The sequence below is a fragment of the Sulfuricurvum sp. IAE1 genome (genome assembly GCF_004347735.1).
GTDB lineage: Bacteria > Campylobacterota > Campylobacteria > Campylobacterales > Sulfurimonadaceae > Sulfuricurvum.
Map to the genome: position 1 here is coordinate 1 of NZ_SLTI01000024.1, position 55,346 is coordinate 55,346.

59 protein-coding genes are annotated in these 55,346 nt (G+C 53.8%); 35 read left to right on the forward strand and 24 right to left on the reverse strand.

Annotation, left to right across the window (positions count from 1 at the left end; genetic code table 11):
• Positions 1–116: 116 nt before the first annotated feature.
• Positions 117–1,592: a ribosome biogenesis GTPase Der gene (der, locus tag E0765_RS04235; RefSeq protein WP_132811980.1), complete on the reverse strand. Its 1,476-nt coding sequence runs from the start codon at positions 1,590–1,592 to the stop codon at positions 117–119.
• Between the two features lie 71 nt (positions 1,593–1,663).
• Between der and E0765_RS04240 the strand changes: the two genes are divergently transcribed.
• The 9 genes from E0765_RS04240 to E0765_RS04280 all read left to right on the forward strand — a co-directional run bounded on the left by E0765_RS04240 (position 1,664) and on the right by E0765_RS04280 (position 7,282).
• Entirely contained in the window at positions 1,664–2,122 is a 459-nt protein-coding gene (locus E0765_RS04240) for a phosphoribosyltransferase (protein ID WP_132811981.1), read from the forward strand.
• 52 nt (positions 2,123–2,174) lie between these two features.
• Complete coding sequence (metK, locus tag E0765_RS04245; RefSeq protein WP_132811982.1) at positions 2,175–3,332, forward strand: methionine adenosyltransferase; 1,158 nt, start codon at positions 2,175–2,177, stop codon at positions 3,330–3,332.
• Positions 3,333–3,445: 113 nt separating this feature from the next.
• The gene (locus tag E0765_RS04250; RefSeq protein ID WP_132811983.1) at positions 3,446–3,730 is read left to right on the forward strand and encodes a 4Fe-4S dicluster domain-containing protein; all 285 of its coding nucleotides are present in this window, start codon (positions 3,446–3,448) and stop codon (positions 3,728–3,730) included.
• A 129-nt stretch (positions 3,731–3,859) separates the two neighbouring features.
• On the forward strand, positions 3,860–4,273 hold the full coding sequence (gene ndk, locus E0765_RS04255; RefSeq protein ID WP_132811984.1) for a nucleoside-diphosphate kinase: 414 nt from the start codon (positions 3,860–3,862) through the stop codon (positions 4,271–4,273).
• Positions 4,274–4,276: 3 nt separating this feature from the next.
• Positions 4,277–4,648, forward strand: a complete 372-nt coding sequence (locus tag E0765_RS04260; protein ID WP_132811985.1) for a DUF177 domain-containing protein — start codon at positions 4,277–4,279, stop codon at positions 4,646–4,648.
• A 45-nt stretch (positions 4,649–4,693) separates the two neighbouring features.
• On the forward strand, positions 4,694–4,843 hold the full coding sequence (rpmF, locus tag E0765_RS04265; RefSeq protein WP_132811986.1) for a 50S ribosomal protein L32: 150 nt from the start codon (positions 4,694–4,696) through the stop codon (positions 4,841–4,843).
• Positions 4,844–4,846: 3 nt separating this feature from the next.
• The gene (gene plsX / locus E0765_RS04270) at positions 4,847–5,836 is read left to right on the forward strand and encodes a phosphate acyltransferase PlsX (protein ID WP_132811987.1); all 990 of its coding nucleotides are present in this window, start codon (positions 4,847–4,849) and stop codon (positions 5,834–5,836) included.
• Positions 5,837–5,862: 26 nt separating this feature from the next.
• Entirely contained in the window at positions 5,863–6,861 is a 999-nt protein-coding gene (locus tag E0765_RS04275; RefSeq protein ID WP_132811988.1) for a beta-ketoacyl-ACP synthase III, read from the forward strand.
• A gap of 43 nt (positions 6,862–6,904) precedes the next feature.
• Positions 6,905–7,282, forward strand: coding sequence for an HIT family protein (locus tag E0765_RS04280; protein ID WP_132811989.1), 378 nt, complete (start codon positions 6,905–6,907; stop codon positions 7,280–7,282).
• Here the strand turns inward: E0765_RS04280 and E0765_RS04285 are convergent.
• On the reverse strand, positions 7,279–8,841 hold the full coding sequence (locus tag E0765_RS04285; RefSeq protein WP_132811990.1) for a DEAD/DEAH box helicase: 1,563 nt from the start codon (positions 8,839–8,841) through the stop codon (positions 7,279–7,281). The genes E0765_RS04280 and E0765_RS04285 overlap by 4 nt on opposite strands.
• A 382-nt stretch (positions 8,842–9,223) precedes the next feature.
• Between E0765_RS04285 and E0765_RS04290 the strand changes: the two genes are divergently transcribed.
• The gene (locus tag E0765_RS04290) at positions 9,224–9,427 is read left to right on the forward strand and encodes a hypothetical protein (protein WP_132811991.1); all 204 of its coding nucleotides are present in this window, start codon (positions 9,224–9,226) and stop codon (positions 9,425–9,427) included.
• Between the two features lie 16 nt (positions 9,428–9,443).
• Here E0765_RS04290 and E0765_RS04295 read toward each other — a convergent pair whose 3' ends face one another.
• Genes E0765_RS04295 through hemB form a run of 3 tightly spaced genes read right to left on the reverse strand, consistent with a single transcriptional unit; the run spans position 9,444 to position 12,578 of the window.
• Entirely contained in the window at positions 9,444–10,634 is a 1,191-nt protein-coding gene (locus E0765_RS04295) for a multiheme c-type cytochrome (RefSeq protein ID WP_132811992.1), read from the reverse strand.
• A gap of 11 nt (positions 10,635–10,645) precedes the next feature.
• On the reverse strand, positions 10,646–11,566 hold the full coding sequence (argF, locus tag E0765_RS04300; protein ID WP_132811993.1) for an ornithine carbamoyltransferase: 921 nt from the start codon (positions 11,564–11,566) through the stop codon (positions 10,646–10,648).
• Positions 11,567–11,612: 46 nt separating this feature from the next.
• Complete coding sequence (hemB, locus tag E0765_RS04305; RefSeq protein ID WP_132811994.1) at positions 11,613–12,578, reverse strand: porphobilinogen synthase; 966 nt, start codon at positions 12,576–12,578, stop codon at positions 11,613–11,615.
• A 76-nt stretch (positions 12,579–12,654) separates the two neighbouring features.
• Between hemB and ribA the strand changes: the two genes are divergently transcribed.
• From ribA to E0765_RS04325, 4 genes are read left to right on the forward strand one after another with little or no spacing between them, the layout of a single operon-like run.
• Positions 12,655–13,242 (forward strand): GTP cyclohydrolase II, encoded by a 588-nt coding sequence (ribA, locus tag E0765_RS04310; protein WP_132811995.1) that lies wholly within the window; start codon positions 12,655–12,657, stop codon positions 13,240–13,242.
• Positions 13,239–13,817, forward strand: a complete 579-nt coding sequence (rsmG, locus tag E0765_RS04315; protein ID WP_132811996.1) for a 16S rRNA (guanine(527)-N(7))-methyltransferase RsmG — start codon at positions 13,239–13,241, stop codon at positions 13,815–13,817. The genes ribA and rsmG overlap by 4 nt, the downstream gene beginning before the upstream one ends.
• A gap of 2 nt (positions 13,818–13,819) precedes the next feature.
• Complete coding sequence (locus E0765_RS04320) at positions 13,820–14,026, forward strand: PP0621 family protein (protein ID WP_132811997.1); 207 nt, start codon at positions 13,820–13,822, stop codon at positions 14,024–14,026.
• Positions 14,027–14,028: 2 nt separating this feature from the next.
• Positions 14,029–14,421, forward strand: a complete 393-nt coding sequence (locus E0765_RS04325) for a hypothetical protein (protein WP_132811998.1) — start codon at positions 14,029–14,031, stop codon at positions 14,419–14,421.
• On the opposite strand, the gene E0765_RS04330 is transcribed toward E0765_RS04325, so the two are convergent.
• On the reverse strand, positions 14,414–15,430 hold the full coding sequence (locus E0765_RS04330) for an alanine racemase (RefSeq protein ID WP_132811999.1): 1,017 nt from the start codon (positions 15,428–15,430) through the stop codon (positions 14,414–14,416). The two genes, E0765_RS04325 and E0765_RS04330, sit on opposite strands and share 8 nt — an antisense overlap.
• Positions 15,431–15,479: 49 nt before the next feature.
• Between E0765_RS04330 and E0765_RS04335 the strand changes: the two genes are divergently transcribed.
• Positions 15,480–16,490, forward strand: coding sequence for an agmatine/peptidylarginine deiminase (locus E0765_RS04335; RefSeq protein ID WP_132812000.1), 1,011 nt, complete (start codon positions 15,480–15,482; stop codon positions 16,488–16,490).
• Positions 16,491–16,753: 263 nt separating this feature from the next.
• A complete protein-coding gene (locus E0765_RS04340; protein ID WP_132812001.1) occupies positions 16,754–18,760 on the forward strand; it encodes a TonB-dependent receptor in 2,007 nt (668 codons plus the stop codon).
• Positions 18,761–18,778: 18 nt separating this feature from the next.
• On the opposite strand, the gene E0765_RS04345 is transcribed toward E0765_RS04340, so the two are convergent.
• On the reverse strand, positions 18,779–19,351 hold the full coding sequence (locus tag E0765_RS04345) for an NUDIX domain-containing protein (RefSeq protein WP_132812002.1): 573 nt from the start codon (positions 19,349–19,351) through the stop codon (positions 18,779–18,781).
• Between the two features lie 13 nt (positions 19,352–19,364).
• On the reverse strand, positions 19,365–20,558 hold the full coding sequence (locus tag E0765_RS04350) for a peptidoglycan DD-metalloendopeptidase family protein (RefSeq protein WP_165921661.1): 1,194 nt from the start codon (positions 20,556–20,558) through the stop codon (positions 19,365–19,367).
• A 134-nt stretch (positions 20,559–20,692) separates the two neighbouring features.
• Here E0765_RS04350 and E0765_RS04355 point away from each other — a divergent pair, with 134 nt between their 5' ends.
• The 3 genes from E0765_RS04355 to E0765_RS04365 are packed head-to-tail and all read left to right on the forward strand — an operon-like array spanning position 20,693 to position 23,688.
• Complete coding sequence (locus E0765_RS04355) at positions 20,693–21,487, forward strand: plasminogen-binding N-terminal domain-containing protein (RefSeq protein WP_165921662.1); 795 nt, start codon at positions 20,693–20,695, stop codon at positions 21,485–21,487.
• A 2-nt stretch (positions 21,488–21,489) separates the two neighbouring features.
• Positions 21,490–22,875 (forward strand): FAD-linked oxidase C-terminal domain-containing protein, encoded by a 1,386-nt coding sequence (locus E0765_RS04360; protein ID WP_132812005.1) that lies wholly within the window; start codon positions 21,490–21,492, stop codon positions 22,873–22,875.
• 3 nt (positions 22,876–22,878) lie between these two features.
• A complete protein-coding gene (locus E0765_RS04365) occupies positions 22,879–23,688 on the forward strand; it encodes a YihY family inner membrane protein (RefSeq protein ID WP_132812006.1) in 810 nt (269 codons plus the stop codon).
• Here the strand turns inward: E0765_RS04365 and E0765_RS04370 are convergent.
• The 6 genes from E0765_RS04370 to E0765_RS04395 all read right to left on the reverse strand — a co-directional run bounded on the left by E0765_RS04370 (position 23,635) and on the right by E0765_RS04395 (position 31,277).
• The gene (locus tag E0765_RS04370) at positions 23,635–24,897 is read right to left on the reverse strand and encodes a ComEC/Rec2 family competence protein (protein WP_132812007.1); all 1,263 of its coding nucleotides are present in this window, start codon (positions 24,895–24,897) and stop codon (positions 23,635–23,637) included. The two genes, E0765_RS04365 and E0765_RS04370, sit on opposite strands and share 54 nt — an antisense overlap.
• A 2-nt stretch (positions 24,898–24,899) precedes the next feature.
• Positions 24,900–27,380 carry a replicative DNA helicase gene (gene dnaB, locus E0765_RS04375; RefSeq protein ID WP_132812008.1) on the reverse strand — a complete coding sequence of 827 codons (2,481 nt, stop codon included), beginning with the start codon at positions 27,378–27,380 and terminating at the stop codon, positions 24,900–24,902.
• Between the two features lies 1 nt (position 27,381).
• Positions 27,382–28,443, reverse strand: coding sequence for a flavodoxin-dependent (E)-4-hydroxy-3-methylbut-2-enyl-diphosphate synthase (ispG, locus tag E0765_RS04380; RefSeq protein WP_132812009.1), 1,062 nt, complete (start codon positions 28,441–28,443; stop codon positions 27,382–27,384).
• Between the two features lie 19 nt (positions 28,444–28,462).
• Positions 28,463–30,313 (reverse strand): primosomal protein N', encoded by a 1,851-nt coding sequence (locus E0765_RS04385; protein ID WP_132812010.1) that lies wholly within the window; start codon positions 30,311–30,313, stop codon positions 28,463–28,465.
• A gap of 34 nt (positions 30,314–30,347) precedes the next feature.
• Positions 30,348–30,788: a type II secretion system protein gene (locus E0765_RS04390; RefSeq protein WP_132812011.1), complete on the reverse strand. Its 441-nt coding sequence runs from the start codon at positions 30,786–30,788 to the stop codon at positions 30,348–30,350.
• 147 nt (positions 30,789–30,935) lie between these two features.
• A complete protein-coding gene (locus E0765_RS04395) occupies positions 30,936–31,277 on the reverse strand; it encodes a type II secretion system protein (RefSeq protein WP_132812012.1) in 342 nt (113 codons plus the stop codon).
• A 174-nt stretch (positions 31,278–31,451) separates the two neighbouring features.
• Here E0765_RS04395 and E0765_RS04400 point away from each other — a divergent pair, with 174 nt between their 5' ends.
• Positions 31,452–31,850 (forward strand): hypothetical protein, encoded by a 399-nt coding sequence (locus E0765_RS04400; protein ID WP_132812013.1) that lies wholly within the window; start codon positions 31,452–31,454, stop codon positions 31,848–31,850.
• 124 nt (positions 31,851–31,974) lie between these two features.
• A complete protein-coding gene (pckA, locus tag E0765_RS04405; RefSeq protein ID WP_132812014.1) occupies positions 31,975–33,561 on the forward strand; it encodes a phosphoenolpyruvate carboxykinase (ATP) in 1,587 nt (528 codons plus the stop codon).
• 287 nt (positions 33,562–33,848) lie between these two features.
• Here pckA and glnA read toward each other — a convergent pair whose 3' ends face one another.
• On the reverse strand, positions 33,849–35,279 hold the full coding sequence (gene glnA, locus E0765_RS04410; protein WP_132812015.1) for a type I glutamate--ammonia ligase: 1,431 nt from the start codon (positions 35,277–35,279) through the stop codon (positions 33,849–33,851).
• 71 nt (positions 35,280–35,350) lie between these two features.
• Complete coding sequence (locus E0765_RS04415) at positions 35,351–36,130, reverse strand: histidinol-phosphatase (protein ID WP_132812016.1); 780 nt, start codon at positions 36,128–36,130, stop codon at positions 35,351–35,353.
• 68 nt (positions 36,131–36,198) lie between these two features.
• On the opposite strand from E0765_RS04415, the gene E0765_RS04420 reads away from it, so the two are divergent.
• The 5 genes from E0765_RS04420 (at position 36,199) to E0765_RS04440 (ending at position 40,408) form a co-directional block, all read left to right on the forward strand.
• Positions 36,199–36,897 carry a chemotaxis protein gene (locus E0765_RS04420; RefSeq protein ID WP_132812017.1) on the forward strand — a complete coding sequence of 233 codons (699 nt, stop codon included), beginning with the start codon at positions 36,199–36,201 and terminating at the stop codon, positions 36,895–36,897.
• Between the two features lie 121 nt (positions 36,898–37,018).
• Positions 37,019–38,311: a peptidase U32 family protein gene (locus tag E0765_RS04425; protein WP_132812018.1), complete on the forward strand. Its 1,293-nt coding sequence runs from the start codon at positions 37,019–37,021 to the stop codon at positions 38,309–38,311.
• A gap of 125 nt (positions 38,312–38,436) precedes the next feature.
• Positions 38,437–38,931 (forward strand): 5-(carboxyamino)imidazole ribonucleotide mutase, encoded by a 495-nt coding sequence (gene purE / locus E0765_RS04430; RefSeq protein ID WP_037949334.1) that lies wholly within the window; start codon positions 38,437–38,439, stop codon positions 38,929–38,931.
• A 140-nt stretch (positions 38,932–39,071) separates the two neighbouring features.
• On the forward strand, positions 39,072–39,554 hold the full coding sequence (locus E0765_RS04435; protein WP_132812019.1) for a DUF3972 domain-containing protein: 483 nt from the start codon (positions 39,072–39,074) through the stop codon (positions 39,552–39,554).
• Positions 39,551–40,408 (forward strand): DUF89 domain-containing protein, encoded by an 858-nt coding sequence (locus E0765_RS04440; protein ID WP_132812020.1) that lies wholly within the window; start codon positions 39,551–39,553, stop codon positions 40,406–40,408. The genes E0765_RS04435 and E0765_RS04440 overlap by 4 nt, the downstream gene beginning before the upstream one ends.
• 1 nt (position 40,409) lies before the next feature.
• On the opposite strand, the gene E0765_RS04445 is transcribed toward E0765_RS04440, so the two are convergent.
• Positions 40,410–42,668 (reverse strand): ABC transporter substrate-binding protein, encoded by a 2,259-nt coding sequence (locus E0765_RS04445; RefSeq protein ID WP_132812021.1) that lies wholly within the window; start codon positions 42,666–42,668, stop codon positions 40,410–40,412.
• A 124-nt stretch (positions 42,669–42,792) separates the two neighbouring features.
• Here E0765_RS04445 and glyQ point away from each other — a divergent pair, with 124 nt between their 5' ends.
• The 3 genes from glyQ to E0765_RS04460 all read left to right on the forward strand — a co-directional run bounded on the left by glyQ (position 42,793) and on the right by E0765_RS04460 (position 47,069).
• A complete protein-coding gene (gene glyQ, locus E0765_RS04450) occupies positions 42,793–43,674 on the forward strand; it encodes a glycine--tRNA ligase subunit alpha (RefSeq protein WP_132812022.1) in 882 nt (293 codons plus the stop codon).
• A gap of 69 nt (positions 43,675–43,743) precedes the next feature.
• A complete protein-coding gene (locus E0765_RS04455) occupies positions 43,744–45,984 on the forward strand; it encodes an AAA family ATPase (RefSeq protein WP_132812023.1) in 2,241 nt (746 codons plus the stop codon).
• Between the two features lie 65 nt (positions 45,985–46,049).
• Positions 46,050–47,069, forward strand: a complete 1,020-nt coding sequence (locus E0765_RS04460; protein ID WP_132812024.1) for a cytochrome-c peroxidase — start codon at positions 46,050–46,052, stop codon at positions 47,067–47,069.
• A gap of 32 nt (positions 47,070–47,101) precedes the next feature.
• Here the strand turns inward: E0765_RS04460 and E0765_RS04465 are convergent, their stop codons facing one another.
• Entirely contained in the window at positions 47,102–47,764 is a 663-nt protein-coding gene (locus tag E0765_RS04465; protein WP_132812025.1) for a L,D-transpeptidase, read from the reverse strand.
• A gap of 70 nt (positions 47,765–47,834) precedes the next feature.
• Here E0765_RS04465 and E0765_RS04470 point away from each other — a divergent pair, with 70 nt between their 5' ends.
• The 5 genes from E0765_RS04470 (at position 47,835) to E0765_RS04490 (ending at position 52,488) form a co-directional block, all read left to right on the forward strand.
• Positions 47,835–48,458 carry an acyl-CoA acyltransferase gene (locus tag E0765_RS04470; protein ID WP_132812026.1) on the forward strand — a complete coding sequence of 208 codons (624 nt, stop codon included), beginning with the start codon at positions 47,835–47,837 and terminating at the stop codon, positions 48,456–48,458.
• A gap of 105 nt (positions 48,459–48,563) precedes the next feature.
• A complete protein-coding gene (locus E0765_RS04475; RefSeq protein ID WP_255417852.1) occupies positions 48,564–49,838 on the forward strand; it encodes a Na+/H+ antiporter NhaC family protein in 1,275 nt (424 codons plus the stop codon).
• Positions 49,835–50,500, forward strand: a complete 666-nt coding sequence (locus E0765_RS04480; RefSeq protein WP_132812027.1) for a response regulator transcription factor — start codon at positions 49,835–49,837, stop codon at positions 50,498–50,500. The genes E0765_RS04475 and E0765_RS04480 overlap by 4 nt, the downstream gene beginning before the upstream one ends.
• Positions 50,463–51,662 carry a HAMP domain-containing sensor histidine kinase gene (locus E0765_RS04485; protein WP_132812028.1) on the forward strand — a complete coding sequence of 400 codons (1,200 nt, stop codon included), beginning with the start codon at positions 50,463–50,465 and terminating at the stop codon, positions 51,660–51,662. Before E0765_RS04480 ends, E0765_RS04485 begins: the two co-directional genes overlap by 38 nt.
• 31 nt (positions 51,663–51,693) lie before the next feature.
• Positions 51,694–52,488 (forward strand): hypothetical protein, encoded by a 795-nt coding sequence (locus E0765_RS04490; RefSeq protein ID WP_132812029.1) that lies wholly within the window; start codon positions 51,694–51,696, stop codon positions 52,486–52,488.
• Between the two features lie 25 nt (positions 52,489–52,513).
• On the opposite strand, the gene E0765_RS04495 is transcribed toward E0765_RS04490, so the two are convergent.
• The 6 genes from E0765_RS04495 to E0765_RS04520 form a co-directional block, all read right to left on the reverse strand.
• A complete protein-coding gene (locus E0765_RS04495; RefSeq protein WP_132812030.1) occupies positions 52,514–52,807 on the reverse strand; it encodes a c-type cytochrome in 294 nt (97 codons plus the stop codon).
• A 76-nt stretch (positions 52,808–52,883) separates the two neighbouring features.
• Positions 52,884–53,213 (reverse strand): hypothetical protein, encoded by a 330-nt coding sequence (locus E0765_RS04500; RefSeq protein WP_132812031.1) that lies wholly within the window; start codon positions 53,211–53,213, stop codon positions 52,884–52,886.
• Positions 53,214–53,307: 94 nt separating this feature from the next.
• Positions 53,308–53,529, reverse strand: a complete 222-nt coding sequence (locus tag E0765_RS04505; RefSeq protein WP_132812032.1) for a hypothetical protein — start codon at positions 53,527–53,529, stop codon at positions 53,308–53,310.
• A gap of 3 nt (positions 53,530–53,532) precedes the next feature.
• Complete coding sequence (locus E0765_RS04510; RefSeq protein WP_132812033.1) at positions 53,533–53,805, reverse strand: hypothetical protein; 273 nt, start codon at positions 53,803–53,805, stop codon at positions 53,533–53,535.
• A 189-nt stretch (positions 53,806–53,994) separates the two neighbouring features.
• Positions 53,995–54,249 carry a Txe/YoeB family addiction module toxin gene (locus tag E0765_RS04515; RefSeq protein ID WP_132812034.1) on the reverse strand — a complete coding sequence of 85 codons (255 nt, stop codon included), beginning with the start codon at positions 54,247–54,249 and terminating at the stop codon, positions 53,995–53,997.
• A complete protein-coding gene (locus E0765_RS04520) occupies positions 54,246–54,500 on the reverse strand; it encodes a type II toxin-antitoxin system Phd/YefM family antitoxin (RefSeq protein ID WP_132812035.1) in 255 nt (84 codons plus the stop codon). Before E0765_RS04520 ends, E0765_RS04515 begins: the two co-directional genes overlap by 4 nt.
• A gap of 192 nt (positions 54,501–54,692) precedes the next feature.
• On the opposite strand from E0765_RS04520, the gene E0765_RS04525 reads away from it, so the two are divergent.
• Positions 54,693–55,133: a hypothetical protein gene (locus E0765_RS04525; protein WP_132812036.1), complete on the forward strand. Its 441-nt coding sequence runs from the start codon at positions 54,693–54,695 to the stop codon at positions 55,131–55,133.
• Positions 55,134–55,346 lie beyond the last annotated feature (213 nt).

Genomic DNA, 55,346 nt, shown 5'->3' on the forward strand with positions numbered 1-55,346 from the left:
ATGTCAATGCCGCCAAAAACATACGAGACCGTGGGATACACGGCTCCAATGCTTCCCATCAAACAGCTGCCTAAGAGCTGTGGAGGAAGAATCCACCTCGCTTGCGAGGTGGAGTATCAATTCTTCGGTCTGCGCTTCTGATTCTTCGCCTTCGCTTTAAACAACACCGGCGTCCCTTCAAAATCGAACAGTTCCCGGAACTGGTTGGTCAAATAGCGGCGGTAGCTGAAATGGAGCCCCTGCGGTTTGTTCATCACCAGCGCGATACGCGGCGGTCGGATATCGTACTGCGTCCCGTAGTAAAGGCGAATCGTCTGCCCGTTGATGCTGGGGATCGGGTGCTTGCGCTGCGCCATCTCGAGCACTTCGTTGATCCGGGCGGTCGGAATGCGCTGCGAATAATTGTCGTTGATTTTCAGCAGCATCTCGAAAATCTTGTGAACCCGCTGTTTGGTCAACGCCGAAATCGTGATGATCGGAGCGTAGCTGAGAAACTTGAAACGGTCGCGGACTTCGGCAATGATCTTGTCGTAGTCCTCTTTGGGGGCAAGATCCCACTTGTTGAGAACGATCAGACATGCCAGCCGGTTTTTGTCGACGAAACCGGCGATCTTTTCATCCAGATCCTTGAACGGCTCGGAGGCATCAAGCACCAACAACGCGATATCAGCCGCATCGAGCATCTCTTCGGTCCGCATTAGGGCATATTTCTCGATCCCCAGGATTTTTCCCCTCTTGCGGATACCGGCGGTATCGACGAACGTAATCGTTTTTCCTTCGTATTCCATCTCTTCGTCGATCGGGTCGATCGTCGTCCCGGCAACCGAGCTGACAACCGAACGGTCTTCTCCGAGCAGGGCGTTGAGCAGGGAGCTTTTCCCGACGTTGACGCGGCCGATGATCGCAACTTTCATCCGGTTGAGTTCGCTATCGTCGATTTCGCGCATCGGTTCGTCGATGACGAACACTTCCGATTCGTCGCCCTCGTCCTCTTCGTCCTCATCCTCGTAATCGAATTCCTCATCCTCCTCCTCAAACCCGTCGACAAACGCATCAAACGCATCCATTTCGTCGGGTTCGGCGGAGGGAATCACGATCATGTCGCTTTCGGGAAGCTGTGCGGCGATCCACGCAAGAAGCGCGTTGATGTGGCGGTTATGGGCGACGGAGATCCCGAAAATCCGGTCGGTGCCGAATTCGTAGTACTCCCACAGTTTCTCCTGCATCTTGTCGTTATCGATCTTGTTGACGACGAGAGCGACCGATTTACCCATCGATTCGAGTTCGTAGAACAGCTTTTTGTCTTCTTCCTCGGGAAGGCTTTTACCGTCGACCATGAACAGGATAATGTCGGCCTCATGTGCGGCTTTAAGGGATTTTTCCTTGATTTTTTCGTAGAGTTCGCACCCCTCGTCGAGTCCTCCCGTATCGAGGATCTCGACCTCTTTGTCGAGAATGACGGCGGGGCGTTTTTTAACGTCGCGGGTCGTTCCGGCCATTTCGGAGGTGATGGCGTCACGCTGTTTGAGGAGCCGGTTGAAGAGCGAGCTTTTGCCGACGTTCGGACGGCCGATAATGGCTAATTTTTTCAATAGGGAAACCTTTTGGCAAAGTTGTAAGTTTTTTATTATAGCGCAGAACCCCTTATGCTATGATGTCGTCCATGATCTACTACAGCTACGAAGACTTCAAACGTGATGTCCCCGCACTGATCGCGCAGATGGGAGCGTTTCGTCCCGATACCGTCTTGGCGATCGCGCGCGGCGGCGTGACGCTCGGGCACGCGCTGACCATGGCGCTCGACATCCGCAATCTCCAGTGCATCCGCGTCGAGAGCTACGACGGTACGCATCACCGAGAGGAAGTAACGGTCAAAACCCTCTGCGATCTCTCCGATTCGCACCGGGTTTTGATCGTGGACGACATCGTCGACAGCGGCCAGACTCTCTCCACCCTTATGCCGATCCTCTCCCACCGCTATCCTGAAATCGAATTTCGCAGCGCGTCGCTGTTCTACAAACAAAACGCATCGGCCCGCCCCGATTACACGCTGCACGAAGCGCGCGACTGGATCGATTTTTTCTGGGAAGGCGATTTTGTTTTAAAAACCGTTTCGGTATAATCGCCTCCATCTACCCCCTCTTTTACTTTTACGACGTCAAGGATATTTTTATATGCCGAAAGAATACATTTTTACCTCCGAATCGGTCACCGAGGGGCATCCGGACAAAATGGCCGACCAGATCAGCGACGCGATCCTCGATTACATCATCGCCGAAGATCCCAAAGCCCGTGTTGCCTGCGAAACGCTCGTCTCCAATGGTTTTTGCGTCATCGCCGGAGAACTGAAAACGACCACTTACGCCCCGATGCAGGAGATTACCCGTCAGGTAGTGCGCGAAATCGGCTATACCGACGCCACATACGGCTTTGATTATCGCTCATGTGCCGTACTCAACGGGATCGGAGAACAATCTCCCGACATCAATCAAGGGGTCGACCAAAGCGGCGGTGAGATCGGTGCGGGGGATCAGGGGCTCATGTTCGGTTACGCCTGCCGCGAAACCGAGGTGCTCATGCCGCTGCCGGTCCATCTGGCACACCGGATCACCGAACGGTTGGCGAAAGTGCGCAAAGAGGGAATCCTCCCCTACCTGCGCCCCGACGGTAAAGCGCAGGTGAGCGTCCGTTACGTCGACGACAAGCCCGTCGCCGTGGAGACGGTCGTCGTATCGACCCAGCACGCCCCTGAAATTTCACAAGAAAAACTCCACGCCGACGTCATCTCCGAGGTGATCCGGCACGTTATCCCCGAAGAGCTGCTTTCATCCGACATCGTCTATCACATCAACCCGACCGGAAAATTCGTTATCGGCGGACCGCAGGGGGATGCGGGGCTGACGGGACGCAAAATCATCGTCGACACCTACGGGGGAAGCTGCCCTCACGGCGGCGGCGCGTTCAGCGGAAAAGACCCGACCAAAGTAGACCGTTCGGCCGCTTATGCCGCCCGCTACGTTGCCAAAAACCTCGTCGCATCAGGTGCGTGCGACCGCGCGACGATCCAGGTTGCTTATGCGATCGGCGTCGTCAAGCCGGTTTCGGTCATGGTCAACACGCACGGGACGTCCAAAGTCGAAGAGAGCAAAATCGAAGCGTGCGTCAACGAACTTTTCGATCTCACCCCGCGCGGTATCATCGAAACGCTCGACCTGCTCCGCCCTATCTATCGGCAGACGGCCGCATACGGCCATTTCGGGCGCGAACTTCCCGATTTTACATGGGAAAAAACCGATAAGGTGGATGCTATCCGCTCCTATCTAGGGCTCTAAAACGGCCCTCCGTAACACTCGTCCCCCAAACCTTTTTAAACCCCTCTCTTTTTAGGTGGGTTTAAAATTCTTCTGTTATAGTTTCCCCATAACAATCAACCAAGGAGAATCCTATGGCAGTAGTCATTAATGATACCTGTATTAACTGCGGCGCTTGCATCGACGAGTGTCCGGTAGAAGCGATCGTAGACGAGGACGATAACCCAACGGGTGAAGACATCTACTACGTATACGCTGACAAATGTGTCGAGTGTGTAGGTCACCACGACGAACCCGCCTGTGCGACTGCCTGCCCAACTGAAGGTTGTATCACTTGGGACGAAATCGGTGCAAGTCCTGCCCACCGTGAAGACATCACCGCAGAAATGCGTTCTTCCAAAGCAAACGTCGTTAACTAAATACGATAAAAGGGAAGGTTTCACCCTTCCCTCTCTTCCCTTTCTCCATTCCGTTCATCTTTAATCTTACTTAAATTATTGTTCCGCTATAATCCCACTCTATTTTTTACACATAAAACAGGAGCATTGATGGAACAAACGTTGTCAATCATCAAGCCTGACGCCGTTGCAAAAGGTGTCATCGGTAAAATCTTGGACCGCTTCGAAAGCAACGGTCTGCGGATTGCAGCCACCAAAAAAGTACAGTTGAGCCGCCAGGACGCCGAAGCGTTCTACGCCGTTCACAAAGCGCGCCCGTTCTTCAACGACCTGGTTGATTTCATGGTCAGCGGTCCGGTAGTCGTTTCCGTTCTCGAAGGGGAAAACGCGGTTCTCAAAAACCGTGACCTGATGGGTGCGACCAACCCTAAAGAAGCTGCGCCCGGCACAATCCGCGCCGACTTCGCCGAAAACATCGATGCCAATGCCGTTCACGGAAGCGATTCTCTTGAGAACGCCGCGATCGAAATCGCGTTTTTCTTCTCGGGCCGCGAAATCAGCTAAACCATGTTGATACCGTTTAGACGCCTGGGCACCGTACCTGTCGATTTTGAGCTAAATCGTGACAATGCCCGTTTTTCAGGTGAAATATTCCTGAAAAAAAGCAATCTTGCGCAATTAAACGGTACAATTACGGGGAGTATTTCAATCCCGTGCGACATCTGCGCCGAGCCGATTGAAACGCCTCTGAACGAAGAGGTGAGTTTTTACCTCTCCGATGGCATTTACAAAGGAAACGAGGAAGAGTTCGACGTCGTGGAAATCGATACGGCGACCATCGATATGGACGAACTCTTCCGTTCGGAAATCGAACTGATCCGCAGCGATTATTATTGCTGTTCCAATTGCGAAGGCAAAACGTTGGACGCAGAGTTCTGACGCGCCCCGCATCAAAAAATTTAATCCAAACAGAAAGGACTAACGATGGCAGTACCTAAAAGAAGAGTGAGTCACACTCGCGCCGCGAAACGCAGAACTCACTACAAAATCACTCTTGCACGTCCGGTCAAAGACAAAGACGGCACCTACAAATTGCCTCACTATGTCAACCCGACAACCGGTGAGTACAAATAATCGATGATTAGAATTGCAATTGATGCAATGGGAGGGGACTTCGGTCCCGAACCGATTGTCAAAGGGACCCTTGAAGCGCTCAAGGAGAAAAAGTTTGAACCCATTCTGGTTGGGAAAAAAGATGAGATTTTATCTTTATTACCCAAGGGCTATAAAGATAAAATTTTAATCGTCGAAGCGGACGATGTCATCGACATGAGCGATGCGGCCACCGATGCGCTGAAACGAAAAGAGAGCTCGATCTACAAAGCGATCGAACTGGTACGCGAGGGGAAAGCCGACGGCGTTGTGAGCGCCGGTCACAGCGGTGCGACGATGTCGCTGGCGACCCTGCGTCTGGGGCGTCTCAAACACGTACTGCGCCCTGCACTGGTCACGCTCATGCCGACGAAAAACGGCCAGCGCAGTGTCATGCTTGATGTCGGAGCAAACGTCGACTGCAAGGCCGAACACCTTTTCCAGTTCGGTATCATGGGCTATTACTACGCACAGGACATGCTGGGACTCGCCCATCCGCGCGTCGGCCTTCTCGCCAACGGCGAAGAGAGTTCCAAAGGGAACGAAGTGACCAAAGAGACCTTCGGGATGCTTCAAAACGAAAAAGGGTTCATCGGCAACGTCGAAGGGAACAACATTTTCGACGGTTCCTGCGACGTCATCGTCTGCGACGGCTTTATCGGGAATCTCGTCCTCAAAGCTTCCGAAGGGGTTGCCTCTACGATCAGCTTTTTTATCAAAGAGTACATCCGCAAATCGCCGGTAGCGATCACGGGTGCGCTTTTGATGCGTAAAGTGTTCAAGCTCCTTAAAAAAGAGATCGACTACGCCGAAATCGGCGGAGCCCCGCTGATCGGTATCAAAGGGTGCGCCATCGTCAGCCACGGCAAAAGCAATCCCAAAGCGATCAAAAACGCAATATTTCAGGCGATCCGTTACGTAAACACCGGCGTCAACGAACATATCGAAAAACGGCTCGAAGAGCTTAAAAGCTGACTTCGATTCCTCTCAAAGGTTAACCCATGTACGCAGCATTTCGATCGATCGGAGCATACGTCCCCTCCAAAGTCCTGACCAACAGCGATCTGGAGACGATGGTCGATACCACCGACGAGTGGATTACCAAACGGACCGGGATCAAGGAACGTCACATCGCCGCCGAAGGCGAAACGACCAGCGACATGGGCGTCAAAGCGGCCGAGCTGGCCATCGAGCGTGCCGGCATCGATAAAAGCACCATCGACATGGTTGTGTGCGCCACGATCTCTCCCGATTATTTCTGTATGCCCTCGACCGCTACCCTGATCACTTCGAAACTGGGACTTGCGAAAGTCACCGCGTTCGATATTTCCGCTGCCTGCACCGGATTTGTCTACGCCCTTTCCGTCGCCAAAGCATTCATTGAATCGGGTATGAAGAAAAACGTCCTTATCGTCGGTGCGGAGCGCCTGAGCGCCATCACCGACTATACCGACCGGGGGACCTGTATCCTGTTCGGCGACGGTGCGGGAGCCGCCATAATCAGTGCAACGGACAACAAGGAAGAAGCGATTATCGACATCCATACCGGCGCGGATGGCGATTATGCCGATCTTCTGATGACTCCCAACGGCGGGAGCGGATCGGCGCACGACGAACTTGACCGCGAAGCGGCAGGATGCTTCATGAAAATGAAAGGGAACGAAACCTTTAAAGTCGCCGTCCGCACCCTCACCAGCGACGTTGTTGAGATCCTCAGGCAAAACGGTATCGAATCGTCCTCCATCAAACATTTCGTTCCCCATCAGGCCAACTACCGTATCATCAAAGCCGTCGGTGATGCGCTGGAACTCTCCGACGATCAGGTCGTCCTCACCGTTGCCAAATACGGCAATACCTCAGGCGCATCGATCCCGATGGCTATCAACGACATCTACGAGTCCGGTCGTCTTCAAAACGGCGAACTGATGCTCCTCGATGCCTTCGGCGGCGGTCTGACATGGGGAAGCGCCCTCGTCCCGTTTGCCGGAAAGGGCAAATAAGAACCCTTTTGCTACAATAGGCGACTTCATTTCAAGGTCGCCGATGCTCTACTCCGATTCACTCATTTCCATCGAACTTCACGAAAGTTCCGTCCCCTGGCTCAAGATTTTCACCCAAACGCCGCGTAAAGAGTTTTCCGAATGTACCGCCGAGGAAAAAAAAGCGATATGGGACGCCCTTGACCGCATCGAAAAAGCGATGCTGGCCTATTTCACCCCCGACAAAATCAACATCGCGTCGTTCGGAAACATGCTTCCGCGCGTTCATTGGCACATCATGGCCCGATTTCGGAACGACGATTATTTTCCCGAACCGATGTGGGGAGTGAAACAAAGAGAGGGATTTGTGCTTCCGGCCCCGATGGAGCCGTTTTTGGAGCGTCTGAAAGAGGAGTTCTCCGGCCGTAGGGCCGCTGATTAATATTTAGGCTTGTTTGAACGGTTGGCGCCGCCGAAGCTGCGTGAACGTTCGCTGCGATCGCCGCCTCTGTCGCCGCCGCGATCACCGCGGTCGCCACGATCACGGTCACCGCGGTATCCGCCGGTGCGATGATTGTTACGGTTGCGGTTAAATCCGCCGCCGCGACGGTTTCCGCCGCGATCGCCGCCGCGACGCTCAAGGTTGTGAAGAATTTTCTCCAAGCGCTCCGCCGCAATACCGATCTGATTCGGGCCGTGCACTTTGTTTTGTTCCATGAGGACCGAAATCAGCTTGTACGCGATCTGCTCCATATCATAATCTTCTTTGAGCTTATCGAGCACTTTGTGCGCTTCGTCGTAAATATGCTGTTTCTCGATTTCGGAGAGAAGACGGCTGACCTGGGCTTCTTTGACGTCGTGTTTGCTCGGAATGTAGGCGTGTTCCATCGTTGTACCGACTTTGGCCCGGATACGCTGGAGCTCTTTAAACTCAAGCGGGGTTACCAGAGTGATGGCTACCCCTTTTTTACCCGCGCGTCCCGTCCGGCCGATACGGTGAACGTAACTTTCAGGGTCGAAGGGAATATGGTAGTTGAAAACGTGGGTAACGCCGTCGATGTGCAGACCCCGCGCCGCCACGTCGGTTGCGATCAGGACGTCAACCGCATCGGTTTTGAGCCCTTTGATGACGCTTTCACGCTGGCGCTGCTCCATATCGCCGTGAAGCCCCTTGGCCGAATACCCGACTGCGGAGAGGACATTGCTGAGGCGGTCAACCTCTTTTTTAGTGCGGCAGAATACAACCGTTTTTTGCGCGTCTTCGGCATCCATCAAACGGATAATCGCATCGTCGCGCTCAGATTCTTCGATGACGTAATACTGCTGCGTAATGTCGGTATTGGTCGTCTCCTCTTTGGTAATTGAGGCAAAAAACGGGTTCACCAGGATACGCTCGGCCAGCTGCTTGATCGGAGCCGGCATCGTCGCCGAAAAAAGAAGCGTCTGACGCTCGGTCGGCAAAAAGGTGAAAATTTCGTTGATATCGTCCAAAAAGCCCATATCGAGCATTTCGTCGGCTTCGTCGAGAATAACCGTCGAGGGGGCGAACCCTTTGAGCATGTCGCGGCTGAGCATGTCCAAAAGACGTCCCGGAGTCGCGATGATAACCTGCGCTCCGCGCTCGATCAGATCGATCTGGCGGTTGTACGAACTGCCGCCGTAGATGGTGACAGTGCGCACGCCCAGGTGACGTCCGAATTTGTAGATCTCGTCGCTGACCTGGTTGGCCAGTTCGCGCGTCGGGGTGATGATAAGGGTTTCAATCCCCCCTTTAAGATGCATTTTGTTGAGGGTAGGAAGGCCGAAAGCCGCCGTTTTCCCTGTACCGGTATGGGCTTGCCCGACAACGTCGCGCCCTTCCATGATGACCGGGATGACCATCGACTGGATGGGGCTTGGCTGGGTAAATCCCGCATATTTGATACTCTGCATGATTTCGGAACGGAGACCGAAATCGTCGAATGTCTGGACATTTTCCGTGTTGTTTACTGTGTTACTCATAATACTGCCTTTTGTTTACGCCATGCCCTCATACAGAAGAACCCTGTTTCCGCCTCGGCGAAAATATTTCTTCAAAAGCCCATGTTGCTACACTGTGCGGCTGCGGCGCTGTATTGCCCCTGCGGGGCGCTAAATTTTCAGAGATTCATCTCTACCATGGAAGGTACCTTGGAAAAACTTCACGCGGTGAAGGTTTGCAAAGGTACCCAAAAATTTGAGCGAATTGTACCTAATCAGAACATAAGTTCTCCTGACAAAGCGGTGTTAACAAAAGCTAAAGTTAACCTTTAGTTTCGAATCGTTTATAATTTGTCCGATTTTTTATAATCTTTTCGAACTATACTTCCAAAAAATCAGAACACTACGCAAGGAGAATTTTTTAATGTTTACCGTGAAAGTCGAAAAAGAGTGCGGCTGTTTCAAACGCAGCGGCATGGAGAACAGCAAAACATTTACCAACAAAGACGACGCGATGATCGAAGCCCGCGAATGGGCCGCCGAAATGAACGAAACGTTTTGCCAGAAACACAACTTTTCCGTTGTCGAAGAGGGCAACGATCTCATTATCAAAGTCGAAATGAACTAAAAGGCGGCTCCGCCTTTTAGAGCTTCAACACCTTTTTTTGAATCACCGCTTTTCGCGACCAGATCGGATCTTTAAGCCCCAGCATCTTTCGCACCTCCTCATTCACCAGCCGATACGAAACGCTTACCGCCACCTGATCCGCCCCCTTGAGTATGCCGAACGTAAAGCTTTTTGAACCGTATGCCGGAACGGAAACGTTTTCAAGCGTTTTGGCCGCAAGATGCGGCACGGTCGGCTTGCCCCGCTTGTTCAGGAACCGGGAGGTAAGCGAACGGGTTTGGGTTCCCATCCCCGTGCCTTTTCGGAAATACGCCACTTCGATCAGAATTTCCCGTGCGCCGAACCCTCCGGGAAGCGGATGGGGGTTGGGATTGTTCAATGTCACTTCCAGTCCGCCCGAAGCGCGTTTGAGACTCACCGCAAGTGCGTCTTTCCACATCGTTTCGGTATGGGCACCGATGAATCCGTGGGAACGGATCTGCCGTTTGTGCGGTTTGCCCTGCGCGTCGCGCAACGTTGCGGCCACCCCCTCTTTGCGCGGCCCCATATGGCAGTCGACGCAGAATTTGTCCCCTTTTTTATACTCCGACTCCATGTCGGTAAAACGATGTCCCTCTTCGGAAGTATCGTTCGCATGGCACACAAAACACAGACGATCGGGATTACGGTCCATGAAATCACGGTGCTCGACACGGTGGTAAGGGGATTTGGCATCCGAATACGGGCCGCTCATGGTCCCGCTTTTCATCCACCCTACACGGTGGACTCCCCGCTTGGTATCGGGGAGGGTGTCGTGGATTCGGTCGATGTTATGACAGACGACGCAGTTGATCCCCTCGGCGATCGTATCGCTCTGAGTCGCGCACGCGGCGTCAGTGTTACGATCCAGATTCAGCGATGCGAGCGCTTCGTATTCGGCATTGGTGGAAGTAACGGAAATGCGGGGGTTATGACACGCGGCGCATTCGATTTTGATCGAATTGAGCGATTTCCCGCTCTGTTTGCGGGCAACGTAGTCGATCGTTTTGCGGAAGTATTCGTCGTTGGCATAGTGGGACGCAGCATGCCAGGAACTTTCCCATTCCTTGACAATATGGCTGTGACAGGCTTTGCATTTGCCGGAATCTTTGTATTTCTCGCCCACGGCTACCGCCTGGGCACCTTGAAGAGTGAAGACCGCCACGGCTACGCAAAGCAACCAGCGCATATTATCCCCTTTTAACGGTGTTTATCGAGCCAGACCATCAATCCTTTCTGCGCATGGAGACGGTTTTCCGCCTCTTCGAAGATAAGACTCTGTTCCCCTTCCAAAACGCTTTCGCTCACCTCGACGCCGCGATAGGCGGGAAGACAATGGAGAAAAATCGCCCCTTTCTCCGCGAGCGCCATCAGTGCTTCGTCGACGATGTAGCCTTCGAATGCGCGGAGCCTCTGGGCTTTTTCTTCTTCCTGCCCCATCGAGATCCATGTATCCGTCGTCACGACGGTAGCCCCTTTGACCGCCTCTTTTGGATCGTTGCTGATCGAAATTTTCGCCCCGCTTTGTTTGGCAAACTCCATCGCATCGGCGATGATGGCCGGATCGCACTCGTACCCCTTGGGGGTTGCGACGCGGAGTTCGAACCCGAGTTTGGAAGCGAGCATCAGCCACGAGTGGGTCATGTTGTTGCCGTCACCGACGTAGGCGACGATCGGATTTTTGTCTTTTCCGCATTCCATCATCGTCATGTAATCGGCGAGGAGCTGTACCGGATGATAGCTGTCGCTGAGGCCGTTGATGACGGGAACTTTCGAATAGCGCGAAAACTCTTCGAGCTTGCTTTGCTCATAGGTACGGATCATCACCATGTCGCACATCGAAGAGATGACCCGGGCGGTATCTTTGACCGGTTCGCCGCGTCCGAGATGGATATCGCGGTTGGAAAGAAAGAGCGCATGACCGCCGAGCTGGTACATCCCGACTTCGAAACTGACGCGGGTGCGCGTGGAACTTTTTTCGAAGATCATGGCAAGCGTCTGATTGGCGAGGCGGGGGACGAAGTTTTTGGCTTTCACCTCTTTTTTAATCTCTACTCCCAGTTCGAGAATCTCGAGGATCTCTTCTTTAGTGTAGTCTTTCAGCGTTAAAAAATGTCTCACGTCTATCCTTCGATACAAAAAACAATCATATCATAAAAAAATTTCATTATTTTAATAACTGCGCCACTTCTTTAGCGTGGTAGCTGATGATGATATCCGCACCCGCGCGTTTGAAACCGACCATCGTCTCCATCATGACGCGGTTGTAATCGATGAGCCCCGCATTACCGGCGTGTTTGAGCATCGCATACTCGCCGCTGACGTTGTAGACCGCCAGCGGAAGCGAGGAAGCTTCGCGGATGTCGCGGATGACGTCGAGATACGCCAGGGCGGGCTTGACCATCAGGATATCGGCCCCCTGCGCTTCATCGGCGAGGCTTTCGCGGATCGCCTCACGGCGGTTGGCCGGATCCATCTGGTAGGTCGAGCGGTCCCCGAAGCTGGGGGTCGATTCGGCGACGTCACGGAAAGGGCCGTAATAGCCGCTGGCAAATTTGGTCGAATAGCTCATGATGGGGAGGTTGACGTATCCCCCCTCATCCAGGGCATCGCGCAATGTCGTGATGATACCGTCCATCATCCCCGAGGGGGCGATCATGTCCGCCCCGGCACGCGCATGGACGAGTGCCTGCTGGCCCGAAATCGAGAGGGTCGCGTCGTTGTCGACCGTCTCGTGTACGTGGTCGAGGATCCCGCAGTGCCCGTGGTCGGTATATTCGCAAAAACACAGGTCGGTGACGACGAACATCTTCGGATACGCTTTTTTGATTGCACGCACGGCGGTGGCAATGATGCCGTGATCACACAACGCGTCGCTTCCGACGGAGTCTTTGACCTCGGGGATACCGAAAAGGATGATCGAATAGATCCCCAGCGACTGCAGCAGCTCGCACTCTTTTAAAATCTCATCCAGCGACATCTGGTAAACGCCCGGCATCGACGCTACCTCGGTTTTAATCCCCTCCCCCGGACGGACGAACAGCGGATAGATGAAATCATCGACGCCCACATGGGTTTCGCGAACCAGTGAACGCAGGCGGGAATTGAGGCGTGTACGGCGAAAACGCTCCATTAAAATGCTCCAGTGTAAATCTAAGTGGGTAAGTGTATCGATACTTAGATTAAGAAAAGGAAATTATAATTGCCCCATGAGTATGCAACCGACATTTGAAAAATCATCGATCGCCAATCTGCCGAGTAAATACGGCCGCTTCAAAATCCGCGTTTACAAAGAGGGGATACAAGAACACCTCGCCATTTTCACCGAAGGATTCGAAAACGCCGAGGCCCCTTTGGTCCGCATCCACTCCGAATGCCTCACGGGCGATACGCTCGGAAGTATCAAATGCGATTGCAACAACCAGCTTCACATTGCCCTCAAAATGATCGCCGCAGAGGGGGGGCTGGTTATCTACCACCGCCAGGAAGGGCGCAACATCGGTCTGCTCAACAAGGTCAACGCCTACGCACTGCAAGACCAGGGGCGCAACACCATCGAGGCGAACGTGGAACTGGGGTTTGAGCCCGACCAGCGTACCTACGACGTCGTCCGCGAAATCTTTCACGATTTCGGTCTGACCAGAATCCGCCTGCTGACCAATAACCCCGCCAAGGTTTCCGTCGTCGAAAATCTCGACGTCGAGATCGTTCAACGGATCCCCGTCGTCATTGATCCCAATCCCCACAACGAGGGGTATCTGAAAGTGAAAAAAGAACAAATGGGGCATCTGTTTTGAGCCGTTTGCGTACCCTGATCGAACGGGCCGCCATTCCGGTCGAAGAATCCTTTTTCGAGAAAATCGAGCAGTACAAAGCGCTGCTGGCCAAATGGAACAAAATCCACAATCTCACGGGGGCCAAATCGGCCGATCAGATCGACGACTTCATCGTCGACGCATTGTTTCCGATCACCTTTCTTCCCCCGCTTAAAACTGCGATGGATATCGGAACAGGGGCCGGTTTTCCGGGAATGGTGCTCGCTATCGCCCTCCCCGCCACCCGGTTCACGCTCGTCGAACCGCTGAGCAAGCGGGCCAGTTTTCTGCAGTTCGTCAAAGCCGATCTGGGCCTCTCCAACGTCGAGGTCAAGGCGCTGCGGGCCGAACAGCTGCCGAGCGCTCCGTACGATCTGGTCACCTCGCGCGCCGTTACCGATACCAAAATGCTGATGAAGCTTTCCGAGCCGTTTTGCGTTCCGGGAACCCTTTTGCTCTTTTACAAAGGGGAAAGAGTGTATGATGAAGTCGATGAAACGCTTGATTACAAGGTCATCGAAGCGGAAAACCGCCACTACCTGCTGATAAAGAGATAAATATGCTCAAACTGTTGCTGCTCGTCGGTGTCATCGCCGCCGTTTATTTCATCTTTTTCAAAAAAAAGAGCCTGACCCCGCCTCCCGCAGACAAAATGCAGGATGAAGCGATGGTTCCGTGCGCCAAATGCGACACCTATGTCCAGGTCAAAGAGGCCTTTATGAAAGAGGGCAAATACTATTGCTCCCGAGAGTGTATGGAGGATTGACGATGGTACTCTTCGGTCACCCGCACGTCCCTTCGGAGCGTTTTTACCACATCGAATCGATTGAAGCGGTCCGGCATACCCCGGCCAATTCGGTCGTGGCACTCTTTTTTAGCCCCGCAAATCTTGATATTATCCGCTATCTCAAAGACAACGGCGTCCGTTTCGCCCTTTTCGTCGACAATCAAGGCGATGCCGTCATTGCCGAAAACCTTCGGGCTTCCTACCTCATCGTCAATCCCAAAGCAGGATCGGCCATCCAGAGCGTCGCCGAACATTACCTGTTCGACGCCAAAGTACTCGGCTACATCGATGATCCCCAAAGGCTCGAAGAACTGATCGACCTCCGCCTTGACGGAGCCATTTTCCCCGAAGCAATTATCAAGGTGACTACTTAGTCCACCGGCGTTCAAGACTCTTGTCGAGGCAGGCTAGGATTTCGTATCCGATAGTCCCCACCGAGCGGGCATAGCCGTTGGCGTTGTCAAACACCAGCAGCTCCTCGGCGTCGCTGGCGAATACCGCGTTGTCCATCGAAATGCGTCCCCGCAGCGCGATCCCCTGCGGCGTCGTATAGCGGTTCGAGGCCAGACGGTCAAGCCCGTTGGCGTATCCCAGATCGTACGTCGATACCACTTCATCCGTCGCGGCTTCATATATCCCGTTATAACCGATTCGTTCCCCTTTTTTGAGCACACGCGTCGCGATCCGTTTTCCCCACAGCGACAAAACCGGTTTGAGCGGCGGCGTTTCGAGTCCTTTGTCCATTTCCAGGCATCCGTAAAGGGCGATCCCTACCCGCGCCATATCATCGGTACATTCAGAACTTCGGAACGTCCCGGCCGAATTCGACAGATGAAACCGGAGGTTCCAGCCATGCGATGCCGCCAGAGAACGTGCGGTTTCTTTAAGCGAATCGAACGCTCTTCGCTGCCAGAACCACTCGCTGCTGAGCGTCTCCGCACTGCGCAGGTGGCTCATCATTCCGACGCATTCGAGTCCTCTGAGCGCCATTTTTTCGAACGCTTCGGCCAGATCGGAGGGTGAGACGCCGTTACGGTGCATCCCGGTATCGACTTTCAATTCGACCCGCGTCCCGGGGAGAAACCGCCCGATCTCCTCCAGCGAATTGACCGCGTAGCTGAATTTGGGATTCACGTACGTCGAGGTATCGGCAAGGATCAAGATACGATCGAAGAACGGTTCGATCTCCACCGCCTCGGCTTCTGTCCGCACCACCGCGTTTTTGACGCCGTACGCACCGGCAGCCTCGGCGATCATAACCGCACCGTGACCGTAGGCGTTGTCTTTGAGTACGACGGCGATTTTATCTTTGGTTCCAACTTGTTGTGCGATAATGTCAAGATTATGAATCAGTGCCTCGCGGCTGAGCGTAATGTATCCCATGATATCCCTGCGGGTGATAGATGGCGCAATTATAGATCAAGGTAGTTTAATGCGATATTTTCCGGCCGAATTCGAACCCCAGAGTTTTGTCCAGCTCATTTTTCCCCATCCCCAAAGCGACTGGGCTCCGTACCTCGAAGAGGCCCGTTCCACGTTCGTGAACATCGCCAACGCGGTTGCCCGCTATGAACCCTGCCTCATCGTCTGTGACGACGTGGAGGTTGTCAAAGGGTATTTTTCCGATCAGACCAACCTCATTTTCGTCCCCTACCAAAGCGACGATACCTGGGCGCGCGACTGTAGCGCCCTCACCGTCATCGACGAAGAGGAAGACGAACCGCTGCTCCTTGATTTCACCTTCACCGGATGGGGCGGAAAATTCGACGCGTCGCGCGACAATGCGATGAGCGCGGCCCTTGCTCTGGTTTACGGTGCGCGGATGGAGAAGATCGACCTGATCTTGGAAGGGGGCGGCGTCGAATCCAACGGCGCGGGATCGCTCCTGGTCACTTCCGAATGTCTCCTCAATCCCAATCGCAACGCCCACCTCTCCAAAACGCAGACCGAAGCGATCCTCAAAAAAGAGTTCGGCGTCGAGCAGATTTTATGGCTGAACCACGGCTACCTTGCGGGGGACGACACCGACAGTCACATCGACACCCTCGCCCGTTTCATCGATACCGACACCATTATGTATGTTAAATGCGACGATACGGAAGACGAACACTACGAAGCCCTCAAAAAAATGGAAGAGGAGCTGATGGAGCTGCGGGACATGGAAGGCGAGCCGTTCAACCTTATCGCCTTGCCGATGTGTTCACCCGCTTATTACGACGGCGAGCGGTTGCCGGCGACCTATGCGAATTTTCTGATTGTCAACGACGCGGTGTTGCTGCCGGTCTACAACGATCCGCACGATGCCGAGGCGATCGAAATCTGCCGCAAAGCGTTCAAAGGGCGCGACATCGTTCCCATCGACTGCTCCGTCCTGATCCGCCAGCACGGTTCGCTCCACTGCGTCACGATGCAGTTCCCCGAAGAAGTCTCTATCCGAATTTAATCTTCACATTGCGGTATAGCCGCTGATGAGATCCTCAGCGGACGGCTATCGCGGCTCTTCACTCTTGGAGTCTGAAACGTCGCCTTGCTTATTTGAAGAGGATACTGAAGCCTGTATAGAGGAAATACCCCGAAGCGGCGAAGAGTAAAACGGTAAAAAGAATACGTCTGTATGTCGGTTTCATGGCTGCAAGTATAGCGATTTAACACTAATGTAACACTTCTTTCCTACACTGTCTTCCTATCAACTTAAGGATTCAGAGTATGAAAAAATTGACCTTCCTTTCGGTAGCGGCCGTTGCTGCGCTGGCGACCGAACCCGTCACGATCCAGAAAATCACCGTCGAGGCTACCGCGCCCAAGGGCGATACGCAAAACATCAGCGCCGATGAAATCGTCAAGTTTTCGCGCCAGAGCGATCTGGGGGAAATGCTTTCGGGAGTGTTGCCCGAGATTACCCACGTCCGTACCAGCGCCATCGGGAACGATATCGTCCTGCGCGGTTTCAAACGCGATAACCTCAATGTCACGATCGATGACGCCAAAGTATGCGGCGCCTGTCCCAACCGGATGGACCCTCCGGCCATGCACGTCTCTAGCAGTCAAATCGCATCGGTCGAAGTGAAAGAAGGACCGTTCGACGTCACCCAGTTCGGCAGCCTCGGCGGAGCGATCAACGTCGTCACCAAAGACCCTTCCAAAGGGGTGCACGGAGAAGTTTCCGCAACACTTGGAAGCTATGATTACCGCAAAGTCGGCGCCACCCTTGAAGCGGGGAACGATGCGGTACAGGCCCTGGTCGGATACAGCCGCGAAACAAGCGGCCAGTACAAAGACGGCGACGGCAAAACGATGGCGGAGCAGGCCGACAGCGCCATAACCGCAGGACAGCGTTACTCGGCCGCGCACAAAAACGACGATGCCTACGAGCGCGAGAATTTCTGGACCAAAATCGTCGGAAACATCGGCGACAGCCAGAAACTCACCCTCAGCTATTTCGGCGACCGCGCGGACAACGTCCTCTATGCGCGCTATCCGATGGATGCGCTCATGGACGACACCGACATGTTCAAAGCCAAATACCAGTTCTTCGGTCTGGGGCGCTATTCGGACGAACTGAGCATCGAAGCGTACCATTCCAAAGTCAAACACGATATGGGAACCGATTTCAGAGCCGGGGCGACGAGCCCTTCGGCAACGATGGTCTCCTTGGTCGACGCGACGATCAAAGGGGTACGTGCCGAAAATACGGCTTCGGTCGCCGAAGCCGACGTCACCGTCGGAATCGATCTCTCGACGCGGAACTGGAACGGGACCAAAGGGACCCGGGTTAATCCTTACGCACAGGTTCAGATCCCCGATGCCGATACCGATAACCTCGGTATCTACGCCAAAGCGGTCCGGACGTTCGGTGCGCTCGACGTGAGCGCCGGGCTGCGCTACGACGATACGAGCGTGGATGCCGACCAGGCGTTGATGGCTGCGGCCAAAGACCGTGATTACGACAACGTCAGCGCCAATCTTCTGGGACGCTACCACTACAGCGCGAACGGCAATCTTTTCGTCGGGGCAGGTCAATCGGTCCGTGTTCCCGATGCACGCGAGCTCTATTTCAAGGATATGGGGAACACAAACCTCAACGAAACAATCAACCGCGAAATCGATGCGGGGGTAGAACACACGTTCGGTAACCTTCACGTCAAAGGGACCCTGTTCTACAGCGATATAAAAGACTATATCTATGCCTACAAAGTGGCCGGTTCGACCACGTCGTTCGCCAACATCGACGCACGCATCGTCGGGGGTGACGTCAGCGCCGACTACGCGCTCAACAAAGAGTGGCGCATCGAATCGGGCGTCGCCTACCAGCGCGGAAGCAAAAAAGACACCAATCAGCTCGATTCACTGGCCACGCTGCCGCAAACCGACAAAGACCTTGCCGATATTCCGCCGCTCAAAGGGCGCGTGGCGCTCGTATTCAACGATGAACGCCACTACGCCGAGGCCGAATGGATTGCCGCCAGACACCAGACGTACGACGAAAACAACGGTGAACAGGCAATCGGGGGTTACGGTATTCTGAACCTCAAATACGGTACCGACTTTGACAACGGTTTCTCCCTGAGTGCGGGAATCAACAACTTTTTCGACCGTACCTACGCAGTGAGCAACAGCTACATCGGCCTTACCACCATTTCAGAAGGGGCGCAACCCCTCATCCTGAACGAACCGGGACGCAATTTCTACGCAACCCTCGCGTACAGATTCTAATCCTTGCCCTTCGGGGCATTAGTGTTTTTTCAATACCTCAAATTTTTCCAGAAACCACGAAAAGCCGAACATCAGCCCCGGTGTCTTCGCCTTCGTCTCGTCCATCGCAAAATGTTTCGCTTCGCACCGCGGAATCTCGACCACTTCGATCGCTTCGACATCGATGCCGCCACCGTCGCTTACCTTCATCGAATCGTCCACAACCGCATAGTAAAGGGTCTGCACCGAACCGGCAAAACCGACTGCGGTATAAAACGACGTTACCCTCTCGATCCGTTCGAGCGGGACATCATAACCGCACTCTTCGAGAACCTCTTCGTGGGCAATTTTCCTGAGCGGTTTGTCTTTGTCCACAATCCCGGCGCAGAGCTCGTAGGTGTAACCCTCACCGTTTTTGAGATAAACGGGGGGACGAAACTGGCGTACGACGATCAGCGAATCATGCTCCGCATGGAACAAAAGAATCGCAACGCTGTCGTGGACCTCGACCATATCCCAGGTTTTCAGAATCCCGTCCTGGCGGTACGAAAGACGCTTTGGCCTGACGTAATCGGATTTTTCGCACGGCAGTACCGTAATCTCCTGTATCATCGGAAAACCTCGCTTAGAACGGTTTGGGTTTGAGCGTCTCGGTGTCTACGTAATAAGTTTCGTGAAAATCGAAATAGGGTTTGCGCACCGGTTTTTTGGTCAATGCGGCTTTGAACTCCCGGTCCATTTTGTTGCGGATCGCCTTGAAGGCTTTGGCCTCTTTTCCGCTGAACCCTTCCGTTTTTTTCTTCATGACGGTGAGCGGGTCGATAGGGGTACTGCCCCGGTACATCCCGAAATGGAGGTGGGGGCCTGAAGAGAGGCCGGTAGAACCGACATAACCGATAATCTGCCCCTGCTTGACCTTGGAACCCGATTTTATCCCGGACTTGAACGACTTTTGGTGGGCGTAGAGGCTGGTAAGACCGTTGGAATGGCGGATCTTGATCGTTTTCCCGTATCCGCGCGAATAGCCCGCAAAGCTGACCCGTCCGTCTCCGGTAGAGAGGATGGGCGTACCCGGACGGGCGCCGAAATCGACCCCGAGATGGGCGCGGTAACGCTTCAATACCGGGTGGAAACGGCTTTTGGTAAAACGGGAGGTGATCCGGGGATTGCGCATCGGAAGTTTGAAGATGAATTTCTCGTACTGCGCCCCTTTTTCATCGTAATAGCGTCCGTCGGTATGGCGGTAGACGGCGTAGCGTTTTCCTCCCACTTCGATCATCGCGCCATGCACTTCGGGCATCGAAAAGGGTTTACCCAGACGGTATTTCTGGGTATAGACCATGACGATGGGGTCCCCTTTTTTGATCCCTTTGCGAAAGTCGACCCGCCCTTTGAACATTTTGACGAACACCGACGCGAGATTTTTCGATCCGGTCGTTTTGAGGATGTCGTCGTAGGGGATCGTTTGCAGCGGAAGATAGAGGGTCTCTTTGAACTCTTCGCTGATAATCGGGATCACCTTCATCTTGTACCCTTTTTTGGGAACGTAATAAATCTGCAGCTGCAGTTCGTCATTGACGGGGATCAGAATCTGGCGTATGATGTTTTTGCGATCGACGAGCAACTGGCAGTTGGCGTTGTACGGGATGTCCTCGGTGAGTTTCTGGTCTTCCTTGTCCATGTTGTAGTAGACCGAGAGAGGGAGTTTTTTACGTTCCAGAAAACTCAAAAAACTCTCTCCGTCTTTCCATTTGAACGGCTTGACTACGGCACCGAAAAGGAGCATGGGCAATAACAACAATGCGAAAAAACGACCCATTCTCATCCTTCGGCAATCTACGCTCCCCGCACCGACGCGCGGAGAAAAAAGAAATAAATAATAGCAAAAATTCCATTTACAAAGACGTGTTAAGCTATAATCGCCCATATTTACTCTACGAAAAGGTTACCATGATGCGCATCTGGTTTATTTCCCTGGTCACATTCGGCGCCCTTGGCGCTTCACCCATCTCCACCCCGCTGCTTGACGTCCAAAACGACCGTGCTGCCGTCATGGGCAAAGAGCTTCGGCCCGGGATGAGCGGGTTTATCGTCCGCCATCTCGACGCGTCGCACAGCACGATCATCGCCAATGCCCTCGTTGAAGAGACCAACCCCTCAAACGGCCGTGCGCTCTTGCGCCTCAGCGAATACGACGGCATCCACCAAGACTCGCTCCCCGGCGGAAACTGGCAGCCAAAAGCGGACGATGCCGCGGTTTTGGGATACGACTATTCTCGGGCAATGCTCATCGCGCCCAACGACGACACCTACGATGCGATCACCAAAAGCATGAGCGGCGTCGAATGGGTTCATCCCGACATTTTTACCGCCTATCTCTCCCGCGAAGGGCATCCTACTCCCACGACCGAGGATTTCCACCGTTACTGCACGTCCAACTCGATCGGTCTGCTCTACATCCAAAGTGCCGAAACCCTTTTCACCCTCGACTGCAAAAGCTTTACCTATCTCCAGAGCGCTCCTTCACGGTCGGTATCGGAGAAGAGCGTGGTGCCGTTTTACACCCGCGTTCCGACGATCCGGGCGGCATGGTTCGGCGAGGGAAGCTCGCGCATGGAGAGTTACGAACCCCATTATCTCGAAGCGATCGTTTTAAACAATTCCAAGAACCGTGAGCTATATGAGTTGTTCAAAGCGAAATTTAGCGATAAAAGTGCACTATTGCGCCATTTCGACCTGAAGGAATAACGATGCTCTCACCCAGCGCAATCGAATTTTTTACCCATCTTCTGGGAAAAGAAAACGTCTACAGTGACAAGGCCCACCTGATCGCGTACAGTTACGACGCGACCCGCGAACGGTTTGAACCCGACGCCGTTCTTTTCCCCCGCCATGAACAAGACGTCAGCGACATTCTCAAATACTGTAACAAACACCGTATCGTAATCGTCCCGCGCGGTGCGGGGAGCGGTTTCACCGGTGGAGCGCTTCCGGCCCACGGCGGTATCGTACTGGCGTTCGAAAAACACATGAACAAAATCCTCGAAATCGACATGCAAAACATGGTTGCCGTCGTTCAGCCGGGGGTCATCAACAAAGAACTTCAGCGTGCCGTCGAGGAGGTGGGGCTGTTTTATCCGCCCGATCCCGCCAGCCAGGAGTACTCCACGATCGGGGGAAACGTCAATGAAAACGCAGGCGGCATGCGCGCCGCCAAATACGGCATCACGAAAGACTACGTCATGGCGATCCGTGCCGTCCTTCCCAACGGCGATGTCATCAAAGCGGGGAAACGAACCATCAAGGACGTCGCGGGATACAATATTGCCGGGATCCTTATCGCTTCGGAAGGGACACTGGCCGTCACTACCGAAGTGACCCTTAAACTCCTCTCCAAACCAAAAATGACCAAAACCGCGATGGGGATCTTCCCGACCGTCAAAGACGCGATGGAAGCGGTGTACAAAACGATGGCCAGCGGGGTTACCCCGGTGGCGATGGAGTTTCTGGACAATCTCACCATCCGCGCGGTCGAACAGGTCTATTCCAAAGGGCTCCCGGTCGAAGCCGGGGCGATTCTCGTCACCGACGTCGACGGCAATCTCGAAGAGGACCTTGATTTCCAGCTGGGAGTCATCGAACGGGTTTTCCGCGAAAACGGATGCAGCGATTTTCGAATCGCCCAAAACCAGCAGGAAGCTTCGGATTTGTGGTTTGCCCGTCGCAACGCGAGCCAGTCGCTTTCGGTTTACGGAAGCAAAAAGCTCAACGAGGACGTCACGGTTCCCCGCTCCGCACTCCCCGAGCTGCTCGAAAAATTCTACGCCATCGCCGACAAATACGGTATTAAAATCCCCTGCTTCGGACATACGGGGGACGGCAACGTCCATACGAACGTCATGGTCGACGGCAAGGACCCTGAACAGGTCAAGATCGGGTACAAAGCGATTGAAGAGGTGTTCCAGGCAACAGTCGACCTGGGAGGGACGCTGAGCGGCGAACACGGTATCGGACTGGCCAAAGCCCCCTATATGCACATGGCCTTCACCTCCGAAGAGATGGCGCTGTTCCAGTCGATCAAACGTGCCTTCGATCCCAACAACATCCTTAACCCCGCCAAGATGGGACTTGAATAACGGATGGATTACCGAACGGCATGGCGGCGGACGCGGCTTTTTTTCCTGATGCTTTTCGACCGTGACATCACGGTCTATGCGTCCAGTCTCAGTTTCTACACGATTTTCACGGTCGTCCCGCTGCTGATCATTTCGCTGAGCCTTATCGCCAACGTTCCCGTTTTCGAAGAACAGTACGCCAAAATCCAGATTTTCATTTTCGAAAACATCATGCCGGTCCATACCGCGGCGATCGCCGGGTACCTTGAATCATTTTTCCAAAATTCGGTTCAGCTGGGGATTATCGGATTTACGACGATGGTCGTCTCGTCGATGCTCTTTTTCCAAAACTTCGAAAACATCGCCGAAAAGATTTTCAAAGCCCCTCCCCGCCGATTCTGGGATGCACTCACCACCTACTGGACCCTGATCACTCTCACCCCCATCGTCCTCATCACCTCGATGAGCCTGCGTTCGTATATCCAGACCTCCTTCGGCGGTGAATGGATCGCCACCGTGTTGTCGGTTTTCCCTTTCCTGCTGCTGTGGGGGATCTTTTTTATCATCTACAAAATCGCGATCAACGCCGAAGTCTCCACCAAAGCCGCGGCGTTCAGCTCGTTCGTCGTCGCGCTGGTGTGGGGAGTCGCCAAGAACAGTTTTGTACAGTACGTTTTTATGAACCACACCTACGCGACAATGTACGGTTCGTTTTCTTCGCTGATCTTTTTCTTCCTGTGGATCTACGTCTCGTGGATTATCGTCATCTACGGGATGAAACTATGTTATCTGATAAACCGCGCCGCCAAACACCGCGCCGCCCGTCACCCCTAACGCCCAAAACGCCTCTTTGCGGACCATCGCCGCGAGGGCAAGAACGACGCTTGCTATCCCCGCCCACATCGGAACGTACACCGTTCGCACATCCCCCCATTCGAACAGTGCGATCAGATAGGGGTCGAACCACGATGCCCAGGGGGTGAGATGAAGCGCCGCTACAAGTGGATAGTAAAGGTTGAAGAGCAGTGCCAGCGGAATCGAGGCGATATGAGCCCAACCGAACTTCCCGAATACCGCAAGGGAAACGGGGAGGAGCACCAGATAGCACCATACGTGTAACGCCAAAAAAATCTGCCACGGCTTCCAGTGTTCATAATGACGCAGAAAGACGAAAATCGACAGTACGCCGAACGCCGAAAACCAGAAGCCGAGGGCGAAAAAGAGCCTCGGCCAAAACGCCAGCAGCAAAATCACCGCGATGAGCAGGGTCTGGAAGGAAACGATCCGTATGCCGCGGTCATACAGCCAGTACCCCACAACGAGCATCCCGAACGCGCGTACCATTGCAGGATTGAACTCCAGCGCCCACAAATAAGCGAACAAAACGGCTGCCACTACCCCAAAAAGATCCCGATGGCCGTGACGGTAGGGAAAATAACGGCTTTGAACCCATCCATAAGGTCGGCGTAGGAGGAAATAAATGATGAGGGTAATGATGCCGTAATGGTAGCCGCTGATCGAGAGGATGTGGCTCAGTCCCATCGCGCCGACGAGCTCCTGAAGTTCCTGCGAAAAGGGGGTTGCCACGAAAAGCGCCCCGTAGAGCTCTTTCATCCATATATCGTCGTGCATGGACGCAATGGCGCGGTACCCTTTTTCTTTGAGGCTTAGCGGCGGATAGACCTCTTCGATCACGGCTTGAGCCCGGAATCCCCGCAGATAATCAAGAAACGAGAGGTGTTTCACCTTCAGTTCCAGCAGCACTTCCCGCCCCCGCAAATCCCGCAGATAAGGGCTCATCGCGCTTCGTACGGCCGCTCCTCCCTCCAGGCGGAACTTGATCGATGTTTTGGGCATATCCCCGATCAGGCGGACTTCCTGATCGATCACCGCGGCACGCACCAGGGGATCGTCGAAACGGGTCAGTTCGCGGTAGCCGTAGTATTCCCATGCAAGAGAGACAAAAGCGATGAGAAAGGCTAATGCGGCAAAAACGAAAGCACCGGAGCGATCGAACAGTTCGACCCGCTCCAGCACCCTCATCGCTAAATCACCGGCATCGAGACGATTTCGTCTCCCTCGACGTTCATCGTCGCGCTCTTCATATCGATGTTTTCATACACAATCTGTGCGGCGCCGAACGTCGGGCGGTCGACGAACCGGGTAAACTTCTTCTGGAACATCAGCTTCACATGCCCCGTCGGCCCGTTACGCTGCTTGCCGATGATGATTTCGGCTTCCTCTTCCTCTTTTTCGACGTACTTGGAGATAAACTCTTTTCCGGCGGCAATCGCCTCTTTTTCCCGCTCTTTTTCCTCTTTGTAGAGGTAGACGTCGTTACGGTAGACGAAAAGAATGATATCGGCATCCTGCTCGATCGATCCCGATTCGCGGATATCGCTGAGCATCGGACGTTTGTCCGCGCGCGATTCGAGGCTCCGGTTGAGCTGTGAAAGGGCGACGATGGGGATCCCCAGTTCCCGCGCCAGCATTTTGAGCCCCCGCGAAATCTCACTCACCTCGAGATGGCGGTCTTTCCCCCCGGTGCCGTTCATGATCTGGAGGTAGTCGATGACGGCCAGTTCAATCTCGGGATGACGGCTTTTGAGCTTGCGAAGTTTGGAACGGAGCTGATGGATGTTGACCGATCCGTGGTCATCGACAAAAAGCTTGGAATGGCGCATCTTCTCCACCGCATCGTTGAGCCGTTTCCACTCCTCGGCGTTCATGTCCCCGACCCTCAACCGCTGCAGCTGGATCGACGTCTGGACACTTAAGAGACGGAGCATCAGCTGTTCGGCGGGCATCTCTAGGGAGAAAAACGCGACTCCGCTCCCTTTGTCGAGGAGGTTTTGAACCATGTTCAGCGCAAACGAGGTGTTGTGCGTTACGGTCATATCTTCGAGTAAAAAGCGGTGATTACCATCAATTACGAACCCATAATAATCATCAATTCGATCTGCTTCGACCTTGATACCCGTATGCTTCACGTCTCTTGTAGTTTTTCTCTTCCTTGCTTTTTTACGTTCAATTTTGACGGGTATTTGGTCTAAATCTCCAGCAATACGTATCCTGTATACTGTTGTTTCATATCCAATAGATTTTATTGCTGCTTTTTTTGGAACCAGTGACGCTCGAAAACCAAGCGTATCGATAAGATACTTTATTTGGCGAGCCAATGCCTCGTCTTTCTGAACTATTTCAAAAACATGGTACCGATCGTCATAATATCCGTCACTGTCAATCAATCCAGCAAGAAGCTCAAGACGATTGTGACGACTGTTGCGAATATACTCATGAGGAATATACTTATTGTCAAGCAGATTCATCTCACGTAGAACCGCCTGAAGAGAAAACTTTTGAGATTGATCACCCCCTCTATGCCCAGAAGTAATCGAATAGGTTGGGCATTTTCCTTCAGAAGCTACTTCCGTTACTTTCAAGCCTAAATTTTGTGCATATCCTTCAAGATACTCGACGATTTCTCTATCTTTAGTTGCAATAGCTACATTGCTTTTAGTCCCATCTCCAAGCCATATACCCAGAAAATAGGGATCTACCGCACAAGACTGTTCATCAAATTCAATCCCTACCTTATACCCTTTGTAATTGTTTTTGAATTTATCAGAACGTGAAATATAATCCCTGAGTGAAATATCAAGAACGTCACCATGTTCATGAGGCCCTTCTTTGCGACTTCGCTTTAAGGACAGAATATGCGATTCGTTGACACGATAATCAATTCCTTTATTCTGTCGAATCCAATACATCATTTCGCGTCCGCGTGCCAGCGAAAGAACTTTTCTTGGTTTTGAATCATCTCCCATTAATAAATCGCCCGTCTTGACTTCTTCGACGTTCTTAAGCGTTCCGTCAAACATAACGACTTTAGTCCCTTTCCCTAGACATTTCCCCATCGCCGGACGCGCCGCGATGATGACCAGATCCCCTTTTCCAAATCCCGTTGTCATTTTGTTCAGTTCCGCATACCCCGTATCGACGCCGACAAGTACAGCGTCACCGCGCGCTTTCATCTCCTCGATGTAACGCATCGTCTCATCCGTCACCGTCGGAGCGTCCTTGAAATCGGTCGCCTGCGAGCTTTGGGTGATTTCGTAGAGCTTTTTCTCGACGAGATCGACGACGTCGGTTCCACCGAGCTCCTCTTCGAGGGTCACGCGCTTGATTTCGGTAGTCAGCGTCAGGAGGTGGCGCTTGATCGCCTTGTCCTTGATCTCCTGGACGTAGGCTTTGGTGTTGGCGATCGGGTTGGCGGTAAGGATCTCGACCATCACCCGCTCGTCAAACTGCCCCTTCGCGTTCAGCTCCTTCTTGATAAACTCTTCATCGATGGGAAGATCGCGATGGGAGAGGGAGAGCATGGAGCGGTAAATCTCCTGGTGTGCCGCGAGATAAAAATCTTCGGGGCTCAGCACCGCTTCGAATTCATCAAACTGCGAAGGGTCGAAAATGATCGAACTGAGGATCGAGCGCTCGAACGCCAGGTTGTACAGGGATTCTTCCATATTACTCTTCCTCTTTCGCCATTTTCTCAACTTCTTCCACAAAACGCTCGACCAGCTTGTCCTCTTCGAGGCGGGCGACCACCTCCCCCTTGACCATCACAAGCCCCGAGCCTTTGCCGTAAGCAATCGCCACGTCGGCGTGCTTGGCTTCGCCGATCGCGTTGACGACGCATCCCATCACCGAGAGGTCGAGCGGCTTTTTGATATGCTTAACCCGCTCTTCGATCACGCTGACCGCACTCACCAGATCGGCTTCGATTCGGCCGCAGGTGGGGCAGGAGATGATGTTGGGGCCCTCTTTGGCGACGCCACTGTCTTTGAGAATCGCGCGGCCTACGCGAATCTCCTCTTCGAGTTCCCCCGTGATGGAGACGCGCATCGTATCGCCGATCCCCTCCAGCAACAGCGTCCCCAGCCCAATCGCGCTTTTGATCGTCGCGTGAAAGGCGGTCCCCGCTTCGGTCACTCCCAGATGGAAAGGGTAGTTGTTTTTGGGCCGAAGCAGCCGGTAGGCTTCGACGGTGCGCTGGACGTCGCTGGCTTTGAGAGAGACTTTGATGTCGGTAAAACCGAGATCTTCGAGAAATTTGATGTTGTATTCGGCCGAAGCGACCATCCCCTCCGGCGTCGCCCCGTAGCGCTGCTCGAACTCTTTTTCCAGACTCCCCGCATTGACCCCGATCCGGATCGGGATATTCCGTTCCCGGCACGCTTTGACCACTTCCCGGACCCGGTTTTTCTCCCCGATGTTTCCGGGATTGATCCGGATGCAGTCGACGCTTTCGGCGGCGATGAGGGCAAGTTTATAATTGAAATGGATATCAGCGACGAGGGGTAGCGATATCTGCTCTTTAATCGCTTTGAGCGCCAGGGCGTCCTCTTCGTCGGGGACGGCGACGCGGACGATATCGCATCCGGCGAAATGCAGACGATTGATCTGCTCCACCGTCGCGGCGACGTCCGCGGTGCGCGAATAGGTCATCGACTGCACCGATATCGGCGCATCCCCGCCGATCGCGACGTTTCCGACAAAAATCTGTTTGGTAGGATAGCGTGTAATCATGGGGCGATTATACCATGAATTACGTGAACTCGACGGGGTCCATATCGATCTCGCACAGAGGCGATTTGACGTATCTGAGCGCACGGATGAGTTCGGTGCTTTTGTCGCTGCGCAGCAAAATCTGAAAACGGTATTTATTGCCGATCTTCTCGATTGCGGAGGCACCATGCCCGATTACCTCGACCGTTTTAATCCCCTCGAGGACTCCAAGCGCCTTCTCCATCTGCGTTTTCGCTTTAAGAGCGTTTTTGTCGGCGTAGAGCAACCGGGCCAGTTTTTTCGTCGGCGGATAGCGCCCTTCGCGCATTCTCAGCTCCTCTTGCAAAAACACTTCGTAATCGTCGAGGTAACGGCGGAAAAAATGTTCGTTGAGACTCTGGACGTAAACCGTCGCTTCCCCTTTGCGGCCGCTGCGTCCGGCGATCTGTATCAGCAGCGAGAGGGCCCTCTCCCGTGCTCGGTAATCCGCCTGGGCCAGGAGGTTGTCGATCCCCATCACCACGGCGAGGGCGATATCGTGGTAATCGTGCCCCTTCGAGAGCATCTGGGTTCCCACCAGCAGGTCGATTTCGCGGTTGTTGAACGCTTTGAGGGTCTTGACCAGTTTGTTCTGGGTCGTAATTTTGTCCCGGTCAAACTGCGCGACGCGCAGACCCTCTTCCAGCGCTTCGAAATGTTCGACCGCCTCGGCGGTCCCAAGGCGCGAGGTTTCGAGGCTGCCGCTTTGACATTTGGGGCATACCGATGGGATCACCTCGGTGTATCCGCAGTAATGGCATTTGAGGGCGCGGGCGTTTTTGTGCAGGCTCATTCCGACGGTGCAGAACGGGCACTCGACCCTATAGCCGCACGTGCCGCAGACAAGGTATTTGAAATTGGCGCGCGTCGGGATAAAAACGATCCCCTGGTGCCCCGCGCGGTAGTTTTCCCGTACCGCCGCATCGATTGCCGGGCTCAGGGCCTCGATGGAAGGTTCGAACACGAACCGCCGCTGCGAGCCGAAATATCCCCCCCGCAGACGGAATGCCGGAAATTTCGCATAACTTGACAAACTCGGGGTGGCACTTCCCAGCACGACCGGGATCGAGAGCTCTTTAGCGATGTAAACGGCCATATCGCGGGCATTGTAACGGGGGCGCGAAGAGGATTTGTAGCTCTCGTCGTGCTCTTCGTCCACGACGATCAGCCCGAGGTCCGGAATCGGGAGAAAAAGGGCCGATCTGGGCCCCGCGACGATCCGGGCAGAGCCGTTGTCGATTTTTGCCAGCGCCTCTTTTTTCTGTTTGGGGGTCATTTTCGAATGCCACAAAACCACACTTTCGCCAAAATGGTTCCGAAAACGCTTTTCCATCTGGGGGGTGAGGGAGATTTCGGGCAAAAGCAGCAGACACCGTTTCCCCAGCGCCAGCACTTCGTCCATCCGCTTCATGTAGATCTCGCTTTTGCCCGCACCCGTATCCCCGAACAGCAGCGATACGCTATGCTTCCGGATAAACGCGAGCGCTTCCTCCTGCTTGGGCGAAAGGGTGATCGTCACCGCGCAATGCGGCTCCTCACCGCTTAGATTCTCTGTGATGTTTCGGGAGGCATAGGGGACAAACAGGTTGAGCGCTTCACCCAGCGAACAGCCGTAATACTCCGCCATAAAAGCCGCCGTGCGCATCTGATGTTCCGCATAACATCCGGACGCAACGGCGGTTATGCCCAGCGTTTCAAACGCGGGCCGATCGACCGCCTCGACCACCGTCCCCTCCATCGCCCGACCCGAAAGGGTTGCACCGACGACGTCCCCTTTTTCAAGCGGCGCATCGTGCGAATAAGTGAGCGGTTCAAGCGGGGAGCCCAGCAGGGCGATGCGGTAAAAATGCACGGTTATCTTTGCTTTATCAGGAAATGGTGAAAATTCAGTCGGTCAGACTTTGGCACAGGGCCGAGGCACGATCGCACGAGAACGTCCCGTTGGCGCGGGTATAGGTGAACGTCGCCGTCCCCCCCGCTGCCTGGTAGGTGTAGGTATTCGCCCCCGTTTTCATCCAATGACCCGGTCTGTTCGCCGATACGATCCCATAGGTTAAGATGCCGTTGTTGTTAAACAACGTCACCCCTTCGGTGTTTTCGGCCGCGCCGTCGAGCGATGCGATAAACGTCGTATCCCCCGTCAGTAAGCGCCCCTGCCGTTCGCTGATGATCCCGGCGCGTATCGCGGCGACGTCGCTGCGCCCTTTCGAGACATGGGCATCATCGCGGGTCGCACCCAATCTGGGGATGGCAATCGCCGCGAGAATCCCCAGCACAACGATCACAAATACCAGTTCGATCATCGTAAACGCATTTCTTTTTTTCATGCTAACACCTGCTGTGGGGCTGATTTAAAGTAAAATCGGCATATCAATCTGTTCGATATCATACATCCCGATTATACTTTATAAGAGGTTAAAAGAGGGATGTTTTTCCGGCTCGAAAAGCCGAAAAAACAGTAGTACTTAGATCTATCAGCGAGTAACTTGCTGTCCGCCGACGACGTGAGCACCGTTTACGCTGGCATCAATGGTACCGGTAATCGTCAATGTATTCCCGGCAATTGTTGCAGTACCAGCCGCCAGATCGTTCGCAGCTGCGCACGATTCGATCGTTGTAAGATCAGTCGGTACTGTCCCGGTTGCCTGCGCTACCGATGCAACGTCACTGATACATGTTCTTGCGTTCGCAAGCAATGCCGATTGTGTCGCATCGTCACGCGTTGCCGCCAGACGGGGAATCGCAACCGCCGCCAAAATACCCAGAATAACGATCACGAAGATCAACTCGATCATAGTAAAACCAGAACGTTTCATGGTTTACTCCTTTTGTATGAATGAAATGTGCATTACCCTTGTAACGCTACAGTGATTATGAACCCATTTTTCTTAGAAAATGTTGAATTTAAACAGAAACCGACAATCCTTGATGTGACAGTAAGGGTTCAACGAGAGTGTGGCATAATAACCGAAACGACGCAGGAGAAAATCATGAAAATAGCCGTTCCCGTAGTGGATGAAACACTCAAAATGGCCGGCAATGCGGGACATACCCCCTACTTTGCGGTCTTCAATCTCAGCGGGGGGATGTTCAAAAGCTTTACCCTCGAAGGGCTCAGAGCCAACCCGAAAGTCGCGGGGGAAGAGGATCACCACCACGACCACGACGCACCCCACACATGCGATCACGACGATGACGACGTCGAACACATCCGCGCCCACGACACGATGGCCGAAGCGATCGAAGACTGCGACTATCTCGTTGTCAAAATGGCGTGCAAAAACACCGCCAAAAGCATGAGCAACGTCGGCGTGAAACTCCAAAAATACAACGGGAGCGAAGCCCTCGCCCCGAAAATCCTCACCGAATTGGCCCCTCAGTTCAAATAATCCGCCGCTTTAATTCTCGTTTATAAATTGGAGGCGTATAATTCGCCCCGTAAACGGAGCGGCTCGCTTCAAATTTTCGCTGACCGTACAGTACGGCGGCGAACCCAAAAGGCAAAACAACACCATGATTTCCGCAGAGATTGAGACGTTAGGCATAAAAAACACCGGGAAAATTTTCCACAACCTCAGTTACGATGAATTGATCGAACACGAACTCGCGAACGGTGAATGTCACCTCGCCAGTAACGGCGCTACGATGGTCGATACCGGTATCTTTACCGGCCGAAGCCCCAAAGACAAATATTTTGTCGACCGCGACCCCTCGAACAAATACATTGCGTGGGGCGACGTCAACAAAAAAGTCGACAAAGCCGTTTTCGACGAACTGCTGGTAGTGGCCCGCGAACAACTCTCCAACAAAGATCTCTACGTCACCGACGTTTTCTGCGGCTCGAGCCTTTCGAGCAAACGCTCCGTCCGATTTGTCTCCGAAATCGCATGGCAGTCCCATTTTGTCAAAAACATGTTTATCCGCCCTACGGAAAAAGAGCTCGAAGGTTTCTCTCCCGACTTCACCGTTCTCAATGCGTGTAAAGCGGTCAACGAGAAATGGAAGAACCACGGACTCAATTCCGAAGTATTCGTCCTCTTCAGCGTCGAAGACAATCTCTGCATCATCGGCGGAACCTGGTACGGCGGTGAGATGAAAAAAGGGATTTTCTCGATGATGAACTACTGGCTTCCCCTCGAAGGAAAGCTCCCGATGCACTGTTCGGCCAACGTAGGGCCCGAGGGAGACACCTGCTTGTTCTTCGGCCTCAGCGGCACCGGTAAAACCACCCTCTCGACCGACCCGAAACGGGCGTTGATCGGGGACGACGAGCACGGATGGGACGAAGAGGGGATCTTCAACTTCGAAGGGGGATGTTACGCCAAAGTCATCAACCTCGATCCCGCCAGCGAGCCTGAAATCTATCAGGCAATCCGCCGTAACGCGCTCCTCGAAAACGTCGTATTCGACGAAGACGGAAACGTCCACTACCACGACGGTTCAAAAACGGAAAACACCCGTGTTTCGTATCCGATCGAGCACATCGAAAACCATCAGCCTTCCCTCAAAGCGCCTCATCCCAAAAACATCATTTTCCTCTCCGCCGACGCATTCGGCGTACTGCCCCCGGTCAGCAAATTGACCAAAGAGCAGGCTATGTACTACTTCCTCAGCGGCTATACGGCCAAAGTTGCCGGAACCGAACGGGGCATCACCGAGCCGGTCGCAACGTTCAGCTCGTGCTTCGGGGAAGCGTTCCTTCCTCTGCATCCGACCGTCTATGCGAAACTGCTCGGTGAGAAGATCGACCGCTACGGCGTCAATGTCTACCTCGTCAACACCGGATGGACCGGAGGCGGTTACGGCGTCGGAAAACGGATGAGCATCAAAGACACCCGCGCGTGCATCAACGCCATCCTCGACGGATCGATCCGCGAAAGCGAATTCGACAAGACCAACACGTTCGGTTTTTACATCCCCAAAACCCTGGGAGACATCGATCCGGTGATCCTCAACCCGCGCAACGCGTGGGCGGATAAAGACGCTTACCTCGTACAGCGCGACAAACTTGCTGCCATGTTCATCGAAAACTTCAAAAAATATATCGGAAATGCCGACAGCAATTTCGACTACTCCGCAGCCGGCCCGCAGCTTCCCTAATCTTTTTTCTTTTTAACGTCTTTTCTGCTTTTCTCTTCTGCGAGAAAAGCAGAAAAAAGAGCATACCGTGCTCCAAGAACGCTCGTTCCTCTCGATACTACGCCTTTGAAACGCTCCTAAGTATCGGATCACAGGTATTTTGGTGTCTATTTTTGCGTTCTGCAAAAATCATTTCATGAAAACGCATTGCCCTCGCAACACACCCTGAACCTGTAATAATTAAAGAAGATAAGAAAAAATGGATCGCGGGAAAAGCGGCAGGGCGGAGAAAAAGCCCTGCCGGGAGATTAGCAAGAGTAGGTAGTTTTGAACTCGAACGCCGTAGGACGGGCTTCATAAGGCCACACTTGCGTTTCGAATTTGTAGTGCTGATACGTATCGATAAACAAATCGGTCATAACAGGCTTGAGGAACTCGTTGTCGCGAATCAGCGCTTCGAGTGAACCGCGAAGCGTGTGCGGCATTTGAGGGATCCCTTTTTCGCGGATTTCGTCGAGGCTGAGTTCGAAAAGGTCTTCATCCATCGGTCCTACCGGTACCATTTTGTTTTTGATACCGTCAAGTCCTGCGAGAAGCATCGCGGTGAACGCAAGGTACGGACACGCCGTTGAATCCGGGAAGCGCATTTCGACGCGAACCGCTTTTTCACCCGCACCGTAAGGGACGCGGCAAGAAGCCGAACGGTTCTGGCTCGAATAGGTGAGGATCGAAGGAGCTTCGAATCCGGGGATCAGACGTTTGTACGAGTTGGTTGAAGGGTTTGTAAACGCCGCAACCGCACGCGCGTGGTGGAAGATACCGCCGATGTAGTGGAGCGCCGTTTCGCTCAGGTTGCCGTATCCGCCTTCTCCGTAGAAAAGGTTTTTGCCGTTTTTCCAGATCGACTGGTGAACGTGCATACCGTTACCGTTGTCTCCGTAGAGCGGTTTTGGCATGAACGTAACGGTTTTGCCGTTAAGGTGAGCAACCATTTTGATGACGTATTTGAGTTTCTGGACGTTGTCCGCCGCTTCGACGAGCGTACCGAAAACGATACCGATCTCGCCCTGTCCCTGTGCAACTTCGTGGTGTCCGAGAACGACTTCAAGTCCGACCTGCTCAAGCACAAGCATCATCTCGGCGCGGAGGTCTACCATCGTATCGATCGGAGCGACCGGGAAGTATCCCCCTTTGGTGCGTGGGCGGTGGCCTGTGTTGTAACCGTCTTTGAACGATTTACCGTCGTTCCATACACCTTCTTCAGTGTCGACTTCGTAGTACGAGCAGTTCGCTTCGTCACGAATTTTGACGTCGTCGAAGACGAAGAATTCATTTTCAGGACCGAAATACGCGACATCGCCGACACCGGCGTTGGCAAGGTGCTCAAGAGCTTTTTTCGCGATAGAACGTGGGCATTTTTCGTACATCTGGCCTTTGTAGATATCGTAAACGTCACAGAAAACGATAATGGTCGGATCGGCCGTAAACGGATCCATGAACGCCGTCGGCGCATCCGGTTTAAGAATCATATCCGAACGGTTGATCGGCTGCCACGCTTCGATAGACGAACCGTCGAAAGGGAGGCCGTTTTCAAACATACCCGCGTTAACCGCGCTCATGCGGTACGTTACGTGGTGCCATGTCCCTTTCATATCGGTGAAGCGGAAATCGACGAACTGAACGTCGTTTTCTTTACAAAAACTGAAAAACTCGTCTACGCTGTTTACGAATTTACCCATGTATTTCTCCTGAATATTTTTACTTACGGCAGTATAGCAAAAATACCCCGGTTTGAGAGGGAAGAAACTGATTAAAAATTAATCAATTCTCGATCACGCCCCCGGTATAGTGCGCATTTTGTGTACCCGAATCTTCGGGCGACCGCTGCCGCCTCGTCGCTGTAAAGACCTACCTGGTCGGGACGGTGGGCATCCGAACCGAACGTGATCGGAATATCGAGTTCGGCGATTTCGGCCAGCAGCGAAGGAGAAGGATACGATTCGTTGATCGGCTTCCGCCATCCCGCGACGTTGATTTCGACCGCCATGTCGGCTTTTTTGATCGCTTTGAGCGCCTCTTTGGCCAACAGCCGTATGTCGGTTTGGGGAAGAAACTTGAAGACCTTGAGCAAATCAAGATGTCCGACAATGTCGAAACGGCCGCTCTTTGCCATCGCTTCGATCAGGCCGAAATAGCGGCGATAGACCGTATCCAGGTCCATCCCTTCGTAACGGCCGATGAATTCGGGGTTGTCAAAGCCCCAGTCGTCGATAAAATGGACGCTGCCGATCAGGTAATCGCACGGGCGTTCCAGTACCCGATCGTCCATATACCCCGGCAAATAATCGACTTCGTATCCCGCCAAAACGGTAATGCGCCCGCCGTATCGCTCCTGCGCTTCGCGTATCCACGCTTCGTAGCGGTCCATCTCCTCGAAACGCATCCGGTACTCGGGATCGTAATGCATCGGCGCATGGTCGGAAAAACCGAAATATTCGGTTCCGCACGCAATCGCCGTCTCGACGTATTCGTTCACGCTTCCCGTTGCATGATTGCACAAAACCGTATGGTTGTGAAGATCGACTTTCATTACCGTTCATCCGAAAAATTAAAGATTTATCATGCTATTATAGTGCAATTTTTTGTGAGGTTACCGTTATGACGCAAGAAGAACTGGACGCATTAATGAACGGCGATATGGATTTGGACGAAACGTTCGAAGAGAGCGAAACGTCCCAACCCGATGCCGCAGAGAGCGAAGAAGCGCCCTCCGACGAACCCGATCCGCACAGCTACCGCGTATCCGCCCTTCACAGCTGGCCGCCTCCACCGCCGACGGACGACAACAAAATGGTCCATCAGCTCGACGACGTGACCAAAGAGAGCGAGCAGAAAGCGACCGAAATCTTCGATTTGATCGAAGGGATCAGCAACGATCTCGCCGACGGCGAAAAACAGATCAAGAAAGTGGGCGGCGTATTACAGGGTAACATCGACCTTTTCGAAACCCTCAGCCAGAAATTCCCCCACGTCGACGCGTTCAAAACGCAGCTGGAGAAAAACCGTGAAGCGCAAAGCGAAGCCGACGCGATCCTCGATATGCTCCAAAACGGCGGGGACACGATCATGAACGTGATGGACATCATGCAATACCAGGATATCCACCGCCAGAAAATCGAACGGGTCATCAACGTCATGCGCGCCCTTTCCACCTACATGAATCACCTTTTCGCCGGTAAAATCGACGATTCCAAACGGGTTACTTCCGCCGTTCACCTCCCCGGCGACACAACGACCGACGACGTCGTCAGCAGCGACGATATCGAAGCCCTGCTCGCCTCTTTCGGGAAAAAATAGGCCTCTCATTCCGCGGGTTCCCCGCATCGGCCTGCAAATCTGCATCTAACCCCAAATTTTCATTCTCCTTGTAACTTTTTTTCGATAAAATTCGCCCACATTTTTAACAGACGGAAAACCCTTGAACAAAGTCGAACTCCTCTCTCCCGCGGGCAATCTCGAAAAGCTCAAAATCGCCATTGATTACGGTGCCGATGCCGTGTACGGCGGCGTGAGCCATTTTTCGCTCCGGATCCGTTCGGGGAAAGAGTTCGACATGGAGAGTTTCAAAGAGGGGATCGACTACGCCCATGCGCGGGGCAAAAAAGTCTACGTCACCATTAACGGTTTTCCGTTCAATTCGCAGCTGAAGCTCCTCAAAGAACACATTTCCCAGATGGCGTCACTGGAACCCGATGCGTTCATCGTCGCGACGCCGGGGGTCCTCAAACTCGCCCACCAGATCGCTCCGCACATTCCGCTGCACCTCTCGACGCAGGCAAACGTCATGAACGTGCTGGATGCGCAGGTATATTACGACATGGGCGCGCGGCGCATCATCGCGGCGCGCGAGATTTCGCTCAAAGACCTCCAGCAGATCAAAGCCGAACTCCCCGACCTCGAAATCGAAGTTTTCGTCCACGGATCGATGTGTTTTGCCTACAGCGGGCGCTGCCTCATCTCGACGCTCCAGAGCGGGCGTGTTCCCAACCGTGGAAGCTGCGCTAACGATTGCCGTTTCCCCTACGAAATGTACGCGGCCAATCCCGAAACGGGGACGCTTTTCAAGCTCGTCGAGGACGAAGGGGTCGGAACTTACATCATGAATTCCAAAGACCTCAACCTTGCCAGCCATATCAAGGAGATTCTGGATGCGGGGTGTGTCGATTCACTCAAAATCGAAGGACGCACCAAAGCCCCCTATTACGCCGCGATCACCGCAAAAGTCTATCGTCGTGCGATTGACGATTATTATGCCGGGCAATTCGACGGCGAGACGTACCAGCGCGAACTGAACACGATGCAAAACCGCGGTTTCACCGACGCCTACCTCATCAACCGCCCGTTCGAGAAACACGACACCCAGAATCTCGATTTCACGATGATGATGGGGACCCACCAGGTGAGCGGCCTCGTCGATGAGAGCGGAGAGTTTTTCGAATGCAAATACAAAACCTTCCCCGGCGATGCGATGGAGCTGGTCTTCCCCGAAGGATCACCCGTCGAAGCGGTCGAGAACGACATCGGACGTATCTGGGAGGAGGAAGGGGGATGGAAAATCTCCTTCAAACAACTCCTGGCCGAAAGCGGCAAGGTGTGGGACCAGGTCCACAGCGGCAACCTCAACCGTTTCGTCCTGCCGGCCAAATTGCCGCCGTTTACGTTTTTCCGTATTCCAGCTACCGAAGAAATGGGGGTGATAACCAAATGTTGAGATGCCCGAAGCGAAAGCTTTCCCGGGCCGGATTGATAAGCGATCTCTTCAGGAGACAATCGGTGCGCACGCATGCGCTTTAATTGCCAGAGTTTAAAATTCACATACGAGGAAGAGAACAGACAATGAAATTTGTATCAATCATCATGGGGAGCAAAAGCGATTTCGACGTTATGAAATCGTGCTCGGAAACACTCGAAGCGTTCGGCGTACAGTACGAACTGATCATCTCCTCGGCTCACCGCAGCCCGGAACGTACGAAAGACTATATCGCGAAAGCCGAAGCCAAAGGGGCGCAGGTTTTCATCGCCGCAGCCGGCATGGCGGCACACCTGGCGGGCGTTCTGGCTTCCAAAACGATCAAGCCGGTCATCGGGGTACCGATGAGCGCATCGGCACTGAGCGGTATCGACGCCCTCCTCTCCACGGTTCAGATGCCTGCGGGTATGCCGGTCGCGACCGTCGCCATCGGAAAAGCGGGAGCCATCAACTCGGCCTATCTCGCGATGCAGATCATGGCCCTCGAAAACGAAGAACTTCGCATGAAGCTTCAGGAAGACCGCATCTCCAAAGCGAAAAAAGTGGAGATGGATTCACTCGAAATCGAGACCATTCTATAAATTTTATACGACTGTCCGGCGAAGCCGGATCAGTCTACTCTGACATTATCTTTTTCCCCTTCTCTTAAACCGAATCGGCTTTTCGGTACACTTTTTGCTAAACTATTCAAAAGATTACACCTATTTAAAGGCGGTTAGGCATGCAGGGACATTGGATGAGTATCGACGAATACGCGCGGCTGGCGCAAATGGACCGAAGCGAGGTTGAGACGCTGATCGTTCGCGGAAAGCTCACCACCTTCGTCGAAGACGGAAAGGTACTCATCGACGCGACACAGGGGATGGCGGGAATCGTCCCCTCAACCCTGCATGAGCTCAGCGCGTCCGAAGCCGACGTTACGATGGGGGCCAATTTCGTCGAAAAGACGATCGGGACCATCATCAACCTCCACGAAAAAGTCCTCGTTGCCAAAGAAGAGACGATCGAATCGATCAAGAACGAAAACGAATTTCTCAAAGAGGCCCTCGCGTCACTTCAGGAGCTCTACGAAGAAGACCGCAAAACGATCGAAACCCTCACCGAACAGCTCCGTCTCTCCCAGCAGGAGGTCGAGTTCATGCGCCGCAAATACAAACTGATGTGGGGCAAAGTGATCGACGAGTACGGCACGGAAAAAGCGTGACCATCCAGCCCGAATGTATCGGGTGCATCGCCGCCCAAAGCCGTCGCGTATGCGATGCGATCCATGCCGATGAAACCCTGAGCGGCGAAATCACCCGCTATGTGGACGGGAAACTCGAAGAAGCCGATTTCTCCCTTTCACCTCCCGTTCTGGCCGCACCGCTTTATGAAGCGATGGCGCGTATCGCCGGAAAATACGATCTGTATGACGAACAAAAATGCCAGGCAACCGCGCAGGCGCGTGAATATCTTCCCTACCTTCGCGAAACGATCGAATCGGCTGAAGACCCGCTTACCGCCCTGCTGAAAACGGCGGTCGTCGGCAACGTCATCGATCTGGCGGCGGAAGTGAGTTTTGACCTTCACGACGCGATCAATTCGGTTTTCGACACCCCTTTTGCGCTTGATGATTCTCATGCTTTGCACCAAGCGCTTCAAAACGCGAAAACATTGCTCTACATCGGGGACAATACGGGAGAACACATTTTCGACGCTCTCGTCATCGAAAAGCTCTCGACCCTCTATCCCGGGTGTGCAATCACCTACGCGGTGCGCGGAAATCCCATCATAAACGACGTCACGATGAAAGAGGCCCGCGAGGCTGGGTTCGAGCGCTACTGTTCCCTTTGCGACAGCGGGGTTCCGACTCCGGGATTCGTCTACGAGCTGGCAACGCAAGAGGCCCGAAGCCTCTTCGACACGGCTGATCTGATCCTCGCCAAAGGGATGGGGAATTACGAATGCATGACCCCACAGCGCCGGAAAGGGATCGCCTTTTTACTCAAGGTAAAATGCTCCGTTGTCGCCGCTTCGCTGGGGCAAAACATCGGCGATATCGTCTGCAAATTCGACTGATTCAAAGGGCGCAGACCCGGTTTCTCCCCTCTTCTTTGGCCTGATACAAGGCACTGTCGGCACGCCCGACGACATCCTCCACACGATCGTCATCGCGCGATTCGCTGATCCCGAAACTGCAGGTAAGCGTGTGCACCGTCTCGAAATCGTATTCGTTGATAACACCGCGCAGTTTCTCGGCTACCTGACGCGCCCCCTCTATATCGGTTTCGGGACAGACGATGATGAATTCTTCACCGCCCCAACGTCCGACGGTATCGGTCCCGCGAACGTGGCTGCGCAGGATCTGCGCGATGCTGATGAGCGTCTTGTCCCCGACTAGGTGCCCGAACGTATCGTTGATCCGCTTGAACCAGTCGATGTCGAGGATGACGACCGCATAGGGACGGCGATGACGTTCGTAGTAGGCATGACATTCGGCCAGTTTCTCGTCGGTTTTGATCCGGTTGGGAAGCTGGGTGAGCGGATCGGTCGAAGCCATCTGCAAAAGTTTGCGGTTATAGCGTCCCAGTTCGAACTGCCTCCACATGAACAATGCAATCACCGCCAGTGCCCCAAAGCCGATTCCATACACCCAGCGATAGTCGATGGTGTCTTCGTACGTCACCGCGATGTAGCGGTTGAAAATCTTCTGCCGCTCGGCCGGAGTAATCGAATCGATCCCTTTGTCGATAATCGATTTGAGTTCGGGATAGTCGTTTCGGATCATCATCCGAACGTCGAACATGAACTCGGTCGTTCCCGAAATTTTCAAATCGACGTACGAGTATTCGTTCATCAAAAAGGCGACGACGGGAAGGATGTCGATCACCGCGTCAACACGTCCCGAACTGAGCAGTTTGAGTCCCTCTCGCGTGTCGTCCACCCCGACAATACGGATGGCGGGGTATTTTTTCGCGATCAGGGCAGCGATGCCGTAACCGTTTCCGATCGCGACGTTTTTCCCCTCCAACGCCGAAAGGCCCGGGAGAAAATCGATTTTTTTGTTGGTCACGATTACGTTTGGGAAAGAGGCGTAGGGTTTGGAGAAAAGGGCGTAGGGTTCTTTGTCGGGGGAAATCGACGTCCCCAGCGTCACGTCGGCCGATTTGGTCTTGATCGCATCGAGTACGCCGTTCCATGTCAGTGCAGGGGTAAACTCGGTTTGCATCCCGCTGCGTTTGACGACAAGTGCCCAGAAGTCGGCCGCGATCCCTTCGAGCGCGCCGCTTTGCGAACGGTAGTTGAAGGGGGGCCAGCTGAACGTAGAGGTGTAGCGTATCGTCCGCATCTGCAGCAAGGAACGCTCCTCGATGCTCAAAGGAAGAGCGATCCGCGAGGTATCTTCGTACAAAAATCCTCTCAGCCTCTTTTCGTCCTGCGGTATCCCCATCACTTTGTAAATATCCGAAATACGGCGGAATTTTTCGAGGTTCATGGCCCCCAGCGGCTGATTGCCCCGGTAAGCGAGCTCTTTGAGTATCTGCCCCTCGTAAACGAGGCTTGCGTACGATTTGTTCTGAGTGTTGTATCGGGTTTTGATCAGCCTTGCGGTCTCTTCGATATGGTCGAACGCGTACTGCCATCCCTTCAGGGTCGCGGTGACGAAGGCGCGCACCCGTTCGGGGTGGTGTTTGAGTTCCTTCTCGCTGGTAAAGAGTATATCGCTGTAAAAATCGAACCCGTACTGTTCGGGATTAAGGGCGTTGGTTTCGATCCCCTTTTCTTTGAGGGTGAACGGCTCGTTCGAAATATAGCACGCCATGACGTCGGTTTTTCCGTTGGCGATGTCGATGGGATTATAACTGTGCTCGATAAATTTGAGCTCTTCCATCCGCATTCCCTGCGAATTGACCATCGCGCGAATCGCAATCGTATCCTGAAAATCCTGCGTCATCATGATCCGTTTGCCGATCAGGTCTTTGGGACTTCGGATATTGGCTGATCGCGCGGAGAGCAACACGAAAGGGGAACTTTGAAAAATCGCCGCCAGTGCCACGACCGGTTTGCCCCTCATCCGGTCGACCAGAAGCGAGGAGCGTCCGATCCCGTATTCGGAGCGACCTTCCATCACCTCATCGATCGCAAGTCTTTTGGGATCAAAGGGGCGGATGGAAACGTCCAGCCCCGCTTCGGCGTAAAACCCTTTTTCCTTGGCCACGTAATACCCGGCGAACTGGAACTGGTCCGCCCATTGAAGCTGCACCGAAACTCTCTCGAGTGGCTTTTGGGCATGCAAAAACGCCGCACACACTAAAAAAAGTATCCAAAAACGGATCATTCCGCCTGCCTTGGTATTGGTTAGCCTTATAATAGGGGCAATTTGATTAAGAAAGCCTTTGGGGAGCGAACAAGATGGGGACGGGTTTTGGTATAATGGCACAATTTTTTTATCGGGATTTTCAATGATTACTTTCGGCGATCTGCTTTTGAAACTGCAACAATTCTGGAACGAACAGGGGTGCGCGGTCGTACAGCCCTACGACGTTGCCGCAGGGGCGGGAACGTTTCATCCCGCAACCTTCCTGCGCTCTTTGGATTCCCGGCCATGGTCGGTGGCATACGTCGCGCCCAGCCGTCGTCCCACCGACGGGCGCTACGGCGAAAATCCCAACCGCCTGGGAAGCTACTACCAGTTTCAGGTGCTGATCAAACCGAGCCCCGAAAATATCCAGGAACTTTATCTCAAAAGCCTCGAGTACCTCGGTCTTGACCTTGCACAGCACGATATCCGCTTCGTCGAGGACAACTGGGAATCCCCGACGCTGGGAGCCTGGGGACTGGGCTGGGAAGTATGGCTCAACGGTATGGAAGTGACACAGTTTACCTACTTCCAGCAAGTCGGAGGCGTCGCCTGCGATCCCGTGGCGGTCGAAATCACCTACGGTACGGAACGTCTGGCGATGTACCTGCAGGGGGTCGATACGGTCTTTGACATCGTCTGGAGTGAAAATGCCTTCGGAAAAACCCTTTACCGCGACATCCACAAGGAAGGGGAAATCGAATTCAGCAAATACAATTTCGAAATCGCTGATACCGCAATGCTCTTTGCCGATTTTGAAGCCAAAGCGGCCGAATGCAAACGGTGTCTGGATGCGGGGCTTCCCCTTCCCGCGTACGATCTGTGCATGATGGCCTCGCACACGTTCAACACCCTCGATGCGCGCAAAGCGATCTCGGTGACCGAACGGGCCAATTACATCCTCAAAATCCGCGAACTCGCGCGCGGATGTGCGGAACTCTACAAAGAGCAGGAAGAGGAGCGGATTCAAAGGGTCCGCTCCTGATCTCCCGGCCGGGCATTTCATCCTGCCCGAAAACTCCCCCCACGTTTAAATTTTAGCTACAATCGCCCCATGCAAACCCTGATCGGCCAAATCGACAAAATCATCTACGAGAACAACGGCTTCTTCATCGCGCGGCTGCGCAGCGGGGAGAAGATCAGCGCCCATTATTACGAGAGCGACGTCGCGCACCTTGAGGGGGCGGCGATCACGCTCAAAGGGGCGTGGGAGGAGCACGAGAAGTACGGCCGGAGCTTCCGGGCCGAATCGCTGCTGGTCAACCAGCATGAGCTCTTCTTTTTCCTCAACCGCGTCGTGAAAGGCTTTACGAAAAAGCTGACCGCCGAGCTGATCGAGCGCTACACCACCGAAGGGCTGATCGACATCCTCGACAACGACATCGACCGCCTCATGGAGATCAAGGGGATGAGCGCCAAACGGCTCGCCAAGCTCTCGGCCGGATGGAAACAGTTTCGCTCCATGCGGCTTCTGGGCGAATATCTCGCCCCCTTCGGGGTCACCCCCTCCCTGCTGCGCCTCATCGCCGAAGCGATGCGCGATGTCGGCGATCCGATCGAAGCGATCCGTGCCAACCCCTACGGCCTGATGCGGATCAACGGGATCGGTTTCAAAAAAGCCGACGAAATCGCCGTCCAGATGGGAATAGGAATCCATGATCCCCGCCGTATCCAGGCCGCCATGGAATACACGCTGGGCGAATATTGCGACGCTGAGGGGAACAGCTGCATCGAGCGCGAAACCCTCTACGACAAACTCGACCTGCTGCTCGAACTCGGAGATCACACCCCCTACGACGAAGCGCTTGAAGACCGCATCCGCGAGGGGAGCATCGTCCGTCTCCGCAGCGGCAAGCTCGCCCCGACACGGATTTTCGAGGCCGAACAGTTTCTCCTGGAGCAGTTTTGCAAACGGGGAAAGCCCCTTTTCCCCGAGCTATGCGATGACCTGGCCGCTTTTTTGTCCGAGCGGGGCCTAAATCTGGGCGAACAGCAGTACAAAGCGCTCGAAGCCATCAATTCGGGAACCGGACTCCTCTTTCTCGTAGGATACGCCGGAACCGGGAAAAGCACGACGGCCAAAGCACTGCTCGATCTGCTCAGCCTCCGCCATGATGCCGCGCTGATCATGACCTGCGCGCTGAGCGGCATCGCTTCCCAGCGGATACGGGAGCGGAGCGGTTATCAGAGTTCCACGATCCAAAGCCTGCTGGTACGGTTCGAGTCCCACGACGAAATGCCCTACAAGGTGGTCCTGATCGACGAAGCCTCGATGATCAATTCGACCCTTTTTGCCCGCCTGATCGCCAAAATATCTTCCGATGCGATCGTCATCGTCGTCGGCGACGATGCCCAGCTCCCCCCGATCGGCGCGGGCAATCCTCTCAGCGACGCCATCGCGCTGAACCTGGCTCCGACGGTGACGCTCACCCATATTTACCGTCAGCGCGACGACCAGGCCATCGCCCTCATCGCCAACGATATCCGGCAGGGAAAAATCCCCTCCTATCGCGAAGCCTACGACGACTTCGCCTTTTTCCCCGTCGAACTTCCCAACCGCCATGCCCTCAAAAACAGCCTCGGGGCCGACGCGTTTTCCGAAGCGATCCAGACGCTTGCCCACAACACTCTCGCCCGAATCGCCGAAGTGACGCTCGAGCACCTGGCCGATTCCCGCGAGAAACTACGCGCCAAAGAGATCCGCGACTACCTGAGCGCCTTCCAGGTCCTTTCCCCGATGCGCTCGAACACGCTGGGGGTAGAGAATCTCAACACCGTGCTGCAGGAGTATTTCAACCCCAATCCGAAAAAGAAAATCGCAACCCGAAAAGGGGAGCTGCGCCTGATGGACAAGGTGGTCCACGTCAAAAACGAAAACATCCTCTCCTACACCCCAGACGAGTTCAAAGAGGGGGGTGAACCGAGCGAACGGCGTATTTTCAACGGGATGTGCGGACTGCTGTTCCGGATCGATGACGAGGACGAGCTCGCGTTCGTCTACTACCCAAACGAAGAGCTGATCGTGCAGTACAAGGTCGAAGGGATCGGGGAGCTGCTCAACCTCTCCTACGCCCTGAGCATCCACAAAGTGCAGGGGATGGAGTACGACACCGTCGTCATCGTCATGAGCTTCTCCCATCACATCATGCTCAACGCCAAACTGCTCTACACCGCCGTAACGAGGGCCAAGCGCCGCTGCATCGTCATCGGCGAAAGCGGAGCTTTCGAATCGGCGTCACGCCGCCTGGAGCACACGAAACGTGCGACCGTCATGCAAGAACTAGCTAAAGGATAAAAATTTTCCTTTAGAAAAGATATGCTATACTGATTCCATCAAAATTTTCTTCCAAAGGATTCCGCATGAAAGCACTGATGATTTCAGCCGTTGTCGCGACCGCCCTTGCAGGTGCGTCGCTTGTCGACGAAGCCAAAAACGCCGGCCTCAAGCCGATCCCGGCCAACAAAAAAGCGGTCGAGAAACTCACTTCGAATCCCAAAAACCCTACTACCGCAGCCAAAGCGGAACTGGGGAAAATGCTCTATTTCGATCCCCGCCTCTCCAAAAGCGGCCTCGTGAGCTGTAATACCTGCCACAATCTCGCCCTCGGCGGAAGCGACGGCATGAGCGCCGCGATCGGCCATAAATGGAAAGCCAATCCCCACCACCTGAGTTCGCCGACGGTTTATAACGCCGTGTTCTATGCCCAGCAGTTCTGGGACGGCCGCAGTCCGCACCTCGAAGACCAGGCGCAAGGGCCGATCCAGGCGGGACCGGAGATGGCCGCACCAAAAGCACACGTCGAAGCGGTGGTGAATTCGATCCCGGCGTACGTCGGCGCTTTCCAGAAAGCCTACGGCAAAGACGTCAAGATCACGTTTGAAAAAGTGGCCGATACGATCGCCGTGTTCGAACGGACCCTCGTCACCCCATCACGTTACGACGATTTCCTAAACGGCAAGAAAAACGCCCTCACCAAAGCGGAACAAAAAGGGCTGAAAACCTTTATCGACAAAGGATGCGCGACCTGCCATAACGACATCGCCCTGGGCGGTACGATGCAGGCGTTCGGCGTAGCCGGGCAGTACAAACACGCCAACGTCGGCGATTTCAAAGGGAATGCAAACGGCCTCGTACGGGTTCCGACGCTGCGCAACGTCACCGAGACGGCTCCGTATTTCCACAACGGCCAGATCGCAACCCTCTCCGAAGCGATCAAAGAGATGGGACGGATCCAGCTAGGCGTCGATCTCAGCGACAGCGAAACCGCCGAAATCGAAACCTTCCTCAAAGCGCTCGAAGGGAAAAAACCCTCAATCGCCTATCCGATGCTCCCCGCTTCGACGGCAAAAACGCCCAAAGTCGACGTTCATAACGACTAATTCCCCTCAACTTCCCGCGCAGGCGGGAAGCCTCAATCGCACTCGATCCCCTCGAACTCTTTTTTAAAATTTCCGCATTCGTTTTTAGGAATCTGCACTATCTTCGGTTTCTTCTGGGCATCCAGCCACTCCAGCAATGCGACCAGATCGGCTTCGTTCATCGCCGTACACCCCGAGGTCGGATGGCCGTCGGCGTGATTGAGATGCAAAAAAATGCACGAGCCGCGCCCTTTTTCTCCCGCGGGGTTGTAACCGATCACCGCACCGTGACGGTACACGTCGTCCTCGCGCCGCATCCGTTCGAAACTTTTCGGAGCTTCCCCCTCGAGGCGGATGATCGTGTTGTAACGCCCGTCCTGCGGATCGTCGACGCAGATCAACGTTTCGTCCGCATAGAGGTAGGGAAGCTTGGAACGCCCTGTTTCGCTGTATCCGAAAGCGGAGGTGATTTCAAAGACCCCCAGCGGCGTTCTACCGTCCCCTTCGCGCTTGAGCGGCTCTTTGAGAGAGGCATATCCCATACCGCCGCGCCCCAGCGTCACCGGAACACGCTCTCCTACTTTCTCCCACTCACCGCGTTTCTCGTATCGCTGCATGACGCCGCTCGTCGCATTGATATCGTTCGACACCACCACGACCAGCTGTTCGGAAGAGCAAACGAAGGAGGCGATAAAACTTAGAATACTTTTAAACATTGAAACTTTTCTTAGGATTTTTTAAAGTTAGGTAGTATAGCATATTGAAAAATCCAGGAACGAGGGCATTATGGCACTTACCGTTCGCAAAGCGTCCGAGACGGACATTGAAATGATTGCCCAAGCGCTCCTGGAAAGTTCAAGGGCCGGAAAAAGAGTCGGTCTTTTCGACCTGGTGTTCAATACCTCCGACGAGGAGGCGCTTCTCGGCCACCTAAAGCGCCTCGCCCTCACTTCCACCAAAAGCTATTGCCACTTCTCCAATTTTTTCGTCGCCGTTTCAGGAAACCAGAATGCGGGGGTCATTTGCGGCTACGAACCCCGCATCGCCACCCACGAGATCTTTTCCAAAGCGCTCGAAGAGATCGGCTTCGACGAGAGCTACCATGAACGGATCGCCGCGTACCTGCTGTGCGAGGGGGAGGTGGACAACAAGACCTACGTCCTGGATTTCCTCTACGTCAAACCCGAATTCAAGACGGTTGACGTTTACAAGGAACTGATCGGCAAAAGCATGCTCACCGCGCGCCTGAAAGGGTACCGGAAAGTACAGACCTCCATCGAAATCGGCTCGGCCGAAACCGAGATGATCTACAAAAAACTGGGCTTCGGCGTCATCGACGAAAAACGGAGCGAATACTACAAAGAGCAGTTCGGGCGCGCCGGGATCATGCGGCTGCAGCTCTCCCTCTAAAGGATCCTCATCGAATACGGAATTTTAGGGCTTCTTCCCCCTCTCGTCGCCATCGTCCTCGCACTTTTCAACCGTTCGGTCTTTATCGCCCTCGCCGCCGCCGTCGTGGTCGGAGAGATCATTATTGCCGATTTTCATCCCCTTGAGGCCCTGTTTCTCGCCTCAGAGCGTTTCGGCACCCTGCTTCGCGAGGGGTGGGTCCTCAAAACGCTCGCCTTTGCCGTGATGGTGGGATCGGTCATGTTTCTCATCGAACGCAGCGGCGGGGTGAGCGGCCTCGTTCACGAACTGAGCGTCAAACGCCCCCTCGTCCGGTCCAGACGGGGTGCCCTCATCCCCAGCTTTATCGCGGGCCTTGTGATTTTTATCGAATCCTCCATCACCTCTCTGGTTGCGGGGGCGATCGGGCGGCCGTTTTGCGACCGCTACGGAATCAGCCGCGCCAAACTCGCGTTTGTATGCGATTCGACCTCGGCACCGGTGTGTTCGATCATCACCCTCAACGGCTGGGGGGCGTTGCTGCTGGGACTCATCGGGGGGCAAATCGCCGCAGGCCTCATCGTCGGCGAAAGCGCCGTATGGCTTGTCGAATCGATCGCGTTCAATTTTTACGCCTACGTCGCGCTGGCGGTGACGTTCATTGCCGTCTGGTACGACATCGATCTGGGGCCCATGCGCCATGCCCGTATACACGAACCGTCCCCGCAAACCGCCGATCCCGACGGCGCGATCGGCTTTTTCCTCTGGCCGATCGTCTGGATGATCGCAGGGGTGATCGGGTTCATGTTCCTCACCGGAGAGGGCAATATCGTCAAAGGTTCCGGATCAAGCTCCATTTTTTACACGCTGCTGCTCACCCTTGCGCTCATGTGGGTCTATTACCACTCCAAAGGGGCGATGAAAACCGCCGAATTTTTCCGAACAGCGTTCGAGGGGGCCAAATCGATGGTCCCCATCGCCTCGATTCTGCTGTTCGCGTTTGCGATCGGCGGGGTCTGTTCGGACATGGAGGTGGGGCAATACCTCGCCTCGTTCGTCGGCGACTACCTCCCCTCTCAGTACCTCGCGGCGGCGATCTTTCTCCTCTCGGCGGTCATCGCGTTTGCAACGGGGACGAGCTGGGGGACGTTTAGCATCATGCTTCCCATCGCCGTGCCGCTCGCCGTCGCCCTGGGTGCCCCTCCGGCCCTCGTGATGGGCGCGGTGATCTCGGGAGGAGTATTCGGCGACCACTGTTCCCCCATTTCCGATACCACCATCATCTCGGCCATGGCCTCGGGATGCGACGTGATCGAACATACCAAAACGCAGCTTCCCTACGCCCTCATCTCGGCGCTGATCGCGTTCATCCTCTTCGTCGGTGCGGGAGTTTTGGGATGAGGGCGAAAATTCTCCTTCTCGAAGACGACCCGAACCTTTCCGAAAGCGTGGGCGAATACCTTGAAGAGAACGGTTATGAGGTGGTCTGCGTCTACGACGCGCAAGAGGCCGAAGACGCCATGTTCGAGCAAAAGTTCGATCTGCTCCTCCTGGACGTCAACGTCCCCGGAGGCGACGGTTTTTCACTTCTCAAATCCTCGCGGGCCGACGGAAACGCCACCCCCGCGATCTTCATCACCTCGCGCAACGCGATGAGCGACCTCGAAAGCGGATTCGAAAGCGGCGGCGACGATTACCTGCGCAAACCCTTTGAACTCAAAGAGCTGTTACTGCGGATCAAAACGATCCTCAAGCGCAACTTTTTCCACAACCCTTCCGAAACCCTCGATCTGGGCGGAGGGATCACCTACGACATCGACAGCCAGACCCTACGGGTCGGGGGAAAAGAGCAGAACCTGCAACTCAAAGAGCACAAACTTCTCAAACTCTTTATCCAGCATCCGAACGAACTCCTCTCCCACGAAAGGATTATGGAGCATTTGTGGGATTACGACGAAACCCCCAGCGACGGGAGCCTGCGAACCTACATCAAAACCCTGCGCAAATACCTCGGAAAGGATCGGATTGTCAGCCACAAACGCCTCGGGTATCAGTTTCGCTAAATACCGTACCCTTCGATCCTTTCTGGCCCTCTACGGGGTGATGAGCGTCCTGATCCTGGCGTTGCTCGGAACCCTGTATTACGAATCGATCCGCGCACAGATGCTCTCTTCCCACCGCCTGGCGATGCAATTGCAATCGGAAAACTATGTCCCGCGCCTCAAACGCTGGCTCGAAGCGGGGATCGACCTGAACCGCTTCCCCGAAGACCTCGCCTACCGCACCGCCCTCTACGGCTACGACAAAGAACTGCTCGTCGGCAACCTCCGCCAAAGCCACCGCGATTTCGACGAAAACATCGCCCTGCACGCGGGGTTCGTCCACCTCGTCATCCCCCTCTCTCCCTACGGACTCGGAGAATATTATCTCGTGTTCGAGACCCCCGACGACGGGCTGTGGAAAGAACAGGCGTTCCGCACCATCGCACTTTTCGGCGGAGGGCTGTTTGCCCTCCTCGCCCTGATCGGGTTTAGCCTCTCGCGGATGTTCCTGCGTCCGATGAACGACGCGATCGCCCTATTGGACGACTTTATCAAAGATACGACCCACGAACTCAACACCCCCGTCACCGCCATCCTCACCAACGTCGAGGCGCTCAAAAACGGCGAGCTTCCGCCGGCGGCAGCCAAAAAACTCCACCGGATCGAAATCGCCTCGCGTACCATCTCGACCCTCTACGACGACCTCACCTACCTGGTTCTTAACCACGATCTTGCGGTGCGGAACATTCGGCTCGATCTGGGCACGCTGCTGCACGAACGGATCGATTACTTCCGCGACCGGATCGAACAGAAAAAACTCTCCCTCGCCCTTGAAATCGATCCGGGGGTTGAGCTGCTCATCGATCCGGCCAAAGCGGCCAGGCTGATCGACAATCTCCTCTCCAACGCGATCAAATACACCCGAGCGGGCGGGGCGGTATCGGTCGTCGCGCGCAACGGGCTGCTGTGCGTCGAAGACAACGGCATCGGCATCCCCGAAACGATGCGAGAACGGATATTCGAACGCTACACCCGCGCCGACAAAAGTGTGGGGGGATTCGGAATCGGGCTGCATATCGTCGCAATGATCGCCAAAGAATACGGTTTGACGATAGCCGTTGAATCGGAAGAAAACGTCGGAACAACGATATGCGTAAGGTGGAACAACCCTGCGGTAGGCTAAAATGGCGGCATTCAACGATTCAGGAGCCGCTATGAACCGACTGGCGCCGTTAATGTTCTGCGGATCGATCTGGCTGCAAGGCGCAGAATGGGCGACCGCCTACGGCATCCACGACACCTTTGTGAACGACAAGGGTTCCCATACCACAGGAGCCGACATAGGAGTCATCGGACGCAGCCTGACCCCGGGGGGGATCAGAGTGGAGGGTGATTTCACCCTCTTTTTCGAATACGACCACGACGAACTCGACCCCGATTACCAGCCGATCTGGTATCGTCTCAGAACCGCTGCCGGACAGGATATGTACCGCTTCTCCCCCGACGCGACGCTGGGATGGATCGCAAACTTCGACGGTAAACACAATACGGTCAGCGGCGTCGAGAAACACTACAAACTCTTTGCCGGGACCGAAGCGCGCTACGCCTTCCCCGGGCTGATCCTGGGGTTCCAGGTGCTGGGGGGATACTACATGCTTGAAATCGACGACGACGTCCCGCGCAGCCGGGGGTACCGTGCAGGGGATTTCGTTCATGAGACCCCCGCCTACACTCTCGTCGCCGAAGCCCGAACGGCTCTCACCCCGAAAACGAGTGCGATCGCGCGGATCCAGCAATACCGTGACGACAAAACATGGCTTGAAAACCGCGGAGAGCTGATCGTCCGCTACGATGGGGCCGACTGGATCGACAAAGCGACACTGGGCATGAGCGCCGAATATAGCCGTTACAATCTTGAACCGTATCAAAAAGCGGGGCTGCGGCCTATTTTGCCGTGGAATGACGATGTGGTGATGAGGGTGTACGTGGAGATGCCCTGGGGGAAATAATCCCCCGGGAGAGAGTGCGCGGAATTTACTGCATTTTCGCGATGTGATCGGCGAGCGTTTTCATGTCCGCATCCGAAAGGGCGGCAACCTGCCCTTTCATCAACGCGCCCATCCCTTTGGTATTGCGCGTTCCCGCCTTGTACCCCTTGAGGGCGTCAAGCGTTTTGGCGCTGCTCCATCCGGCGATCACTTCGGATTTTCCAAGAGCCGGTTTTTCGGCTTTGGCACCGTGACAGGCGGCACATTTTTGGTACAAAGCGCCTCCGTCGGCGGCGCTCAACATCGCGGTCAATCCTACAAGTGCAATTAACGTTTTCATTTTCTATCCTTTACCTTTTATCGGTGTTTTTGTTTTTAACGGGGAGCGTCGCTTTGGGTATTGTTCCGCCGGCGTATTAGCCGCACGACGGGACGTTTCCGCTGTCCGAACCGTATTCTTTAGCGAAATCGCCGATATCCTGCAGCTTCTCCTTCATCGCGGGGTTGGCCAGCACCGGCACCGCGGCGGGGAAACGTTCTCCGTACTCCTTGATGAACCCTTTCGCGTCATCCGCAAAGAGTTCTTCCCATTCGGCCACCGTATGTTCGGCGGCAAACTTCGTCCCGTTCATCCCGAATTTCGCTTTAAGCGTTTTGAGATATACCTTCTGACCTGTTTTCGCGTCGGCTTGCGCCATTGAAGCCGCAAGAGCCGCCGCAGCCATTAACATGATAAGTTTTTTCATTGCCGTCTCCTTGTTCGAGGAATCTCTTTGGGAGGTTTTCCTCTTTGGATAGGAGCAGTATAAAAAAGGATCGTGGAGCGATTGTGAAGAAAAATCAGGCGTTGTGCAACCGTTCGATCAGGCGGGCAATCTGCTTTTCTTGTTCGAACAGTGCGAAGTTTTTACGGACATAGGCTTGCAGGAGCACTTTGAGGTCGTTGTTCCCCTCGAAATGAAAATCCTCTTTCATCGCGGCGATCAAAAAGCGGGCAAAATCGTCTTCGACGTCGATGTCGTAGCGTTTGGCGTTGATCGTCAGGGAGACTTTGGTTTTCACGGATCAGCCCAGCATGCTTTCGATTTTGGCGATGATCGCCTCGATCTCGGCATCTTTCTCGGCAAGTTCGGCGTTTTTGGCGGTCAGTTCGGCGTCTTTGGTCCGCAGTTCGGCGGTGAGGCGCTCGATCTCGTCGTCTTTTCCGCTGCCGTGGGCACGGATGGCGACAATCTCCTGACGCAGGGTTTCGAGTTCTTCTTTAGCCGTATTGTAGCGGGAGAGAAGGTCGCTTGCGAGTGTTTCGAGTTTTTCCAGGGGAGTCGGATTAAAAAGCATGATTAGCCTCGGATCGGAATTTTTTCGTTTGATCTACTGGACGCAATTTTAACACACTTTGATAGTCACTTTCGCTTTTGGACAGCCATAGAGTTATAGACTGTATAAAAGTAGTTTTATACAGGTAATTATGTGCTCTTCCATTCGCGCTCTTTATTTTCGCACGGAGACGCATAGAGGTTTACCGAATCAATAATGGTATCGGCATTGTGCGATTAAAATCGAGTCGTCTTGGACGGCATAGACAATCCGATGTTCCCGGTTGATACGCCGTGACCAAAACCCGCTCCAGTTAAATTTCAGCAGTTCGGGATCACCGATCCCCGCAAACGGTTCTCTGCTGATCGCTTTGATCAGTTCATTAATCCGCTTGAGCATTTTTTTATCCGTCTCTTGCCAATAGAGATAATCATTCCATGCCTCTTCGGCAAAAACGATCTTCATTCCTCAATCAACTCTTTTTCGATTCCGCGTCCGCTGCGCAACGATTCGATAGCGCTGTTGAGACGCACAGCATTGGTTGTACTTTGCATCAGATAAGCGGTCTCCTCATAGGAGCGGAAATCTTCTTCAGACATTAACACGGCATTGCCTCCGCTTCGTCGCGTGATGAGTACGGGAATATGGTCATTGACAGCCGTATCGATCGTACGGGCAAACTGTTCACGTGCAGATGTATAAGTAATGGCGGTCATACAATACCTCCTTGTCAAAACATGTACATATAATAGTACATGTTTTTGGAAATGTCAAGATTATATGAACACAAAACTCACTAAAACCAATAAGGTTTCGGCTGTGAAAAAGATTTATTAAAATTAGGAACAATGCGTCTAAACACTTTCATATTCGATATGATTTCTCAGATTTTATAGTTAAGGATATCCATGTTGAAATATTTTTGGGAATTACTAGACAATCAAAAAAAGATATATGCTATTCTTGTTTCTATATCGTTGATTGTAGGTTTCTTAATTGGTATTTTTGCAAGTATTTCAAATTTACCGTTTATACCTGCTCAGTTGAAAGTAGGAATGAAGCTTTATAAAGCATCGGAATCTCTTAGTGATATTCAAATGAGTACTGCTAGCTTAGTAGAGAATATTGTTCCAATGATGACTAATCCAAATGAGAGACTGATTTGTGTATCAAATGATGAAAAATATATTGTGAGTTTAAATAGTGCGGAAGCAATGAATTTTCAACCAAATATCAAAAAACTTGGAGCTAATATTAACCTTGAAAATTGCAGATTACTCTCAGACCTCGAAAAAGAAAATTTTGATATAAGTGAAGGATGGGGACAAAAATTAGCAAAAAGACTATAGTTCTCTTTCAAAAAAATAACCAAAATACTGCTATGGCCTAAATAAGTTATTGACTGTGTTCTTATAGATCAAGTGTATAATTTCTGATAAAGAATACAAACACACGAGATTTAATAAGGGAGTGTTAGAAATTTCGTGTCAGTCCGATAGAATTGTATATTCTAAAGGAAAGACAGATGAACGAGGTGTTCAATTTTAACGAGGCAGTGAAAG

What these genes read in the sequence shown, in the direction of transcription:
- E0765_RS04395 (WP_132812012.1), bottom strand. Translation starts at nt 31,277, where the DNA reads ATGAAACGTTCTGGTTTTACTATGATCGAGTTGATCTTCGTGATCGTT.
- ribA (WP_132811995.1), top strand. Translation starts at nt 12,655, where the DNA reads ATGAGTATGCAACCGACATTTGAAAAATCATCGATCGCCAATCTGCCG.
- ndk (WP_132811984.1), top strand. Translation starts at nt 3,860, where the DNA reads ATGGAACAAACGTTGTCAATCATCAAGCCTGACGCCGTTGCAAAAGGT.
- E0765_RS04325 (WP_132811998.1), top strand. Translation starts at nt 14,029, where the DNA reads ATGGTACTCTTCGGTCACCCGCACGTCCCTTCGGAGCGTTTTTACCAC.
- E0765_RS04285 (WP_132811990.1), bottom strand. Translation starts at nt 8,841, where the DNA reads ATGAGTAACACAGTAAACAACACGGAAAATGTCCAGACATTCGACGAT.
- E0765_RS04355 (WP_165921662.1), top strand. Translation starts at nt 20,693, where the DNA reads ATGCGCATCTGGTTTATTTCCCTGGTCACATTCGGCGCCCTTGGCGCT.
- E0765_RS04250 (WP_132811983.1), top strand. Translation starts at nt 3,446, where the DNA reads ATGGCAGTAGTCATTAATGATACCTGTATTAACTGCGGCGCTTGCATC.
- glnA (WP_132812015.1), bottom strand. Translation starts at nt 35,279, where the DNA reads ATGGGTAAATTCGTAAACAGCGTAGACGAGTTTTTCAGTTTTTGTAAA.
- E0765_RS04330 (WP_132811999.1), bottom strand. Translation starts at nt 15,430, where the DNA reads ATGGGATACATTACGCTCAGCCGCGAGGCACTGATTCATAATCTTGAC.
- E0765_RS04350 (WP_165921661.1), bottom strand. Translation starts at nt 20,558, where the DNA reads ATGGGTCGTTTTTTCGCATTGTTGTTATTGCCCATGCTCCTTTTCGGT.
- rpmF (WP_132811986.1), top strand. Translation starts at nt 4,694, where the DNA reads ATGGCAGTACCTAAAAGAAGAGTGAGTCACACTCGCGCCGCGAAACGC.
- E0765_RS04320 (WP_132811997.1), top strand. Translation starts at nt 13,820, where the DNA reads ATGCTCAAACTGTTGCTGCTCGTCGGTGTCATCGCCGCCGTTTATTTC.
- E0765_RS04460 (WP_132812024.1), top strand. Translation starts at nt 46,050, where the DNA reads ATGAAAGCACTGATGATTTCAGCCGTTGTCGCGACCGCCCTTGCAGGT.
- glyQ (WP_132812022.1), top strand. Translation starts at nt 42,793, where the DNA reads ATGATTACTTTCGGCGATCTGCTTTTGAAACTGCAACAATTCTGGAAC.
- E0765_RS04240 (WP_132811981.1), top strand. Translation starts at nt 1,664, where the DNA reads ATGATCTACTACAGCTACGAAGACTTCAAACGTGATGTCCCCGCACTG.
- E0765_RS04400 (WP_132812013.1), top strand. Translation starts at nt 31,452, where the DNA reads ATGAAAATAGCCGTTCCCGTAGTGGATGAAACACTCAAAATGGCCGGC.
- E0765_RS04465 (WP_132812025.1), bottom strand. Translation starts at nt 47,764, where the DNA reads ATGTTTAAAAGTATTCTAAGTTTTATCGCCTCCTTCGTTTGCTCTTCC.
- E0765_RS04490 (WP_132812029.1), top strand. Translation starts at nt 51,694, where the DNA reads ATGAACCGACTGGCGCCGTTAATGTTCTGCGGATCGATCTGGCTGCAA.
- dnaB (WP_132812008.1), bottom strand. Translation starts at nt 27,380, where the DNA reads ATGGAAGAATCCCTGTACAACCTGGCGTTCGAGCGCTCGATCCTCAGT.
- E0765_RS04420 (WP_132812017.1), top strand. Translation starts at nt 36,199, where the DNA reads ATGACGCAAGAAGAACTGGACGCATTAATGAACGGCGATATGGATTTG.
- E0765_RS04365 (WP_132812006.1), top strand. Translation starts at nt 22,879, where the DNA reads ATGGATTACCGAACGGCATGGCGGCGGACGCGGCTTTTTTTCCTGATG.
- E0765_RS04335 (WP_132812000.1), top strand. Translation starts at nt 15,480, where the DNA reads ATGCGATATTTTCCGGCCGAATTCGAACCCCAGAGTTTTGTCCAGCTC.
- E0765_RS04525 (WP_132812036.1), top strand. Translation starts at nt 54,693, where the DNA reads ATGTTGAAATATTTTTGGGAATTACTAGACAATCAAAAAAAGATATAT.
- E0765_RS04515 (WP_132812034.1), bottom strand. Translation starts at nt 54,249, where the DNA reads ATGAAGATCGTTTTTGCCGAAGAGGCATGGAATGATTATCTCTATTGG.
- metK (WP_132811982.1), top strand. Translation starts at nt 2,175, where the DNA reads ATGCCGAAAGAATACATTTTTACCTCCGAATCGGTCACCGAGGGGCAT.
- E0765_RS04295 (WP_132811992.1), bottom strand. Translation starts at nt 10,634, where the DNA reads ATGCGCTGGTTGCTTTGCGTAGCCGTGGCGGTCTTCACTCTTCAAGGT.
- E0765_RS04470 (WP_132812026.1), top strand. Translation starts at nt 47,835, where the DNA reads ATGGCACTTACCGTTCGCAAAGCGTCCGAGACGGACATTGAAATGATT.
- E0765_RS04345 (WP_132812002.1), bottom strand. Translation starts at nt 19,351, where the DNA reads ATGATACAGGAGATTACGGTACTGCCGTGCGAAAAATCCGATTACGTC.
- E0765_RS04390 (WP_132812011.1), bottom strand. Translation starts at nt 30,788, where the DNA reads ATGAAAAAAAGAAATGCGTTTACGATGATCGAACTGGTATTTGTGATC.
- E0765_RS04480 (WP_132812027.1), top strand. Translation starts at nt 49,835, where the DNA reads ATGAGGGCGAAAATTCTCCTTCTCGAAGACGACCCGAACCTTTCCGAA.
- E0765_RS04455 (WP_132812023.1), top strand. Translation starts at nt 43,744, where the DNA reads ATGCAAACCCTGATCGGCCAAATCGACAAAATCATCTACGAGAACAAC.
- E0765_RS04290 (WP_132811991.1), top strand. Translation starts at nt 9,224, where the DNA reads ATGTTTACCGTGAAAGTCGAAAAAGAGTGCGGCTGTTTCAAACGCAGC.
- E0765_RS04415 (WP_132812016.1), bottom strand. Translation starts at nt 36,130, where the DNA reads ATGAAAGTCGATCTTCACAACCATACGGTTTTGTGCAATCATGCAACG.
- E0765_RS04340 (WP_132812001.1), top strand. Translation starts at nt 16,754, where the DNA reads ATGAAAAAATTGACCTTCCTTTCGGTAGCGGCCGTTGCTGCGCTGGCG.
- E0765_RS04500 (WP_132812031.1), bottom strand. Translation starts at nt 53,213, where the DNA reads ATGAAAAAACTTATCATGTTAATGGCTGCGGCGGCTCTTGCGGCTTCA.
- E0765_RS04520 (WP_132812035.1), bottom strand. Translation starts at nt 54,500, where the DNA reads ATGACCGCCATTACTTATACATCTGCACGTGAACAGTTTGCCCGTACG.
- E0765_RS04445 (WP_132812021.1), bottom strand. Translation starts at nt 42,668, where the DNA reads ATGATCCGTTTTTGGATACTTTTTTTAGTGTGTGCGGCGTTTTTGCAT.
- E0765_RS04260 (WP_132811985.1), top strand. Translation starts at nt 4,277, where the DNA reads ATGTTGATACCGTTTAGACGCCTGGGCACCGTACCTGTCGATTTTGAG.
- purE (WP_037949334.1), top strand. Translation starts at nt 38,437, where the DNA reads ATGAAATTTGTATCAATCATCATGGGGAGCAAAAGCGATTTCGACGTT.
- E0765_RS04280 (WP_132811989.1), top strand. Translation starts at nt 6,905, where the DNA reads ATGCTCTACTCCGATTCACTCATTTCCATCGAACTTCACGAAAGTTCC.
- E0765_RS04370 (WP_132812007.1), bottom strand. Translation starts at nt 24,897, where the DNA reads ATGAGGGTGCTGGAGCGGGTCGAACTGTTCGATCGCTCCGGTGCTTTC.
- pckA (WP_132812014.1), top strand. Translation starts at nt 31,975, where the DNA reads ATGATTTCCGCAGAGATTGAGACGTTAGGCATAAAAAACACCGGGAAA.
- hemB (WP_132811994.1), bottom strand. Translation starts at nt 12,578, where the DNA reads ATGGAGCGTTTTCGCCGTACACGCCTCAATTCCCGCCTGCGTTCACTG.
- ispG (WP_132812009.1), bottom strand. Translation starts at nt 28,443, where the DNA reads ATGATTACACGCTATCCTACCAAACAGATTTTTGTCGGAAACGTCGCG.
- plsX (WP_132811987.1), top strand. Translation starts at nt 4,847, where the DNA reads ATGATTAGAATTGCAATTGATGCAATGGGAGGGGACTTCGGTCCCGAA.
- E0765_RS04275 (WP_132811988.1), top strand. Translation starts at nt 5,863, where the DNA reads ATGTACGCAGCATTTCGATCGATCGGAGCATACGTCCCCTCCAAAGTC.
- E0765_RS04435 (WP_132812019.1), top strand. Translation starts at nt 39,072, where the DNA reads ATGCAGGGACATTGGATGAGTATCGACGAATACGCGCGGCTGGCGCAA.
- E0765_RS04495 (WP_132812030.1), bottom strand. Translation starts at nt 52,807, where the DNA reads ATGAAAACGTTAATTGCACTTGTAGGATTGACCGCGATGTTGAGCGCC.
- E0765_RS04510 (WP_132812033.1), bottom strand. Translation starts at nt 53,805, where the DNA reads ATGCTTTTTAATCCGACTCCCCTGGAAAAACTCGAAACACTCGCAAGC.
- E0765_RS04360 (WP_132812005.1), top strand. Translation starts at nt 21,490, where the DNA reads ATGCTCTCACCCAGCGCAATCGAATTTTTTACCCATCTTCTGGGAAAA.